At 39.9% G+C, this 46,301-nt stretch carries 48 protein-coding genes and 3 pseudogenes (1 of these 51 only partly in view); 50 read left to right on the top strand and 1 reads right to left on the bottom strand.

Annotation, left to right across the window (positions count from 1 at the left end; genetic code table 11):
- Nucleotides 1-214: 214 nt before the first annotated feature.
- Nucleotides 215-536 (bottom strand): annotated as a pseudogene (locus IEV91_RS10585) (IS5/IS1182 family transposase); the annotation flags it as partial.
- A gap of 558 nt (nucleotides 537-1,094) precedes the next feature.
- On the opposite strand from IEV91_RS10585, the pseudogene IEV91_RS22080 reads away from it, so the two are divergent.
- The 50 genes and pseudogenes from IEV91_RS22080 to IEV91_RS10335 all read left to right on the top strand — a co-directional run.
- Nucleotides 1,095-1,151 (top strand): annotated as a pseudogene (locus tag IEV91_RS22080) (hypothetical protein); the annotation flags it as partial.
- Nucleotides 1,127-1,258 (top strand): annotated as a pseudogene (locus IEV91_RS10575) (transposase); the annotation flags it as partial. The pseudogenes IEV91_RS22080 and IEV91_RS10575, both read left to right, overlap by 25 nt.
- 481 nt (nucleotides 1,259-1,739) lie before the next feature.
- The gene (dprA, locus tag IEV91_RS10570) at nucleotides 1,740-2,618 is read left to right on the top strand and encodes a DNA-processing protein DprA (RefSeq protein WP_188497403.1); all 879 of its coding nucleotides are present in this window, start codon (nucleotides 1,740-1,742) and stop codon (nucleotides 2,616-2,618) included.
- A gap of 113 nt (nucleotides 2,619-2,731) precedes the next feature.
- On the top strand, nucleotides 2,732-4,807 hold the full coding sequence (gene topA, locus IEV91_RS10565) for a type I DNA topoisomerase (protein WP_188497402.1): 2,076 nt from the start codon (nucleotides 2,732-2,734) through the stop codon (nucleotides 4,805-4,807).
- Between the two features lie 191 nt (nucleotides 4,808-4,998).
- The gene (xerC, locus tag IEV91_RS10560) at nucleotides 4,999-5,889 is read left to right on the top strand and encodes a tyrosine recombinase XerC (RefSeq protein ID WP_188497401.1); all 891 of its coding nucleotides are present in this window, start codon (nucleotides 4,999-5,001) and stop codon (nucleotides 5,887-5,889) included.
- A gap of 14 nt (nucleotides 5,890-5,903) precedes the next feature.
- On the top strand, nucleotides 5,904-6,455 hold the full coding sequence (hslV, locus tag IEV91_RS10555; protein WP_188497400.1) for an ATP-dependent protease subunit HslV: 552 nt from the start codon (nucleotides 5,904-5,906) through the stop codon (nucleotides 6,453-6,455).
- Nucleotides 6,456-6,481: 26 nt separating this feature from the next.
- Nucleotides 6,482-7,882: an ATP-dependent protease ATPase subunit HslU gene (gene hslU, locus IEV91_RS10550; protein WP_188497399.1), complete on the top strand. Its 1,401-nt coding sequence runs from the start codon at nucleotides 6,482-6,484 to the stop codon at nucleotides 7,880-7,882.
- A 27-nt stretch (nucleotides 7,883-7,909) separates the two neighbouring features.
- Nucleotides 7,910-8,686, top strand: a complete 777-nt coding sequence (codY, locus tag IEV91_RS10545; protein ID WP_188497398.1) for a GTP-sensing pleiotropic transcriptional regulator CodY — start codon at nucleotides 7,910-7,912, stop codon at nucleotides 8,684-8,686.
- Nucleotides 8,687-9,416: 730 nt separating this feature from the next.
- Nucleotides 9,417-9,797, top strand: coding sequence for a flagellar basal body rod protein FlgB (flgB, locus tag IEV91_RS10540; protein ID WP_188497397.1), 381 nt, complete (start codon nucleotides 9,417-9,419; stop codon nucleotides 9,795-9,797).
- Between the two features lie 2 nt (nucleotides 9,798-9,799).
- A complete protein-coding gene (gene flgC / locus IEV91_RS10535) occupies nucleotides 9,800-10,252 on the top strand; it encodes a flagellar basal body rod protein FlgC (protein ID WP_188497396.1) in 453 nt (150 codons plus the stop codon).
- A gap of 30 nt (nucleotides 10,253-10,282) precedes the next feature.
- A complete protein-coding gene (fliE, locus tag IEV91_RS10530) occupies nucleotides 10,283-10,591 on the top strand; it encodes a flagellar hook-basal body complex protein FliE (protein ID WP_188497395.1) in 309 nt (102 codons plus the stop codon).
- 24 nt (nucleotides 10,592-10,615) lie between these two features.
- Nucleotides 10,616-12,208, top strand: coding sequence for a flagellar basal-body MS-ring/collar protein FliF (fliF, locus tag IEV91_RS10525; RefSeq protein ID WP_188497394.1), 1,593 nt, complete (start codon nucleotides 10,616-10,618; stop codon nucleotides 12,206-12,208).
- A gap of 67 nt (nucleotides 12,209-12,275) precedes the next feature.
- Nucleotides 12,276-13,289, top strand: a complete 1,014-nt coding sequence (gene fliG / locus IEV91_RS10520; protein WP_188497393.1) for a flagellar motor switch protein FliG — start codon at nucleotides 12,276-12,278, stop codon at nucleotides 13,287-13,289.
- A 1-nt stretch (nucleotide 13,290) separates the two neighbouring features.
- Entirely contained in the window at nucleotides 13,291-14,058 is a 768-nt protein-coding gene (fliH, locus tag IEV91_RS10515; protein ID WP_229745528.1) for a flagellar assembly protein FliH, read from the top strand.
- A complete protein-coding gene (gene fliI, locus IEV91_RS10510) occupies nucleotides 14,030-15,337 on the top strand; it encodes a flagellar protein export ATPase FliI (RefSeq protein ID WP_188497391.1) in 1,308 nt (435 codons plus the stop codon). The genes fliH and fliI overlap by 29 nt, the downstream gene beginning before the upstream one ends.
- Before the next feature lie 11 nt (nucleotides 15,338-15,348).
- Nucleotides 15,349-15,786: a flagellar export protein FliJ gene (gene fliJ / locus IEV91_RS10505; protein ID WP_188497390.1), complete on the top strand. Its 438-nt coding sequence runs from the start codon at nucleotides 15,349-15,351 to the stop codon at nucleotides 15,784-15,786.
- A gap of 15 nt (nucleotides 15,787-15,801) precedes the next feature.
- Nucleotides 15,802-16,425 carry a MotE family protein gene (locus IEV91_RS10500; RefSeq protein WP_188497389.1) on the top strand — a complete coding sequence of 208 codons (624 nt, stop codon included), beginning with the start codon at nucleotides 15,802-15,804 and terminating at the stop codon, nucleotides 16,423-16,425.
- Between the two features lie 41 nt (nucleotides 16,426-16,466).
- Nucleotides 16,467-17,789, top strand: coding sequence for a flagellar hook-length control protein FliK (locus tag IEV91_RS10495; RefSeq protein WP_188497388.1), 1,323 nt, complete (start codon nucleotides 16,467-16,469; stop codon nucleotides 17,787-17,789).
- On the top strand, nucleotides 17,789-18,277 hold the full coding sequence (gene flgD / locus IEV91_RS10490; protein ID WP_188497387.1) for a flagellar hook assembly protein FlgD: 489 nt from the start codon (nucleotides 17,789-17,791) through the stop codon (nucleotides 18,275-18,277). The genes IEV91_RS10495 and flgD overlap by 1 nt, the downstream gene beginning before the upstream one ends.
- 14 nt (nucleotides 18,278-18,291) lie before the next feature.
- A complete protein-coding gene (locus IEV91_RS10485; protein ID WP_188497386.1) occupies nucleotides 18,292-18,687 on the top strand; it encodes a TIGR02530 family flagellar biosynthesis protein in 396 nt (131 codons plus the stop codon).
- Nucleotides 18,688-18,760: 73 nt separating this feature from the next.
- Nucleotides 18,761-20,026 carry a flagellar hook protein FlgE gene (locus tag IEV91_RS10480; RefSeq protein ID WP_188497385.1) on the top strand — a complete coding sequence of 422 codons (1,266 nt, stop codon included), beginning with the start codon at nucleotides 18,761-18,763 and terminating at the stop codon, nucleotides 20,024-20,026.
- Nucleotides 20,027-20,065: 39 nt separating this feature from the next.
- Nucleotides 20,066-20,287 carry a flagellar FlbD family protein gene (locus IEV91_RS10475; RefSeq protein ID WP_188497384.1) on the top strand — a complete coding sequence of 74 codons (222 nt, stop codon included), beginning with the start codon at nucleotides 20,066-20,068 and terminating at the stop codon, nucleotides 20,285-20,287.
- Complete coding sequence (gene fliL / locus IEV91_RS10470) at nucleotides 20,280-20,708, top strand: flagellar basal body-associated protein FliL (protein WP_188497383.1); 429 nt, start codon at nucleotides 20,280-20,282, stop codon at nucleotides 20,706-20,708. The genes IEV91_RS10475 and fliL overlap by 8 nt, the downstream gene beginning before the upstream one ends.
- Before the next feature lie 41 nt (nucleotides 20,709-20,749).
- Nucleotides 20,750-21,742 carry a flagellar motor switch protein FliM gene (gene fliM / locus IEV91_RS10465; protein ID WP_188497382.1) on the top strand — a complete coding sequence of 331 codons (993 nt, stop codon included), beginning with the start codon at nucleotides 20,750-20,752 and terminating at the stop codon, nucleotides 21,740-21,742.
- The gene (gene fliY / locus IEV91_RS10460; protein ID WP_188497381.1) at nucleotides 21,739-22,884 is read left to right on the top strand and encodes a flagellar motor switch phosphatase FliY; all 1,146 of its coding nucleotides are present in this window, start codon (nucleotides 21,739-21,741) and stop codon (nucleotides 22,882-22,884) included. The genes fliM and fliY overlap by 4 nt, the downstream gene beginning before the upstream one ends.
- Before the next feature lie 37 nt (nucleotides 22,885-22,921).
- The gene (cheY, locus tag IEV91_RS10455) at nucleotides 22,922-23,284 is read left to right on the top strand and encodes a chemotaxis protein CheY (protein ID WP_188497380.1); all 363 of its coding nucleotides are present in this window, start codon (nucleotides 22,922-22,924) and stop codon (nucleotides 23,282-23,284) included.
- A gap of 11 nt (nucleotides 23,285-23,295) precedes the next feature.
- Nucleotides 23,296-23,964, top strand: a complete 669-nt coding sequence (fliO, locus tag IEV91_RS10450; protein WP_188497379.1) for a flagellar biosynthetic protein FliO — start codon at nucleotides 23,296-23,298, stop codon at nucleotides 23,962-23,964.
- Nucleotides 23,961-24,641: a flagellar type III secretion system pore protein FliP gene (fliP, locus tag IEV91_RS10445; protein ID WP_188497378.1), complete on the top strand. Its 681-nt coding sequence runs from the start codon at nucleotides 23,961-23,963 to the stop codon at nucleotides 24,639-24,641. Before fliO ends, fliP begins: the two co-directional genes overlap by 4 nt.
- A 55-nt stretch (nucleotides 24,642-24,696) precedes the next feature.
- Entirely contained in the window at nucleotides 24,697-24,966 is a 270-nt protein-coding gene (gene fliQ / locus IEV91_RS10440; protein ID WP_188497377.1) for a flagellar biosynthesis protein FliQ, read from the top strand.
- Nucleotides 24,967-24,969: 3 nt separating this feature from the next.
- The gene (fliR, locus tag IEV91_RS10435) at nucleotides 24,970-25,743 is read left to right on the top strand and encodes a flagellar biosynthetic protein FliR (RefSeq protein ID WP_188497376.1); all 774 of its coding nucleotides are present in this window, start codon (nucleotides 24,970-24,972) and stop codon (nucleotides 25,741-25,743) included.
- Between the two features lies 1 nt (nucleotide 25,744).
- Nucleotides 25,745-26,824: a flagellar biosynthesis protein FlhB gene (gene flhB / locus IEV91_RS10430; RefSeq protein ID WP_188497375.1), complete on the top strand. Its 1,080-nt coding sequence runs from the start codon at nucleotides 25,745-25,747 to the stop codon at nucleotides 26,822-26,824.
- Between the two features lie 24 nt (nucleotides 26,825-26,848).
- Nucleotides 26,849-28,879, top strand: coding sequence for a flagellar biosynthesis protein FlhA (gene flhA, locus IEV91_RS10425; protein WP_188497374.1), 2,031 nt, complete (start codon nucleotides 26,849-26,851; stop codon nucleotides 28,877-28,879).
- A complete protein-coding gene (locus tag IEV91_RS10420; protein WP_188497373.1) occupies nucleotides 28,876-29,988 on the top strand; it encodes a flagellar biosynthesis protein FlhF in 1,113 nt (370 codons plus the stop codon). Before flhA ends, IEV91_RS10420 begins: the two co-directional genes overlap by 4 nt.
- Nucleotides 29,972-30,844 (top strand): MinD/ParA family protein, encoded by an 873-nt coding sequence (locus IEV91_RS10415; RefSeq protein ID WP_188497372.1) that lies wholly within the window; start codon nucleotides 29,972-29,974, stop codon nucleotides 30,842-30,844. Before IEV91_RS10420 ends, IEV91_RS10415 begins: the two co-directional genes overlap by 17 nt.
- 31 nt (nucleotides 30,845-30,875) lie before the next feature.
- Entirely contained in the window at nucleotides 30,876-31,916 is a 1,041-nt protein-coding gene (locus tag IEV91_RS10410) for a protein-glutamate methylesterase/protein-glutamine glutaminase (RefSeq protein ID WP_188497371.1), read from the top strand.
- Nucleotides 31,917-31,928: 12 nt separating this feature from the next.
- Complete coding sequence (locus tag IEV91_RS10405; protein ID WP_188497370.1) at nucleotides 31,929-33,914, top strand: chemotaxis protein CheA; 1,986 nt, start codon at nucleotides 31,929-31,931, stop codon at nucleotides 33,912-33,914.
- An 80-nt stretch (nucleotides 33,915-33,994) separates the two neighbouring features.
- Nucleotides 33,995-34,450 (top strand): chemotaxis protein CheW, encoded by a 456-nt coding sequence (locus IEV91_RS10400; RefSeq protein WP_188497369.1) that lies wholly within the window; start codon nucleotides 33,995-33,997, stop codon nucleotides 34,448-34,450.
- A 1-nt stretch (nucleotide 34,451) separates the two neighbouring features.
- On the top strand, nucleotides 34,452-35,084 hold the full coding sequence (locus tag IEV91_RS10395) for a chemotaxis protein CheC (RefSeq protein WP_188497368.1): 633 nt from the start codon (nucleotides 34,452-34,454) through the stop codon (nucleotides 35,082-35,084).
- Nucleotides 35,077-35,562, top strand: a complete 486-nt coding sequence (locus IEV91_RS10390) for a chemotaxis protein CheD (RefSeq protein ID WP_188497367.1) — start codon at nucleotides 35,077-35,079, stop codon at nucleotides 35,560-35,562. The genes IEV91_RS10395 and IEV91_RS10390 overlap by 8 nt, the downstream gene beginning before the upstream one ends.
- 64 nt (nucleotides 35,563-35,626) lie before the next feature.
- Nucleotides 35,627-36,406 (top strand): FliA/WhiG family RNA polymerase sigma factor, encoded by a 780-nt coding sequence (locus IEV91_RS10385; protein ID WP_373284427.1) that lies wholly within the window; start codon nucleotides 35,627-35,629, stop codon nucleotides 36,404-36,406.
- Between the two features lie 17 nt (nucleotides 36,407-36,423).
- Nucleotides 36,424-36,954 carry a DUF6115 domain-containing protein gene (locus tag IEV91_RS10380; RefSeq protein WP_188497365.1) on the top strand — a complete coding sequence of 177 codons (531 nt, stop codon included), beginning with the start codon at nucleotides 36,424-36,426 and terminating at the stop codon, nucleotides 36,952-36,954.
- 212 nt (nucleotides 36,955-37,166) lie between these two features.
- Nucleotides 37,167-37,937 (top strand): 30S ribosomal protein S2, encoded by a 771-nt coding sequence (rpsB, locus tag IEV91_RS10375; protein WP_188497364.1) that lies wholly within the window; start codon nucleotides 37,167-37,169, stop codon nucleotides 37,935-37,937.
- Nucleotides 37,938-38,040: 103 nt separating this feature from the next.
- On the top strand, nucleotides 38,041-38,916 hold the full coding sequence (gene tsf, locus IEV91_RS10370; protein ID WP_188497363.1) for a translation elongation factor Ts: 876 nt from the start codon (nucleotides 38,041-38,043) through the stop codon (nucleotides 38,914-38,916).
- A 123-nt stretch (nucleotides 38,917-39,039) separates the two neighbouring features.
- Complete coding sequence (gene pyrH / locus IEV91_RS10365; RefSeq protein WP_229745525.1) at nucleotides 39,040-39,768, top strand: UMP kinase; 729 nt, start codon at nucleotides 39,040-39,042, stop codon at nucleotides 39,766-39,768.
- Nucleotides 39,768-40,325 (top strand): ribosome recycling factor, encoded by a 558-nt coding sequence (gene frr, locus IEV91_RS10360; protein WP_188497361.1) that lies wholly within the window; start codon nucleotides 39,768-39,770, stop codon nucleotides 40,323-40,325. The genes pyrH and frr overlap by 1 nt, the downstream gene beginning before the upstream one ends.
- A gap of 153 nt (nucleotides 40,326-40,478) precedes the next feature.
- Entirely contained in the window at nucleotides 40,479-41,249 is a 771-nt protein-coding gene (gene uppS, locus IEV91_RS10355) for an undecaprenyl pyrophosphate synthase (protein ID WP_188497360.1), read from the top strand.
- A gap of 68 nt (nucleotides 41,250-41,317) precedes the next feature.
- Nucleotides 41,318-42,106 carry a phosphatidate cytidylyltransferase gene (locus IEV91_RS10350; RefSeq protein ID WP_188497359.1) on the top strand — a complete coding sequence of 263 codons (789 nt, stop codon included), beginning with the start codon at nucleotides 41,318-41,320 and terminating at the stop codon, nucleotides 42,104-42,106.
- Between the two features lie 45 nt (nucleotides 42,107-42,151).
- The gene (gene dxr, locus IEV91_RS10345; RefSeq protein WP_188497358.1) at nucleotides 42,152-43,309 is read left to right on the top strand and encodes a 1-deoxy-D-xylulose-5-phosphate reductoisomerase; all 1,158 of its coding nucleotides are present in this window, start codon (nucleotides 42,152-42,154) and stop codon (nucleotides 43,307-43,309) included.
- Between the two features lie 302 nt (nucleotides 43,310-43,611).
- Nucleotides 43,612-44,859: an RIP metalloprotease RseP gene (rseP, locus tag IEV91_RS10340; protein WP_188497357.1), complete on the top strand. Its 1,248-nt coding sequence runs from the start codon at nucleotides 43,612-43,614 to the stop codon at nucleotides 44,857-44,859.
- A 97-nt stretch (nucleotides 44,860-44,956) separates the two neighbouring features.
- A protein-coding gene (locus IEV91_RS10335; protein ID WP_188497356.1) for a proline--tRNA ligase crosses the window boundary here: on the top strand, nucleotides 44,957-46,301 show its 5' portion. 296 nt of this gene lie beyond the right edge of the window; 1,345 of the gene's 1,641 nt are visible here — the first part of the coding sequence; the start codon lies at nucleotides 44,957-44,959; its stop codon lies off the right edge, out of view.

Below are 46,301 nucleotides of genomic sequence, written 5' to 3'. Positions count from 1 at the left end.
GAACTAAAGCCGCTTAAATCCTTTTTATTATTTCCACTGTCTACTTGACAGGGGGCACTTCATTTTCAGGTCGTCTTTTAATGGTTTTTAATTGTCTATTTACCCTTTTTTTAATTTATTAATTTCAATATCCTTTCACATTTACTGTAACTTGCCTTTCCATATCTAATAGAGCCGAGGATTTTGAAACATTGTACCGGATTTCCAGCTACATTTTTTTGCCTTGACGGGCTTTCCTAATAGCCATATGCCCTGCTTTACATACGTACATACCTACGTCTTTATTAAATTCGAACTCATCTTCTTTCGTTCGATAACCTTGTGAAACTAAAGGGAATTTAGTTTGGCAACTACTTTCATTTCTTTCTCTTTGGTATACGTGATATTTCCCTTTCTGAATAAGCAGCATCTCCAATGACTGTTTCAACATTCATGCCGGCTCCAACACTCTTTTCGATTAATGTCTCTAATTGCTTTCCATCATTTTTTTTCTCCTGTAATAATCGTTGCTCTATTATATATGTTGGGGTTTTGTAGACAATTTACAATGCTGTTTTGGTTAAGTGAAAAATGACTCGCTTTCCGCGGGCAATCCGCGAGCCTCCTCGGACTTATCCTTTTGTGTCCTGCGGGGTCTCGCCTGGCTTGCTATTCCCGCAGGAGTCTCGCCATTTTTCACTTTGTATTCTTGAACCTTTTAAAAACCGGCTCTATTATATATGTTGGGGTTTGTAGACAATTTACAATGCTGTTTTGGTTAAGTGAAAAATAACTCGCTTTCCGCGGGCAATCCGCAAGCCTCCTCGGACTTATCCTTTTGTGTCCTGCGGGGTCTCGCCATTTTTCACTTTGTATTCTTGTCCCTTTTAAAAAACGGCAAAAAAATACACGTAAGCTCCTATATCCTTTACACTTGAATTGACGAGAAACAAGAACAAGGATTGGAATTACGTGTCTATGCAGTTTAACATGAATTTACCTGGATTAGAAGACGATAGGATTACCAAAACGGAAGAGATGAATGGTAGCTTTTATCTTTATATTGAAATTCCAAGAAAAAACACAAATGTCCAGCATGTGGGGAGCGAACCAACAAGGTCCATGACTACCGCACTCAAAAGGTGAAAGTAATGGATTTATTGAAGGCTTAAACAATCAACCAAAGGTAATAAAACGAAATGCCTTTGGTTTCCAACGTTATGATCGTTTAAGATTAAGGGTATTATTGCATCATCAATATAAATCGTTAGATTTTTAAGTGGGGATAAAGAGTAGAAGTTTTACTCCTACCCCAACATTTGACTCTAGCCGAAATGTGAAGATTGATAGACAATTTCAATGCTTTTCGAATGATTTAAATGATATTTGCAAAAAATGTTAAACTTTTATGGATATTAGTCTTTCTGTCGCTCCTAAATTGAAGGCCAGAGGTTTTTGACATAAGAAACCTTATTCAGTCCCTAAACAAGAATCGAGTGCTGTTATTCTATTTAATTGTAAGAGGTAAGAGCTCATATAATTTTATTGGGTGGCTTATGTAAGAATATGTCTGTTAAGGATGGAAGTTTTTTTAAATCTTGTCGAAAAAGGTAATGAGTCCTTAAAAAATGACTGTTCATTTTGAAAAGTTTTCCCTTTTTATAAATTTTTTAAATCATAAGCAGGAATTAACACCCTAGAAGTTTAATAAGAATAATAGCATTGAAAAGTGTGAATATAATAAAAAGAGGCGGGGGAATTTGAACAGAGAAGAGCGATTAATTCATATCCACCACTGCCGCGGGATAGGGTGGCGTGGTATTGATAAATTATTGAAAGAAGATCAAGATTTAGTTTCTATTTATGAACTTTCTGTGAACACACTTATTCGGGAATTTTCTTTTCAACGTCAATATGCGGAACTTTTTCATAGGGATCTCCATACCCTTGATATCGAGAAGAAATTAGAAGACTACAAGGCAGCAGGGATAGAGGTCTTGACCGTTTTTGATCCTGAGTATCCTCCACTATTAAAAATGATTTATGATCCACCATGGGTCCTTTATACCAAGGGAAATAGAGCGATTTTTCAGCACCAACAGCTTCTCAGCGTTGTAGGGACAAGAAAGCCAACGAAAGAAGGTTTAACAGCTCTCCGATTTATCTTGACTCCATTAGTAGACCAGGGATGGACGATTGTGAGTGGGATGGCACTAGGCGTAGATGGAGCAGCTCACCACCATGCTCTGCGATCCTCTACAATTGCGGTTCTTGGTTCGGGCCTCCTGCACCCCTATCCTAAAAAACATTTATCCCTATTCCAAAATCTTATAAAATATCATTTGGTCATAAGTGAATACCCTCCAGACCAGCCGCCAAAGCGTTGGCAATTTCCTGAGCGCAACAGAATTGTAAGCGGTTTAAGTATGGGGACGCTTGTTGTTGAAGCACAAGAAAAAAGCGGCTCTCTAATCACTGCTGATCAAGCACTTGAACAAGGAAGAGAAGTGTTTGCAATTCCAGGAAATATATTTAATATGAATACAGTTGGGACACATCGATTAATTCAACAAGGCGCTCAACTTGTCACCTCAGCAGAAGATATTTTAAGTCAATTTAGCACTCCTTTGACACGGTAAAACTGAATCGCCTATGAATTACTATTAGTTTGATTGTTTGACAAACGAAAAGACTATATTTAAGATAAGTGAAGAATTTTCATTTCCATTTAAGAAAGGGGGAGCATGTTTTTATGGAGGATTATTTAGTTATCGTTGAGTCTCCCGCAAAGGCGAAAACCATTAAACGGTATTTAGGAAAAAAGTTCGAAGTAAAAGCATCGATGGGCCATGTACGTGATCTCCCAAAAAGTAAAATGGGTGTTGATATAGAGAATAATTTTAATCCAAGCTATATTACGATTCGAGGAAAAGGGCCTGTACTCAAGGAACTGAAAGCTGCAGCCAAAAAAGTGAAGAAAGTCTATCTTGCAGCTGACCCTGATCGTGAAGGAGAAGCGATTGCTTGGCATCTCGCTCATAGTTTAGATATTGACACGACATCTGACTGTAGGGTGGTCTTTAATGAAATTACGAAGCAAGCCATTAAAGATGCGTTTAAGAAACCAAGGACGATTAATATGGATCTTGTGGATGCCCAACAAGCGAGGAGGGTCCTGGACCGCCTAGTCGGTTATAATATCAGTCCATTATTATGGAAAAAAGTAAAAAAAGGGCTTAGTGCTGGTCGAGTTCAATCTGTTGCCCTAAAATTAATTATCGAGCGTGAAAAAGAAATTCAACAGTTTCAACCTGAAGAATATTGGAGTATTAAAGGGATTTTTAAAGAAAATGAGGAAAGCTTTTCTGCTCAATTTTACGGCAAAGACGGCAAAAAGCTTCAATTGAAAACGAAAGAAGAAGTAGATGAGGTTTTACAGACGATTAAAGGCAACACTTTTGAAGTGAGTGGCGTAACGAAGAAAGAGCGCTTCCGCAATCCCGTTCCACCATTCATTACCTCATCACTACAGCAAGAAGCCGCTAGAAAACTGAATTATAGAGCTCGGAAAACGATGATGGTAGCCCAGCAATTATATGAAGGAATCGATATTGGTAAACAAGGGATTACGGGTTTGATTACATATATGCGTACCGATTCAACACGCATTTCAGATGTTGCAAAAGAAGAGGCTACGGGGTATATCAAACAAAATTATGGAGAGTCTTATGTAGGCAAAGGGGTTCAGAAGGCAAAAAAATCTGAAAATGCCCAGGACGCCCATGAGGCGATCCGTCCGACCTCGGTACTCATATTACCAAAGGATATCAAAGAGTATTTAAGTCGCGATCAATACAAACTGTATAAACTGATATGGGAAAGATTTGTGGCCAGTCAAATGGCGCCGGCTGTGATGGATACTGTTCGTGCTGATTTGACGAATAATGGTATTACATTCAGAGCAACGGGATCAAAAATAAAATTTCCAGGATTTATGAAGTTGTACATTGAGGGGAACGACGATAACAAAAAGGAAGAAGAAAATTATTTACCAGAACTCACCGATGGTATGAAGGTTAAAAAAGAGGCCATTGATCCTAAACAGCATTTTACTCAGCCGCCACCTCGCTACAGTGAAGCAAGGCTAGTGAGAACGATGGAAGAATTAGGTATCGGACGCCCATCGACATATGCACCCACTATTGATACCATTCAACGCCGAAATTATGTTACTTTGGAAGATAAGAAGTTTATACCCACTGAACTAGGTGAGGTCGTTTTTGAGCAAGTTGTCAATTTTTTTCCTGAAATTATCGACGTTGATTTTACAGCCAAAATGGAAGATGATCTTGATTCCGTTGAAGAGGGTAAAAAGAAATGGATCAGCATTATTGCCGATTTCTATCAAGAATTTGAAAAACGACTTAAAGTAGCCGAAAAAGAAATGAAAGAAGTCGAAATAAAAGACGAACCGGCTGGGATTGACTGTGAGAAGTGTGGCCATGAGATGGTGTACAAAATGGGGCGCTATGGGAAATTTTTAGCTTGTTCAAATTTTCCGGATTGCAGGAACACGAAGCCTATTCTTAAAAAAGTCGGCGTTCAATGTCCCAGTTGTAAAAAGGGTGAAATCGTTGAACGAAAAAGCAAGAAACGTCGGACATTTTACGGCTGTGATCGTTATCCTGAATGTGATTTTGTTTCATGGGATAAACCGCTGGCGAGATCTTGTCCGAAGTGTGGAGAGTATCTTGTTGAGAAGAAAAGCAAAAAAGGAACAACGGTACAATGTTCATCTTGCGATTATAAGGAAGAGCCTCAAAACTAGGACAGTATGAGGGAGTATAAATAACAGGACTGCATGAAAAATGTTTTGTCCTGTTCCTCTCTTTTTTAGAGTAATAAAAAAAGGTAAATTCTGACACAATTCAGAATGTTGTTACAAAATTGCAAACTTTGTTGCCCCGTTACCTGAATTGTGATAAGATTTAGTAGGCTTCTGAAGAGGAGGATGAATCATTGGATAACCGATTGCAACATTTTGTACACTACCTTGAAGTTGAAAAAAATGCCTCTGAATTAACGATAAAAAGTTATCTTCAGGACATTGAACAATTTCAAGCGTTTATGAAGCAAGAAATTATTCAAGGTTTTGACTCAGTAACGTACTCTTCAGTACGTCTTTTTTTGACGCAATTGCATGAAAATGGATTATCAAGAAGGACAATCGCACGAAAGTTATCAAGTATGCGTAGCTTTTATCGTTTTTTAGAAAGAGAACATAGGGTTCGCAATAATCCGTTCACAACCGCTGCTTTACCTAAACAAGCGCAAAGGCTTCCGCAATTTTTATATCAAGAAGAATTGGGGATGCTTTTTAATGTTGAAGATCTCAATACGCCATTGGGACAACGAAATCAAGCGATATTAGAAACTCTATATGCCACAGGGGCACGTGTAAGTGAACTTGTCGGTATGAAGATTGAAGCTATTGATTTCGACATTGGGGTTGTTCTTGTACAGGGGAAGGGTAGAAAAGAACGTTATGTTCCTATCGGTAGTTATGCACTCGAAGCTTTAGAAACTTACATAAATCATGGAAGAAAAACACTCATTAAAGGTGATAATAGTCATACATTTGTATTTGTAAACTATCGTGGGGGTCAACTTTCAGATCGAAGTGTGCGAAATATCCTGAAAGATCAAGTGAGTAAAGCAGCACTAACAACGAAGATGAGTCCACATACCTTGAGGCATACCTTTGCCACACATCTTTTGGATGCAGGGGCAGATCTTCGTTCTGTTCAGGAGTTATTAGGGCATTCTAATTTGTCAACCACACAAATTTATACACATGTTTCTAAAGAACGATTACGTAAGACTTACATGAATCATCATCCCCGTGCATAAGGAGGGAATTACAATTGAGTGATTCTTTAAAATTTCATGCAACCACAATTTTTGCTATTCATCACAAGGGACGTTCGGCGATGGCTGGAGATGGCCAAGTTACATTAGGGCAATCAGTCGTGATGAAGCATACGGCAAAAAAAGTCAGACGTTTATACGGTGGAAAAGTGATTGCAGGTTTTGCTGGTTCAGTAGCAGATGCCTTCACCCTGTATGAAAAGTTTGAAGGGCGTTTAGAAGCTTTTAATGGTAATTTGAAAAGAGCAGCTGTAGAATTGGCTAAAGAATGGCGAAGTGATAAAATGCTTCGACAACTTGAGGCCATGCTTATTGTTATGAATGAAGAGAATCTTCTTTTAGTCTCTGGAACCGGTGAAGTAATAGAACCTGATGATGGCATCTTGGCCATTGGTTCAGGAGGTAATTATGCCTTAGCTGCTGGCCGTGCTCTAATGAGATATGGTGGCGAAGATCTTGAGGCTGGGGAAATTGCTCGGCATGCTCTTGAAATTGCTGGTGAAATTTGTGTCTTTACTAATAATAATATTGTGGTCGAAGAGCTTTAAGCGCACGACAAGGAGGCGTTAGGAGAATGTCAGAGGCTTTAACTCCGAGACAGATCGTCGAACAGCTTGACCGTTATATTATCGGTCAAGACAAGGCTAAGAAATCCGTTGCGATTGCATTGCGTAATCGTTATCGTCGAACCTTATTGGATGAAAAAATTCGTGATGAGATTGTTCCAAAAAATATTCTAATGATTGGTCCAACAGGCGTTGGGAAAACTGAAATTGCTCGCCGATTGGCAAAACTTGTCGGTGCTCCTTTTATCAAACTAGAAGCCACAAAATTTACAGAAGTTGGTTATGTGGGTAGGGATGTGGAGTCAATGGTTAGAGACCTTGTCGAAACATCTATACGGTTAGTTAAAGAGGAGAAAATGGCTGAGGTGCAAGCTAAAGCAGAAGAATTAGCGAACGAACGGCTTGTTGAGATCTTAGTCCCTTCCAACAAAAAAACATCAGGTGCAAAGAATCCTTTTGAAATGTTTTTTGGGAACAATACAAACGATGACACCCAAAATGAGAATGACGATATGAATCAATCGGTTAAAGAGAAGCGCGAACAAACAAGACGACTATTAGCTCTTGGCGAATTGGAAGACAAACTTGTCACTGTTGAAGTCGAAGAGCAGCAACAACAGGGGATGTTTGATCTGTTCCAAGGCGCGGGTATGGAACAATTAGGCATGAATATGCAGGATATGTTGGGCAATATGATGCCGAAAAAGAAAAAGCGACGGAAGTTAACCGTTCGAGAAGCACGAGCGGTCCTCACGCAAGACGAAGCGCAAAAACTGATTGATATGGATGAAGTTTCACAAGATGGAGTCACCAGAGCTGAACAATCTGGGATTATTTTTCTTGATGAAATCGATAAAATTGCTGGGAAAAGTCAACAAGGATCAGGAGATGTGTCTCGAGAAGGTGTACAAAGGGACATATTACCCATTGTTGAGGGTTCAACAGTCATTACGAAATATGGATCAGTGAAGACGGATCATATGTTATTTATTGCTGCGGGTGCTTTTCATATGGCGAAACCGTCGGATCTTATCCCTGAGCTTCAAGGGCGGTTTCCGATTCGAGTAGAGCTCAATAGTTTATCCATTGATGATTTTATTAATATTTTGGTGAAGCCAAATAATGCTCTTTTAAAACAATATCAAGCATTACTAAAAACAGAAGGTATAGATGTTGAATTTTCTGACGAAGCTATTCGTAAAATCGCAACCATTGCTTTAGAGGTCAATCAACAAACAGATAATATCGGTGCCAGACGACTACACACGATTTTAGAAAAACTCCTTGAGGATCTATTGTTTGAAGCCCCAGATATTACACTTGAGAAAATTGTGATTACGCCAGAATATGTCGATGAAAAATTAGCATCTATCGCAAAAAACCGCGATTTGAGCCAATATATCTTATAGAAAACCATTTAGGAGGATTTTAGTAAAATGAATCTTTTAGACAAAACAAGAAAAATCAATAATATGCTGCAACGAACAGCAACACCTGTTAACTTTAATGAAATGGCGGAGACGCTCCGTAATGTCATTGAATCTAATATCTTTGTATTAAGTCGCCGAGGAAAGTTATTAGGCATGGCATTAAACCTTGAATTTGAAAACGCACGTATGAAAGAAATGTTTGAACAACGTCAATTCCCAGAAGAATATACCCAAAGCCTATTCTCTGTTGCTGAAACGTCTTCAAACCTTGATATTAATAGCCGTTTCACAGCTTTCCCTGTAGAAAATAAAGAGTTGTTTGAGAATGGGTTAACAACTATTGTTCCTATCGTTGGTGGTGGTGAGCGTCTAGGAACTTTAATTCTTTCGAGAATGAGCGCTTCTTTTACTGAAGAAGATCTTATTTTAGCTGAATATGGGGCTACTGTAGTTGGTATGGAAATTCTTCGTGAGAAAACAGAAGAAATTGAAGATGAAGCACGTGAAAAAGCGGTTGTTCAAATGGCGATTAGTAGCTTATCTTATAGTGAGCTTGAAGCCATTGAACACATTTTTAATGAATTGGACGGCAAAGAGGGTTTACTTGTTGCAAGTAAAATTGCCGATCGCGTAGGGATTACACGTTCAGTTATCGTTAATGCCCTTCGTAAGCTTGAAAGTGCTGGTGTAATTGAGTCTCGTTCATTAGGGATGAAGGGCACATACATCAAAGTATTAAACGATAAATTCCTTGTTGAATTAGACAAAATCAGAAGTAAATAATAAAATTGAAAAGAAACAGTTGTATCTTTAAGGTACAACTGTTTCTTTGATTATTCAAAAGATGTCATAGCTGTAGAGTGTGTTAATCTCTCCAAGACAATCCTTTTCCACTGGTACTGCTCAAGCGCTATGCGATGCATAAAGGGGTTACCAACCGCGCCCTTATCTTTTGGTTGATAAGTCGAAGGGCTTTGGGTGGTTCTGTATATATAAGTCTCCTGTGCTTGGTTACGCCATGGCATACTGCGCGTAGTAAGTGTTCACGAAATAGTTTTTCCCTCTGATGTTTCACATCTTCCACTTCTTCCACCTGTTTTCTGAAGTAAGTTTTTAGTATAAAATTGATCAATGCTTTATTTAGTAAGGAACAACGGGTATGGTTTGGACTATCAGGACTTATTTCCTATAGAAGAGCCGAAGTAAAGAACTCACTAAAGATAGGTCTTTGTGCTTAGCTCTATTGTATCTGTTTTTGTTCGACAATTTCCCCCTTTCTTTTTTTGTCAAACTACCATTTCTCTCCTATTGTTAATAAATCCATTCTCCATTAAACTATAAAAGGAAAATCAGCAAACATAATTAGACAAATTAAAACAAAACAGTACAAAAGACCTAAAGATATCTGGGGCTTTCGTATCAAAAAAATGCATTGGTGAAATAAATGCTCACATGTTGTCGAAACTTGTTAAAATGAATTTAAAGATGATCTATAGAAAAGAGGGACAAAGAGTTGGCCATTTTAAACCTTTCATCGATTGGTAACTTACAACGAGCGCTTGATCAGACCAGTCTTTCTCAGAATGTCATTTCTCAAAATATAGCGAATATTGATACGCCGAACTATAAAGCGAAAAAAGTTGTGTTTGGAGATGTCTTGCAATCGGCAATGACTGCCAATCGAACGGATCCACGTCATTTTGAGTTTTCAAATTCAGGACAATCCCAAATTGTCGTTGATCGGAATTCCAGCATCCAAAATAATGGGAACAATGTTGATGCCGATGAACAGATGACTGAATTAGCAAAAACACAATTGCAATATCAAAGCTATACCGAAGCTATTTCGAGAGAATTCAATAAATTGAACATTGTTTTAGGCGGAGGGCAATAACTATGGGGATTTTTAGTGGGATTAATATCTCTGGATCAGCATTAACAGCTGAACGCTTACGTATGGATGTTGTGTCTTCAAACATGGCAAATGCTGAAACCACCCGTGCCCAAAAGGTGAATGGTGAATGGGTACCTTATCGTCGGAAAATGGTTTCTTTTTCTAGTAATAATGGTGGATTTAGCTCACAGTTATCTTCAGCGATGGGCACAGGAAATTCACAGATGGGTGGAGTGAAAGTGAGTAAGATCACAGAAGACCAAACCCCTTTTAAGTTAGTCTATGATCCTACGAACCCAGATGCGAATCAAGAGGGCTATGTAGAGATGCCAAATGTTGATCCATTAAAAGAAATGGTCGATATGATGAGTGCAACGCGTTCCTACGAAGCCAACGTAACTGTACTTAATGCAAACAAAAGTATGCTAACAAATGCGTTGCAAATAGGTAAATAAAATCAAAGATTCTAAAGGAGATAGACACGTATGACCACTCCTATTCAATTACTCTCTAATTCAAGTGCTCCAACTGCTCTAACAGCGAGCAATAAAACCAATAGTGTTCAATCCGCACAAAAGTCATTTTCAAATATTCTTGGACAAGCTTTAGACAAAGTCAATCAATCTGAGACGGCTTCAGATGATGCGGTAAACCAATTACTTAGTGGAAAAGCAAATAATTTGCATGACGTCATGATCGCCATGGAAAAGTCTGAAGTGACACTCAAGCTTGCTGTGGAAGTTCGAGACAAAGTCGTCAATGCCTATCAGGAAGTTATGAGAATGCAAGTCTGATTTTTTTTTTTGGAGGAACAATGCATGAAGGAGAAGTTTGCGACACTTATCAATCGTTCGAAAGCAATCTGGGCGAAGCAAAGTCGAAAACAAAAGACAGGGTTGTTTATCGCTATCGGGATTATCGCTGTTGTCGTTATTGTTATCGTTGCTTTAAGCTCTCATAAAAATTATGTTCCATTGTATAGTAACCTGTCAGAAAGTGAGACAGGGCAAATAAAGGATAATTTAGATTCAAAAGGTGTTCCATATAAAATTGAAGATGGCGGGACGATGATAAGTGTTCCAAAAGAACAAGTAGATACGCTTAAAGTTGAACTCGCATCTGAAGGACTGCCTAAAACGGGTCAAATTGATTACTCTACCTTTAGCGAAAATACGCAATTTGGTATGACAGATAAACAATTTGATGTTCTCAATAAAGCGGCAATGGAAACCGAGCTTTCCAATCTCATCAAAGGAATATCAGGTGTGAAGTCAGCCCAGGTTATGCTTAATTTACCAGAGCAAGATGTTTGGGTAAGTGATGATCCTGAAAAGGCTTCAGCGTCCATCGTTCTTACTCTAGATTCAGGATATCAGTTAAAGGATGAACAGATTGAGGGTTTATATCACTTAGCTTCAAAAAGTGTGCCAAACCTTCCTGAAGATAATATCGTCATAATGGACCAATATTTTAACTATTATGACCAAAAAAATCTAGAAAATTCCGATTCGACTTTATCTGCATATCAACAACAGCAGCAAGTCAAGAATGATATTGAAAAAGATATCCAGCAACGCGTTCAACAGATGCTTGGCATGATGATGGGGACCGATAAGGTTATGGTCAATGTCACAAGCGACATCGACTTTACCAAAGAGAAGAGTAAAGAAGAACTTGTTGAACCCGTTGATAAAGATACAATGGATGGATTGAAGGTTTCAACAGAACACATTACCGAGTCTTATAAGGGTGATGGTGCTGCAGGAAATGTGGGGACAGGAGATAGTCAAGTCCCGACCTATGAAGCTTCTGACGGTGGTGAGAGTGGCGATTATGAACATGTTGAGGATAGAGTCAATAATGTGTTTAACCATATTACCAATGATATTGAAAAAAGCCCTTATAAAATAAATGATTTAGGTATACAAGTTATGGTTGAACCGCCAAAGGCCAATGATCCCAGTTCATTAACCGCTCAAAGTTCAAGTGATATTAAACAAATTCTTAATACCATTATTAAAACGACTTTAAGTGATTCTGATAAAAGTTTGACACAAGATGAGCTGGATGCAAAGTCAGTCGTCACTGTTGAACAATTTCACGGGAAGCAAACAGACACACCGGTAAAGCAAGTGAAAAAACCAACCTATTGGATTTATATCGCTGCAGGTATCTTAGCACTCATCATTATCGTCTTGCTTATTATCCTTTTGAGAAGGCGAAATCAGGATGAGGATATTGAAGAATATGAAGAGACGACTCAATATATGGACAATGAACCTGATCTTTTAGCAGAAATGCAAAAAAATGATTCACCGGAAAAGCAGAAAAAGGTCCAGTTAGAAACGCTCGCGCGTGATAACCCGACAGAATTTGCAAAATTATTAAGAACGTGGTTTTCAGAAGAATAAGTCATAGGTGAATAACCTTAATTTTCTTGGAAGTCGATGTGTTTATTGGGGTAGGTGAAAGTATTTAATGGTAACTAAATTATCCTCTTTAACCGGAAGAGAAAAAGCAGCCATTCTTCTGATATCGCTTGGGGCAGATGTAGCAGCACAGGTTTTTAAGGCACTCAATGAGAACGAAATCGAAGAATTGACGCTGGAAATTGCCAATGTTAGAAGAGTCGAACAAGATGTTAAAGATGAAGTGCTTGAGCAGTTTTATCAAATTGTGATGGCACAAAATTACATTAGCCAAGGTGGTATTGGCTATGCGAAACAAATTTTAGAGAAAGCTCTTGGGAAAAATTCAGCTTCAGAAATCATCAATCGTTTGACCTCGTCTTTACAAGTGAAGCCTTTTGATTTTCTAAGGAAATCAGATGCCCAACAAATTTTAAATTTTTTACAACATGAGCACCCACAAACGATCGCCCTTGTCATGGCCTACTTAGAACCTGCACAAGCAGGACAAGTTCTTTCTTCCTTACCTCAGGAATTACAAACCGAGGTCGCTCGGAGAATTGCAACAATGGATCGCACATCTCCGGAAATTATTAACGAGGTGGAATTAATTTTAGAGAAGAAGTTCTCCACAACCGTCTCTCAAGACTATACAAAGGCTGGTGGTATAGAAGCTGTGGTTAATGTGCTGAATGGTGTTGATCGAGCGACTGAAAAGACTATTCTTGATGCGCTTAATATTCAGGCACCTGAGCTCTCTGAAGAAATTAAGAAGCGGATGTTTGTCTTTGAAGACATTGTTGGACTTGATAATCGAGCGATTCAAAGGATCATTAGAGAAGTGGATAATGAAGATCTCTTGCTTTCATTAAAGACGGCCAGTGAGGAAGTTAAAGGCATTATATTCCAAAACATGTCGCAACGGCGTGTGGAAAGTTTCAAAGAAGAAATGGAATTCATGGGACCTGTTCGTTTGAAGGATGTTGAAGAGGCGCAATCAAAAATAGTTTCGACGATTCGTAGACTTGAAGACACGGGTGAAGTCGTTATTGCTCGTGGTGGCGGAGATGATATTATTGTCTAATGTGATAAAAGCGGTTGTGCCTGAACAGGAACAACGATCGATTAAACATAAGATGGTAAAAATTAACGCGAGTACGCAGATGGACTTCCCCCCTGAGCTTAAAGAGGTTGCTCGCCGAATAACGGCCGATGCTGAAAAAGAAGCCGAAGCGATACGAGAACAAGTTGAAAAAGAAGCCCAGGAATTCCAAGAACAAGTCAAACAAAAGCAATTGGAGCTTGAACAGGAAAAAGAGCGGGTGTTAGCAGAAGCTAGAGCCTCTGGTAAGCAGCAAGGGTTTGAGGAAGGGAAACAGGAAGCCTTAAATACCTATCAGACCCAGCTCGTTGAAGCTCAGAAAATCATTCAAAGTGCGGAAGTGGATTACCATAAATATTTAGAGCAAGCCGAAAAAGAGATTCTCGACCTAGCACTGACGATCAGCGAGACGATTATTGATACGGAAATTGAGGCTGATCCAAGCAAGTGGAACTCACTTGTCAAAAAAGCCATACGTCAGGTCCGCGACCAAGAACCGATAAAATTAATTCTCAATCCTAGATGGTATGTGCATGTGATTGAGAATAGGGAAGAGATTGAGTCGATTACACATCATCATCGGGTCCTCATTATTCCAGATGATCAACTGGCGGAAAATGACTGTTTCATAGAAACCTCTTTTGGACGAATAGAAGCGGGTATTGATAATCAATTAAAAAAGATAAGATCAAAGCTTTATGAGCTGCTGGAGGACCCTAGTAATGAAAAAGGCTTATCAACTCATCAGTAAAATCAAAGATATTGATCCTTATTATTGGTTTGGCAAAATCACTCGGGTAGTCGGGTTAATGATTGAGTCTCGAGGCCCTAATGCTTCGGTTGGCGATCTATGCCATATTTATTTGACCCATAAGAAAGTGCCTATTCTCGCAGAAGTTGTGGGGTTTAATGATGAAAATCTGTTACTCATGCCCTATACGAGTTTAGACAATATTGCTCCTGGAAGCTTAGTAGAATCCACAGGTAAACCTTTAAACATTAAGGTTGGAGAAGAACTGATTGGACAAGTTGTTGATAGTTTAGGTCTACCAATGGATGATTACAGTGGGATGCGGGGTTTAGTGGATTATCCAACGATGCAAATGCCTCCAAATCCATTGATGAGACCACGTATCAATGAAGCCATTTCCCTTGGTGTCCGGTCAATTGATGGTTTACTAACAGTAGGTAAAGGACAAAGGATGGGGATCTTTGCCGGAAGTGGGGTTGGGAAAAGTACGCTTTTAGGTATGATTGCCCGTCAATCTTCTGCAGATCTTAATGTTATTGCCCTTATTGGTGAACGGGGACGAGAAGTAAGAGAATTCATTGAGAAGGATTTAGGCGAATTGGGCTTGCAACGCTCGGTTGTTGTCGTTGCGACTTCAGATCAACCGGCGCTTATGAGAATCAAAGCCGCCTATACGGCAACGGCAATTGCTGAATATTTTCGGTCGCAAGGAAAAGATGTCCTTTTAATGATGGATTCTCTCACGCGTGTTTCTATGGCACAAAGGGAAATTGGTTTGGCGGTAGGGGAGCCTCCTACAACGAAGGGTTATCCTCCTTCAGTATTTGCTTTAATGCCACAATTGTTAGAACGTGCTGGGACAGATCCTCATGGGACTATTACTGCTTTTTATACCGTTCTTGTTGACGGTGGCGATTTAGATGAGCCTATTTCTGATACGGCACGCGGGATCCTTGATGGACATATCGTTCTTGACCGTAAATTGGCGGAAAAAGGGCAATATCCAGCCATTAATATATTAAAAAGTATTAGTCGTGTGATGTCCGGAATTGTTGACCGTGAGCACTTAAAAGCGGCAAATACTTTTCGAGCACATCTCGCTAAATATGAGGAATCAGAGGATTTAATCCAAATCGGGGCATACAAGCCCGGGAGTTCACGTGAAATTGATGAAGCCATTCGTTATCGGCCAGATATTTTGTCTTACTTAATGCAATCGGAAGAAGAAATCAACACCAAGGATGAGGCCGTTCAACAATTGGTCCAACTATTTAATTGAGGTGACTAACAATGGCATTTGTTTTTCGCTTTGATCGTATGATGAAAATCAATGAAAGTGAAAAAAAGGTTTTAGAACGTCAATATAATGAAGTTTATGCTTTGTTGGAAGAACAGGGCAAAAAGCTCATTGATTTAATGCAGCGAAAAGAAAAGCTTCAGGAGCAATTTGAAACAAAAAAGCGGCAAAGGGTAAGGGTTGCTGATGTCATTGATCAGACCTTTCTTTTACAAAAGATTGGTCACCATATTATAGAAGAGCAACATCGCTATAACCAAATGCGAGTGAGAGTTGAACAATTTCATCAAAAGCTTATGGAGAAATCTATTGAACTTAAGAAGTTTGAAAAGCTTAAAAGTATTCAGCAAGATAATTATGCTCAGCTCGAAAAACAAAAGGAAAACAAGGTCATGGATGAAAAGGCAGCCATTAATTATTTTAGACAGTAACGAGGATGTGGAAACATGAGCGAGCAGAAAGAAAGTCGCATCTTTAAATTTTTAAAAGGTCTTTTAGTCATCATTATTCCATTATTGTTCATTTTCACAATGGTTGTGTTGTTCTTGAAAATTTCAGGATTTGATTTGTCATCGGAAACACGGCAGTGGGCCACACATATTCCAGTTGTCTCTCAATTTGTTGATAAAAAGGGGACAGCAAATCAAAAAAGTGTGAGTAATGACCAGGCTGATGAAACCAAAGCATTAAAAAAACAACTCTCTAACGCACGTTCAGAGGTGAAAGATTTAAATAAACAAATGTCAACTAAAGATGAGCAAATAAAAGCGTTGAATGATCAAATAGATAAGTTGAAATCTCAAGAGGAACAAACAAGTGAAACGGCGGTTAATGAAGAAGAGCAAGCTAAAATGAAAGTGATTGCCCAAACCTATCAAAATATGGATACGGAAAAAGCGGCGGCGATTTTTAATCAAATGTCTAATGATGAAGCCGCGAAATATATTAACATGCTGAATAACAAAACGAAGGCAGAGATTATGGAAAATTTATCTCCGCAGAAGGCGGCAAAATTGACCCCTTTACTGGAATCCAATTCAACGACAACAGATGCTGATTCAGGCTCGTAAAACCAGCACTGCACAACTAAATATGAAAGGAGGTGAAAACAATGGTCTCGGCCGACATTGCATCATCGATTATAGGATCGCCAAGCTCAGGGGGCAATCAACAGCTGCTTCCTTCTACACTCTCTACTAATTTGGCTGGTGTTCAAGGCGTCGCTGATTTTAAGTCCATGGTGGCTGCACTAGTAGAGGCGTCTACAGAAAAGCATTCACCAAACGCAACGATTAATAAAGCTGATTCAAGTAAGGAGACTCTTGATACGACAGTATTGCAGAAGCTTCTATGCAAGCTTGATACACTGACTAATGACTTGATGGAAAAACTGGGTCAAGGTCAGTCCGACGATGTAGACACCACGGTTTCCAGTTTAGTGAATACATTGACGTCACTTAATAAGGCTTTAAAAGCAACGCCTTTAACCCAACAGAACTCATTCATGAACCAATTAAAAACCACTTTAAAGAAAATTGAAGATATGGTTAGTGACGACGCCTCACTTCTCGCTGGAATAGTACCTCCTGCAGTGCTAAGTGATGGGCAACAACAATGCAACACATTGAGGGAAATGGTGGAGCAACTCTCGCCACCTTCGACGGCAAAAGACTCTGTCCAAAAGGGGACTAGTACTCTGAATCAGCATTCGGATCCTCCCGAAAAGCAGGCTTCCTCATTACCAAAAGGTTTGGTTGATAAGGAAGTGTATTTAAGCGAAAAATCAATGGCACCAAGTGTCTTACAAAAGGGCGTACAGTTACCAAAGAAGGATGTTATGGCAGGACAAAACGTTGTCCAGGTCGATAAAAAGGACGACAAGAGCACGACGGATCAGACCGGCTCAAAGTCCATGTCGTTTGTGAGTGGAACGATGAATAAAGTTCAACAGTTTGTCCTTCACTCTGGCCATTCAGAGCCACCAAATGTTTCCGGTCAAATCACAGACAATGTGAAAACATTAATCGCTCAAGGACAATTTAAAACTCTTGCAGATGGACAAGTTCAATTAACGATTAAGCTACATCCAGAAAACCTAGGCAGTGTTCAAGTGGTCCTCAATCAGACCGATGAAGGTTTGGTTGCCACTTTAACCGCTCATTCATCATCTACCAAGGAGCTCATCCAATCGCAATTGCTTCATTTAAAGGATTCGCTGGCGGCTAATGGTTTATCGGTGCATAAGCTTGAAGTTTTACAAGCCGATCAAGTCTCATCGGGGCAAACGCCAAAGGATGGCTCCCAGCAAAGACAGGATCAGCACCATCACCAAGAACGCGATCAGCAATCAAGCGAGCCCACCTATTTTTTAAATGATTTCGATCAAGATTCAGAACTTAGTTTTGAAGACTGGTTTAGAGGAGGAGAAGTGTAATGAAAGTCGATCCGTCTTTATTATGGCAAAATCAAAACCAAACTAATGCAGTGGCAACAAATAAAGATTCCTTAGGAAAAGACGATTTTCTTAAATTACTTATCACGCAATTACAATCTCAAGATCCAGAAAACCCCATGGATGATACACAATTTATTTCTCAAATGGCCAACTTTACGTCACTTGAGCAAACGAATAATATGACTGATATGCTGAGCAAGTTTGTCGATTCTCAAAGCAATAACATGTTGGGGCAACTCTCTAATGTCATTGGGAAAACGGTAAGTTGGGAATTGTCCACAGATAATGAGGATGGGACAACAGATACGCAAAGCTATACAGATGTGGTTAAAGCCGTGACGAATAAAGACGGTCAAATCTACTATCTTACCCAATCGGGGCAAAGCGTTGATCCAGCAACAGTGACGAAGTTAGCAGATGCCAGTTTAAGTGATCAGCCAGAGAAACAGTCAGAAGCGTCGGTATAAGGGGGTAAGGAGCCATGGTGAATACGATTCATACTCACCGGTTTGTACAGCCTTTGAATGGACAGCCATACACGCCTACGCAGACGAAGACCAAGAATCAAGTTAGTTTTAATGACACCTTAAAGGATAGTCTTTATAAGAATAATCTTACGCCACTTAATATTAGTAAACATGCCGCTAAACGGATGAGTGAGCGTAATATCGATATTCAGCCTGAACAGTGGAATCGCATCTATGATCGCCTACAGGAAGCAAAGGCAATGGGCATTAAGGATTCGTTGGTGGTTACCAAGAAAGAGGCAATGGTGGTTAATGCTCAGAATAATACAGTGATTACCATTATGAACCGTGGTGAAGCGGATCAACATATTTTTTCTAATATCAATGGCACGATTTTATTAAACGATTAGGGCTGGACCTACGACGGGGGCCTTTAAATCGCTGAATGACAGAAGCGGTTTTAAAATAAGGAGGAAGTAAAAGATGCTTAGATCGATGTATTCCGCAATAAGTGGACTTAAGAACTTTCAAACGAAACTTGATGTCATAGGGAACAATATTGCCAACGTTAATACAACTGGGTTTAAAAAAGGAAGAATTACTTTTTCGGATCTTGTTAGCCAGCAAATCTCTGGTGCGAGTGCACCTACTTACCAACGTGGGGGGACGAATCCAATAGCGGTAGGATTAGGCTCGCAAACAGCCTCAGTCGACAGCATTGATACGCAAGGGAGCACACAAACAACCGGACGTGCACTGGATTTGGCGATATCTGGAGATGGTTATTTTGTGGTCAAAGATGGAGCGAATTCCTATTACACACGGGCGGGAAACTTTTATCTTGATACGAATGGTAATCTCGTCAATTCAGCTGGTCTTAAATTGATGGGTTATGGTGTAGATGAAAAAACCGGTGGTATCGACAAAAGCAAGTTGACTAACCTTGGAATCAGTGATGATCGTGTTGTCCAACCGCAAACGAGCTGGTTAAATCTTGTGGGAAATCTTAATTATGATGATTTAAAGCCAAATGCTGGTGGGACTTTCCCAACAAGTGATCCCATTTCATTTGAAGTTTTTGATTCTAATGGAAATGAGCATACAGCTTCAATTACGCTTCAAGGAACGGATACGGCTGAGGATAAAGATGGGAATCCATATATTAGTAATTTTACTTTCACGATTGATGCACCAGGTTCAACACCAGCATCACAAACGGGAACGATCACGATGGATACGGACGGTTCCTTTAAGTCCCTTTCTATAGATGGAGGGAATAGCATCAATTTTGATTATGGTAATGGCTCCGTTGCAACTATTAATCAAGGGGATATCGACTTTAGTGCTTTAACAGCCTTTCAATCCCCTCCAACAGCTGAGGTTGTCGGAGATGTCACCACTTTAGACAGCTATAGTATTGGTTCTTCCGGAGAAATTTATGGCGTTCTTTCTAACGGGGACATTCAATTACTTGGACAGGTTGTCTTAAGCCAGTTTAATAACCCAGGGGGGTTAGAATCGGCAGGAGGTTTGCTTTATAAGAACACGAGTAACTCAGGAGATGCGGTTATCGTCGCCCCGGGTGAAAATGGTGGCACTTTACAGGCAGGCGCTCTAGAAATGTCTAATGTAGATCTTTCAGAAGAATTCACGGACATGATTGAGGCACAAAGAGGTTTCCAAGCGAATGCTCGTGTCATTACCACTGCCGATTCCATATTAGAAGAACTTGTAAACTTGAAACGATAGTGAAGGAGGGGAGGGGTCGGAGGCCTCCGATCCCTTTTTATGATTAAATTGACCCGGATTAATGGAAAATCACTCACCTTAAATGCTTGTCTTATCGAGCAGGTTGAATCATTGCCTGATACCACTATTACTTTACTTAGTGGGAAGAAGCTCATTGTGCGAGATACAGAAGAAGAGGTCACTCAAAAAACAGTTGCTTTTCTAAAAAGTATTGGATTATATGCCACGATGAATGATAGGGAGGGAAATGCAAGTGTTTAGAAGCAAAACTCTGAATACGTTATTGATTGTAATGGCGTGCTTCACGCTTGCTGGAGCAGGGGTGTTCTACTACTTGTCGCATAAAGCCCATGCAAAAGACAGCCCTCCAAGTATAGGCGAAGTAGTGGACCACTTATCAGTAACTACTGATGAGATCACAACGAACTTAAAAGATAATAAATTTATTAAAGTCACTTTTTTAATTGAAGTTTCTAATAAGAAAGCTAAATCTGAGTTAGAAAAACGCCAATTCCAAGTGAATAATGAAATTTTATATCTATTATCGAATAAATCGGAAGCAGACCTTAATGGCGAAAAAGGGTTGCAAAAATTAGAAACCTCCTTGCAAGAAAAACTCAACAATTTGATGAAGAATGGAACTATCGTCCATGTGTATACGACGGAAAAAATTATTCAATAGCTTCTTAGGGGATGAAATGAAAGGAAAAGAGGTGAACTCCATTGGCGGATGTCTTATCTCAATCGGAAATAGACGCGTTATTATCAGCGATTTCTACAGGTGAAATGAATGCTGAGGAATTATTAAAAGAAGAAGACCAAAAGAAAGAAAAGGTTTATGATTTTAAACGTGCGTTGCGATTTTCTAAAGACCAATTTCGCAGTCTAACACGGATCCATGAAAATTATGCACGATTACTCACAAGTTACTTTTCTGCTAGACTACGAACCTATGTGCAAATTTCAGTAGCCTCGGTTGATCAGCTTCCTTATGAAGAATTTGTGCGCTCAGTACCGTCTTTAACCATTTTAAATGTGTTTGAGGCTCAACCATTGTCAGGACGAATGGTGATCGAGGTGAACCCCAATATTGCTTATGCGATGCTTGATCGACTTTTGGGTGGGGTAGGAGAAAGCTTTAATAAAATTGATAATTTGACAGAAATTGAATCAAAACTGATTTCTCAAATCTTCGAAAGTGCTCTTGAACCCTATAAGGATGCTTGGGCAACAGTTTTCGAGATAGAGCCTGAAATGCAGGACTTTGAAGTGAACACACAATTTCTGCAAATGGCATCCCCTAACGAAACTGTCGTCGTCATTTCTTTACAAGCGCAAATAGGTGAAGCAAGTGGGATGATTAATATTTGTTTACCTCACGTCTCTCTGGAACCTGCCATTCCTAATTTATCTCTACATCAGTGGATGGTAGAAAGTAGTAAAGACGCGACGCCAGAAGATGCGACGAAAATGAAATTAAATGTCCAAGATGCATCAGTTGAAGTTCAAGCGGAACTAGGTGAAACCAAATTAACGATCAATGATTTTATTGATCTTAATGTGAATGATGTTATTCCATTATATAAACGCATTGATGATCCGATTGTGGTGAAAGTTGGTTCGTACCCTAAGTTCACGGCACAGCCAGGCTTAAAAAATAAGCATATGGCTATTCAAATACTTGATGTAATAGAGGAAGGAAGTGAGGACGTATGACACAAGACGACGGCATGCTTTCACAAGAGGAAATCGATGCATTGTTAAATGGTGTAGATATTGACGAGCCTGCCCAAAGCACATCCGAACAGGGAGAGTTGAATGTTCTCTCGCCGATCGAAAAAGATACCTTAGGTGAAATTGGTAATATCTCTTTTAGTAATGCAGCGACAGCTCTTTCAACGCTTTTAAACCAAAAGGTAGAAATCACAACACCAGAAATTAGTTATATCACACAGGGACAGTTGAACAATGAATTTCCCTTTCCACATGTTTCCGTGCTTGTGAATTATACTGAAGGCTTTAAAGGATCTAATGTTTTACTAATCAAACGCGAAGATGCAAGTGTTATTGCTGATCTCATGTTAGGTGGCGATGGAACGCATCCTCAGCCGGTGATTGATGAAATTCAACTTAGCGCAGTCCAAGAAGCCATGAATCAAATGATGGGATCTTCAGCAACATCCATGTCAACGATGTTTGAAAAAAGGGTGGATATTTCTCCGCCTGTGGCAGAGATTCTTGATATGGAAAAAGAAGTCGGTATGGATACCATTCCTTCTCATGAATCCTTTGTTAAAGTGTCCTTCCGCTTGAAGATAGGCAATCTCGTTGATTCAAGTATTATGCAGCTTGTACCTATTGATTTTGCCAAAGCGCTTGTGGCTGAATTAACATCTATTCATGAATCACAACAATCAGGCTATCAGGAAGAAAGTGTGACAGCACCGCAAGAAACGGTTAGCACACCATCAAATAACCAAGAAACGCACAATAATAATGAAGCAATAAAGAGAACCGAATCGACTGCTTTTGTCGATGCAAGTACTAAGGTTCAATCTGCTGCTTTTACAGAATTTGATGATGTCCAACCCACGGTTCAATCAAGAAATATTGATCTGCTTTTAGACGTTCCTTTAACGGTAACGGTTGAGCTAGGAAGAACAAGAAAAAGAATCAAAGATATTTTAGAGTTGGGTCCGGGTTCTGTGATTGAATTAGAGAAGCTCGCTGGGGAGCCTGTGGATGTTTTAATCAATGAGAAACCGATCGCTAAAGGCGAGGTTGTTGTTATTGATGAGAACTTTGGTGTGCGAATAACTGAAATAATAAATCAACGAGATCGATTACAAAAACTATAAATGATAAATAGTGTATACATTCTGGAGGTAAGATAAAATGGCAAACCGTATTTTAGTTGTAGATGATGCAGCATTTATGAGAATGATGATCAAGGATATTTTAGTGAAAAATGGTTTTGAGGTTGTTGGCGAGGCAAGTAATGGTCAAGAGGCGATTGAAAAATATAAAGAGCATCAGCCTGATTTAGTTTTAATGGATATTACGATGCCTGAAGTTGATGGGATTACAAGCTTAAAAGAAATTAAAAAAATTGACCCGCAAGCCAAAATCATTATGTGTTCGGCAATGGGACAACAGGCGATGGTTATTGATGCGATTCAAGCAGGGGCCAAAGATTTCATTGTTAAACCTTTCCAAGGTGATCGGGTCTTAGAAGCGATTAAGAAGACGTTAGAATAGAGGAATCAATAGTGGTGGTTTTAACGAGAAATTTAGTCATTGGTGTGATAATATGTGTGGCTTTTGTCTTCGGTTTTCATACAACCACCTTTGCAAAATGTGATGACAGTCGTTCGGTTGCTGACCAATTGAGTCAGAAGTGTCAGCAAGCCGACAAGACAAAGGACTCCACAAAGACAACAAAGAATGAAGCGACAACTACAACAGAAGGTCCATCTCTGACTTGGACCTTTATTAAATTAGTCGGTGCTTTAGCGATTATTCTCGGCCTTATTTACCTTTTGTATCGTTTGGTTTCTAAACGGACACGGGCATCTCAAAGTCATGGGGCCATAAAAAATGTGGGTGGCGTGGCGATTGGTAATAATCGCTCAGTACAGTTAATCCGTATTGGCGGAGAAATTTTAGTCGTAGGCGTTGGGGATTCTGTTCAACTTTTAAAAGAAATTAACGACCCAGACGTTGTCCAGGCTCTTCTTCACGAAGAAGAAGCACCTGATCTCATCCAAAAAAATGTCTCTAAATTGATGTCATGGACAAAGCAATCGGTAAAGGCAAAAGTAACTGGTAATGACAATCCGAAAAATAAAACTATTAAATTCCAAAAACAATTAATGGAACTCGTCAAACAAAGATCAAATGATGTTATAAAACACATGGGGAAGGATTCTGAAAAATGAGTGAGCTACTTCCAGGATTAAATACAGATTTATTAACTAACCAACCCCAGGACGTGGCGACAACCGTACAGTTACTGATCTTGCTTACAGTCCTATCACTGGCGCCTTCCATACTCATTCTCATGACATCATTCACACGTATCGTCATTGTCTTGTCCTTTGTTAGGACGTCATTATCGACTCAACAGATGCCGCCCAATCAGGTCATTATTGGATTATCGCTTTTCTTAACCTTTTTTATTATGGCGCCTGTCTTTAGTGATGTGAACCACGATGCATTGCAGCCTTATTTGAAAGGGGATCTTTCACAAAAACAAGCCTTACAAAAGGCAGAAGAGCCTTTCAAAGAATTCATGGCAAAAGAAACACGGACAAAAGATTTAAATCTATTTTTAGATTATGGCCATTATGATAAGCCAAAAAACATTCATGATATTCCGTTTACAGCGCTTGTTCCTGCTTATACGATTAGCGAACTTAAGACGGCGTTCCAAATGGGTTTTATGATCTTTATTCCATTTTTAATTATTGATATGGTCGTCGCAAGTGTCATGATGGCAATGGGGATGATGATGGTGCCCCCTGTGATGATTTCTCTACCTTTTAAGATTTTGTTATTCGTCATGGTCGATGGGTGGTATCTCATCGTTAAATCATTGTTATCAAGTTATTCGTAGTGTATGAGCAAAACATGTACACACAGGATGAAAAAAACAAGGATGCTGATGTTAAATGAGTATGGAATTTGTTATATCCATTGCTGAAAAAGCAGTCATGTTAGTCTTAATCATTGGTGGCCCTATTTTAGCCATCGCGCTTGTCGTTGGATTGATCGTCAGTATTTTTCAAGCGACAACGCAAATACAAGAGCAAACGCTCGCCTTTATTCCTAAAATTGTGGCGGTGTTACTTTCGCTCGTGATCTTTGGTCCATGGATGCTTTCACGAATATTAACGTTCACTCAAGATATTTTTTCAAATCTTAATGGGTTTGTAGGTTAAGCAATGAATATTGTTCAAGAATTTCCATTGTTTTTATTAGTGCTAGTGAGGATGACGAGCTTCTTTCTCGTCGCCCCATTGTTTAGCTATAAGACGATTCCCAGTCGATTCAAACTTTCTTTTGCCATTATTTTCTCTTTTATTATTACCCTGACCTTGACAAGCCAAAAGGTTGAATGGGGAAGTCAATACCCCCTTCTTCTTGTCAAAGAAGCTATCGTTGGGTTGAGTATTGGTTTTGTGGCGGGAATACTCTTTTATGCGATTCAACTCGCGGGGACATTTATTGATTTGCAAATGGGTTTTGCGATGGCTAATCTGATTAATCCCGAAAACGGATCATCGACGCCTTTAAGTGGGCAGTTCTTATATATCATTATGATGGTGTTTTTGTTTACGACAAACGCCCATTACATGATTTTAAACGGCATTTATTATAGCTTTCAGCTTGTTCCGATAGACGTTGTAGGCATTCATTTAGATCAAGGTTCAACTGCTCACTTTGTAACGGAGTTAACAGCAAAGATGTTCGCGATTGCTTTACAGATGGCTTTGCCAATCGTTGGCTGTCTCTTCCTAGTCGATGTGGCTGTAGGTATTATCGCAAGAACTGTCCCACAGCTTAATGTCTTTGTCGTTGGTGTTCCCTTAAAAATTGGTATCGGTCTTATTATATTGCTCGTTGTAATGCCTTTATTAGTGGCAATGTTTCGTGAGGTATTCGAACTAAGTGCTGATGCCATGAAAGAATTTATGACCTATTTGGGGAGTTCGTAAGATGAGACTTCAATTGGATCTCCAATTTTTTGCAGAAGAAAAAACCGAAAAAGCGACACCAAAGAAAAAAAGTGATACGCGTAAAAAGGGCCAAGTTGCTAAAAGTGCTGATTTATCAAGTGCGCTCTCAATGCTCTCTATTTTTATCTTATTAACCTTTGCAGTTCCTTGGATGGGCCGAGGACTAATGGATGTCATGCAGCATGCCTATACTGAAGAGATGCAACACGTGTTAACCGAAGGGAATGTCCATCAATTGTTTACTTCCCTTGCTGTGCAGAGTGCCAAGATAGTGGCGCCTGTCCTTATTGTAGCCCTTGTTATCGGTGTGTTTTCTAATATTGTCCAGATCGGCTTCTTATTTACAACTGAGTCGCTTTCTTTTAAGTTAAATCGCTTAGATCCAATAAGTGGAATAAAACGTATTTATTCTTTAAGGGCAATTGTCGAGTTTTTAAAGTCTTTACTTAAAATAACACTCGTGGGTTTAACAACGTTTATTATTTTATGGATGAATCGCGATCAACTGTTAACCTTAACACAGCGTACACTCTGGGAAGCGGTTGTGGCCATTGGTAAGGTGACAACAGAAATGGGAATTGCCGCTTCGATAGTTTTGCTTGTATTAGGAACCTTTGATTATGCGTATCAACGCTTTGATCATGCAAAGAATATTCGAATGTCCAAAAAAGAAATAAAAGATGAGTATAAAAACACTGAAGGTGATCCACAAATCAAAGGGCGTATCCGCGAGCTGCAGAGACAAATGGCAATGCGGCGTATGATGCAAGATGTTCCAAAGGCGGATGTCGTCATTACTAACCCGACGCACTTTGCCGTTGCTCTTCAATATAAAGATGGAGAAATGGATGCTCCTGTAGTGGTGGCAAAAGGTGCTGATCTTATCGCCCAAAGAATTAAGGCCATTGCTAAGGAAAATAAAGTGGCTGTTGTGGAGAAAAAAGAAGTCGCGAGGGCTTTGTACCATCGTTTAGAAATTGGAGATCAAATTCCAGAGGAATTTTTCAAGGCCGTAGCTGAAATTTTAGCCTACGTTTATCAATTAAATGGGAAAGTATGAACGAGTGATGAGGTGTAAAAGCAAGTGAAGCTAAAAGATTTAATTGTACTATTAGCCGTTATTTTAATTGTCCTTATGTTAATTATTCCATTACCTAACTTTATACTCAGCTTTTTAATCATTATCAATATTTCACTTGCCTTAATTGTCTTACTCGTGGCAATGAATATGAAAGAGCCTTTGGAATTTTCCATTTTGCCTTCTTTACTCTTACTTTTAACGTTATTTAGGCTTGGGTTAAATGTTTCAACGACACGTGCGATTTTGGGAAAAGGCGATGCGGGTGTTGTTATTGAAACCTTTGGGAATTTCGTTATTGGTGGTAATGCTATTGTTGGTTTCGTTGTCTTTCTCATACTCATTATTATTCAATTTGTTGTGATTACGAAAGGGGCCGAACGGGTAGCTGAAGTTGCTGCCCGCTTTACCCTTGATGCGATGCCAGGGAAACAGATGTCCATTGATGCTGACCTTAATGCTGGTTTAATCAATGAAAAAGAGGCCAAAGGTCGCCGTGAAAAGATCGCGAAGGAAGCGGATTTCTATGGAGCAATGGATGGTGCCAGCAAATTTGTAAAAGGGGACGCTATTGCTGGGATTATTATTGTCATGATCAACATGATCGTTGGGATGGTGATTGGTGTTGTTCAACTTGGAATGAGCTTAGGGGATTCTACCCATACTTATACCCTATTAACAGTAGGGGATGGGTTAGTCAGCCAAATTCCAGCCTTACTGATTTCTACGGCTACAGGTATTATCGTCACTCGAGCAGCCTCTGATGGTAATCTTGGGCAGGATATTACTAAGCAAATTCTCGCTTATCCGACTATGCTTTATATTGCTGGAGGCGTCATCCTTTTATTAGGGTTTACGCCAATAGGATTCCTGATTACCGTCCCAGTGGCTATTCTTCTATGTGTTGGTGGTTATTTCTTATCCCTTAATCAAGCGAAGCCAGAGGTGAATGAAGAAGAGCTTGCGGCTGATATTGAAGAGGAAAAAATAAAAAGTCCTGAAAGTGTTGTGGATTTACTTGAGACTGATCCTATTGAATTTGAATTTGGTTACGCTCTGGTGCCTTTAGCAGATGCTAATCAGGGAGGCGACCTCTTAGATAGAATAGTCATGATTAGAAGGCAGCTTGCCATTGAACTCGGTATGGTTATCCCTGTCGTGCGAATAAGGGATAACATTCAGTTAGAGCCGAATAGCTATCGTTTGAAAATCAAGGGCTCAGAAATCGCTCGTGGCAGTCTTTTGTTGGATCATTATTTAGCCATGAGTCCTGGTGAAGATGATCCAAACATAGTTGGCGTTGATACCGTTGAACCTGCTTTTGGCCTGCCAGCGAAATGGATTGGGGAAGATATGAAGGAACAGGCTGAATTAGCCGGTTATACTGTAGTGGATCCTCCATCTGTTGTTTCAACACACATTACAGAGCTATTAAAACGACATTGTCATGAGTTGCTCGGTCGAAAAGAAACCAAACAATTAATCGAACATCTAAAACAATCAGACGAGACTCTCGTCAATGAGGTCACCCCTGAACCATTAAGCATTGGTGAAGTACAGAAGGTGCTCGTAAACTTACTCAGAGAAAATTTGTCTATTCGTAATTTACCGGTGATTTTCGAAGTCTTAGCAGATGTGGCGACGATGACCAAGGATACGGATTTGTTGACGGAATATGTACGTCAAGGGCTATCAAGACAAATCTCTCATCAATATGTAAGGAACAATTTATTAAAGGTGTTGACACTTGACCCAGCATTTGAAGAGACAATTACGGAGTCTATTCAAAGAACCGAGCATGGAAACTACTTGGCACTAAATCCAGAGATGACGCAACGGTTTATAGAGCAAATGGCTCAGATTATTGAAAGGCAATCGGATATCGATCAAGAACCGGTTCTACTCTGCTCACCAGCAGTGCGCCTTCATGTGAAGCAACTCATCTCACGGTCATTACCACAGGTAGCGGTCTTGTCCTACAATGAGCTCGAGCCAACAATTGAAATTCAAAGTATTGGGGTGGTGAATGGCGCATGAAAATAAAAAAATTCACTGCAGATTCTATGTCTGAAGCCATGAACTTAGTTAAAAAAGAGTTGGGACCAAATGCTGTGATACTCTATACCAAAAATGTCAAGAAAAAGGGGATGCTGTCACTTTTTAAGAACAAAAAAGTGATCGAAGTGTTTGCGGCTCTTGATCAAGGCAGTGACACGGCTCCACAACAAGTCATTAAGGCGGATCTTAAGGAGCCGAAAGCCACACCCGTGATGGCAGAACACAATAATCAACCGATCCACCAGGGTCCGGTAAAGGCTGTGGAATGGACAAGTCCCCTTCCTGAAGCTATCCGAGAGATTCATGCCCAATTAGAGGCTGAAGGGTTGCACTCAGACCTTGTTCATCCTTTGACTCAAACAATGTTAAGGACGTGGTACCGTTCACCACATCCTTTAACGGACGCCGAGTTGAAAGAGGTCTTAAAAGCGTATATAGATAAACAATTGGAGTCGATCGTTTTTAACGGACTTCGAAAGGAAACAAAAATACTCAACCTAGTAGGACCGACGGGGGTAGGTAAAACCACTACGGCTGCCAAAATTGCCTCAAAGGTAGTGCTTGATGAGGGGAAAAAGGTCGGTTTTATTACAACGGATACCTATCGGATCGCGGCGATTGAGCAATTAAAAACCTATGCGAAAATTTTGAGTTTACCGGTTGAAGTGGTGTATTCACGATCAGATTTTGAACGTGCGTTAACGACATTAGAGGGGTATGACCTTATCATTGTTGATACGGCGGGTCGAAATTATCAGCAACGCCAATATATCGATGAAATTCAGACACTAATCCCTTTTAATGAGCAAGCCATGGAAACGTATCTCGTTCTTAGCGCGACAGCAAAGTCTGAAGACATTCAGAGAATATCAAACCAATTTGATACTTTGCCGATAGAGGGTTATGTGTTTACCAAGCTAGATGAAACATCGTCAGTCAGTTCACTGCTTAATCTTGTCCTCAACAATAAGATCGGTGTTTCGTATGTCACCAATGGACAGGACGTACCAGATGATATAGTGGAAGCCGATAAGCAAGCCTTTGTGAATCAATGGATAGAAGGTGTATGGCGTGAAAGATCAAGCTGAAGCCCTAAGGCGCCGTGTCGAGCGACTTAAAATCAATCATACGGCACAAACAAGACATACAAAGGTTATCGCGGTTTTAAGTGGTAAGGGCGGTGTAGGAAAGTCTGTCTTTTCATTAAATTTTGCTTTAGGACTTCATCAGTCGGGAAAAAAGACGCTCATCATTGATCTCGATATTGGTATGGGGAATATTGATATCCTATTGGGACTTCATTGCCAACATAATATTGTCGATATGATAGATAACCAATTAAAAATTGAGACTGTGATTACCTATCATGAAAGTGGGCTAGGTGTCCTAACAGGAGGAAGTGGTTTATCCGATCTTTTTAAATTAAATGAAACAAAATTCGCCTATTTTCTTGACCAATTAAGAGAATTAAAAAGGCACTTTGATTTCATTATTTTTGATCTAGGCGCAGGTATGAATCATGATACACTGCAATTTGTGAAGGCTGTTCATGAGATTCTCTTGGTGACAACAACCGAACCAACAGCATTAACCGATGCTTATGCTGTTGTTAAGATTACTCATCGCTATGCCAACGAGATACCTATTCGATGCATTATCAATCGCTATGATAGCGAGCGAGAGGTGAAAGAAACGTGGGCTAAGCTTTCGGGTGTCTCTGAGCGTTTTCTAGGGAAAAACATTCATTTTTTAGGCGCGTTGCCGCGTGATACCGCTGTTATAAAAGCAGTAAAAAGACAAAAGCCCTTTTTAATCGAGGAGCCTCGCTCTAAAATTAGCAGTAAGCTTAAAGGACTTATTGCTACTTATTTACAAGATGAAGCGGTGCACCCTGAGACGAGCTTAGATAGTTTTATCTTTAAATTAAAGCATCTTTTTCGCTAGCGTTTCAGTGCGAAGATGGGGGGGGAATCGGATGAAAATAATTACTGTCCTCGTGGTTGATGATTCCGCTTTTATGAGGAAACTGATTTCTGAAATCATCAATGAAGATCCACGAATGACGGTCATTGCGACTGCGAGAGATGGTTATGATGCGTTAAAAAAAGTGGCTCAACTTCATCCAGATGTAATCACTTTAGATGTAGCACTGCCCCAACTTACAGGGATTGAAGTTTTAAAAAGAGTGATGGCTGAGCATCCCACACCGACAATTATGTTGAGTAGTGTAACAGATAAAGGTGCCGCTATTACCATCGAAGCAATGGCATTAGGTGCTGTTGGTTTTATCACTAAACCTTCAGGAGAAATTTCCCTGGACCTATACAAAGTGAAGGAAGCTCTAATCGCTAAAATTATGGAGGCAGCGGCATCTCATGTGGGGAAAAGAGTAGAACCGAATATGGCACAGGAACCACTTCTAAGTCCGTCAATTAATCAGCAAGTGAAATTGATTTGTATAGGAACATCGACTGGGGGACCGAGGGCGTTAAGGGCGGTTATTTCCAAGCTCCCTCAACATCTTCATGTCCCCATCGTTGTCGTTCAGCATATGCCAGCGACGTTTACTAAGTCGTTTGCGGATAAATTAAATCAATGGGCGCTTTTATCGGTTAAAGAAGCACAGCATGGTGAACTTCTACACAATGGCACGGTTTACATAGCTCCTGGTGGCTATCACACAAAAATTAAAAAAGTGGGTCGTTCAATGGCATTTATCGTTGATCAATCACCCATTGTCAGAGGTCTTAGGCCATCATATGATCTGTTATTGGAATCTGTAGCTGATTCAGGTATCGGCGGCGTTGTGACTGTTACGCTTACAGGAATGGGATCGGATGGTGCAAGGGGATTGGCACATTTAAAAAGAGAATGCCAAGACGTCTACTCCATAGCAGAAGCTGAGGAAACAGCCGTTATTTTCGGTATGCCTAAAGCGGCCATCAAAACTGGATACATTGATGCAATTTTAAATCTTGAACAAATACCGTCAGCAATGATTGATCAAATAAGCTAGGGGGACACGGGTATGGATACAAATCAATATTTAGACTTGTTTTTAGATGAAAGTCGTGAGCATTTACAAAACATGAATCAAGGTTTACTTGAATTAGAAAAGTCTCATGGGAATCTGGAGATTATTAATGAAATTTTCCGATCCGCCCATACACTTAAGGGCATGGCTGGGAGTATGGGATTTCAAAATATGACGGAATTAACTCATCAGCTTGAAAATATTCTCGATGCTTTAAGGAATGGCGAGCTCACTATCAGTACAGGGATTATAGATGCGCTGTTTGCGGCAGCAGATCACTTAGAAGAAATGGTCGATCTTATTACGGATGGTAATGGAGACAATGTTGCGATCCATGACATTATGAGGCAATTAAAAAATGCTGCAGGGTTAAAACAAGACCCAGTAGGTCAGACGCTAAACGAGTCGACAACAAATGGAGAAGCTGAAAATTTTGTAGCCACTGTAATGCAACAAGCAAAAGAACAAGGATTTAATGTCTGGCAAGTTGAAGTCGTTGTCAGAAAAGATTGCATGTTAAAAGCCGCTCGTGCTTATATGGTCGTTGAGATTGTTGAACAAATGGGTGAAATCATTCAAACTGTTCCAGCCACTGAAGCGCTTGAAAACGGTGAGTATGATACCTCTTTTACCCTTATACTCATTACTCATGATGATGAAGCCGCTGTACGAGAAAAGATTTTAAAAGTCTCTGAGATTGATAACGTGGTTGTTAACGAACCGGAAACAAACACAAAGGAAGACTCTAAGCCTAATAATGGGAGTCCGGTTGCTGAGGAGAATAAACAAACACAAACACCGTCTACCAAGAACAAAGGGAAAGCCTCACAAACTCATAAGACCATTAGGGTGAGTACCCAGCGTCTCGATGAATTGATGAATCTCTTTGAAGAACTGGTGATTGATAAAGGGCGTCTTGAGGAGATCTCGCGAACACTGAAGCATCAAGAATTAGAAGAAACAGTGGAAATGATTTCGCGAACATCAGGGCGACTTCAAGATATTATTTTGAATCTTAGAATGGAGCCTGTTGAACAAGTCTTTAATCGTTTCCCAAAAATGGTTCGCAGTGTGTCACGAGAATTAGGTAAAAAAATCGAACTTGAGATGGTGGGTGTGGATACCGAATTAGATCGTAACGTCATTGACGAAATTGGGGACCCTTTAGTTCATCTGATTAGAAATTCTATGGACCATGGAATTGAGACACCTGAGGTTCGATTAGGCAAGGAAAAATCAGAAGTCGGACGTATTACTCTCAGAGCTTTTCACCGCGGCAATCATGTTTTTATTGAAATTGAAGACGATGGTGCGGGAATCAATCGTCAGAAAATCACAAACAAAGCGATTGAAAAAGGTTTACTATCCGAAGAAGAAGCCATGAGATTACCAGATAATGAAGTCTATCATTTAATGTTTCACTCTGGATTTAGTACCGCTGATAAAATCTCTGATATTTCTGGTCGCGGTGTAGGTCTGGATGTCGTAAAAAATAAAATTGAATCTTTAGGTGGAAGCGTCAGTGTAGATTCTGAGGAAGGAAAAGGGTCTCTATTTACGATTCAACTTCCTCTTACGTTATCTATTATCTCCACTATGCTTGTGAATGTTCATCAAGAAACCTATGCCCTGCCATTAAGTTCTATTGTTGAAACGGCCCTCATTGAAGAAAAGGATCTTTTCAAAACACAGGGGCAAGAAATGCTAGAATACCGCGGGCGCGTCATTCCCTTTAAGCGTCTTCAGGATGTTTTAAGTGTTCCCGGGCAGTCTATCCAGCACAATAAATTTATACCGGCAATTATCGCGCAATCGGGAAAGGCGATGACTGCCTTTGCTGTTGACCAATTTATCGGTCAACAAGAAATTGTGATTAAATCTTTAGGCCGTTATTTAGGCAACGTCCAACCCGTATCTGGTGCAACGATTTTGGGAAATGGTCAAGTTGCTTTAATCCTTGATTGTGCATCGATGATTTAAACGTTAATCAATGAGTGAGTTCTTAAGGATTCCGCAATTCAAACAGATTTGTATTGCAAATATAGAGGAGAGTGGAAGAAATGGCAGAAGAGAAAATTATTGTTTTTTCACTTAATGGTGAGACTTATGGTGCGCCGGTTAATCAAGTGGTATCCATAGAAAAGCTGCAAGTAATCACCCGAGTTCCTAATGCAAAACCTTTTATAAAAGGGGTTATGAATTTAAGGGGGATGATTCTTCCGGTGGTTGATTTGCTACAAAAATTTGAGATTGGACAATCAGACATTGTTGAGGCTACTCGGTTAGCTATTGTTGAATCTGAAGATGTTCAAGTCGCATTAATTATTGATTCAGCAAGAGATGTTGTGAGTATTGATGGAGAGAGTATCGAGCCTGTGCCTGAAATTGCTGGGGGTGTGCATGCAAAATATCTAAAGGGTGTGGCCAAACATGAGGAGGATCTTCTTGTTCTTTTGAATTTAGATCTCATTCTTAATCCTGATGATATTGAAGCCATTAAACAACTCGAGGTTTAAAATGCAGAGATCTTTGCGGCAGCTCACGCCAGAACATCTCGATATTGTCAAAGAGATCGCGAATATTGGGTCGGGTCATGCCGCCACCTCTTTATCAAAAATACTTGAGCAGCGCATTGATATGGCTGTTCCATCTGTTGAGATCGCATCTTTTTCTGATCTACTCAATATGGATGATGCAGAAACCCCTGTCGTTGCGGCCTACCTAAAAATGAGTGGGGCTCTGCCGGGGCATCTCTTTATCATGTTTGATCTTGGGGAAGTGGATGATTTGATGAAACCGATGCTTCGAGGGAACCCTTTAAATGCAGAAGAGTTGTTAGTCAATCCACTTTACAGTTCTTTTCTTGGTGAAATTGGCAACATTATGGCCGGTGCCTATATCTCAGCATTATCCGATTTCTCAGGAAGAAATAGTTACTTATCACCGCCACAGGTTTGTGTCGATATGAAAAGTGCCGTTTTAAGTGAGGGCATCCTTGACCTCTCCCTCTATGAGGATCAGGTTATGGTTATCAACGCGGTGCTTTCCAATGGAGAAACACATCAGACGATTCATAGTGCCTTTACCTTATTACCTGAATTGAGCGGCTTATCATCTTTTATCGAACTTTTGGAGGGTAAAAATGGTTGAGGTATTAGCTGTTGGATTATCTGATATTAAAGTTGCGAGGCAAGGTCAAAATCTACGCTCTTCTGGGTTAGGTTCATGTGTCGGATTAGTTTTATTTGATTCGTTGCGGCACATTGCCGGCATGGCCCATATTATGCTCCCAGATAATAAAATCACACGTGGAAAGGCTCATCCACCAGGGAAGTTTGCGAATACGGCCGTTCCGGAACTCCTAAAGCAACTTCTTGCAATTGGAGCAAAAAAAAGCAACCTTTATGCGAAAATGGCTGGGGGAGCAGAAATGTTCCGGACAACAACAGGGTTTACTGCAAATATAGGGATGAGAAATATTGAAGCGGTGAAGGCAGAGTTAGATGCCCATCATTTCGAATTAGTGAGCGCCGATGTAGGCGGGAATTTTGGTCGGTCTATCGAGTTTGTAACTGAGACAGGAGACTTACGTATTCATACGGTGAGTCAAGGTGATAAAGTCATTTAAGAAAGTGGTTATGGAGATCCGAGCGGACCTCATCTAAAAGTATGAAATTGGAGGTGGTGTGATGATAAACCTCATGGGTGATGAAAAACAGTATTATTGGACAAGATGGACGGAAACAAGGGATAATGAAGCAGCTGACTATTTAATAAAATTATATGAGCCTTTAGTTCAATTTCACGTGAGACGCTTGCGTGTTGGCTTACCTAACACTGTCACAACGGATGAACTCATGAGTTATGGGTATATGGGATTATATGACGCTCTTGTTAAATTTGATGTGAGTAGAGATTTAAAGTTTGACACCTACGCCTCCTTTAGAATACGTGGAGCCATTTTAGATGGTTTAAGAAGAGATGATCCGATTCCTAGAACCCTCCGTGAAAAAAGTAAGAAAGTAGACGCCATTACTGAACGATTAGAGCAGCTATATAAGCGCAATGTCACGATTGATGAAATCGCTGAAGAAATGGGCATTTCGTCTGAGGAAGTGGAGTCTATAATCACGGATAGCTTTCTTGGTAGTATGAAGTCAATAGATGATGAGTTTACTGTCAATGAACGGCGAGATAAGATTGCTCATTTGATTGAAGATAAAGGGGCCATCCGGCCTGAACAAAACATGATTAAAGATGAAATGATTCAGGCACTTGCGCAACATATCACCTCCTTAAATGAGAAAGAACAAATAGTGATTAGTCTTTTTTATCACGAGGAGCTCACATTGACCGAAATTGGAAAGGTGATGTCCTTATCGACGTCGAGAGTATCACAAATTCATTCTAAAGCCTTATTGAAATTAAGAAAGGTTCTTGAGACGAATACTTTATTTAATGAACGCGGATAGCGTGAACGAGGTGGGCTATGGTTGTTGTTTTATTGATTTTTAGTCTATGTCTCCATTTGGTTGCCTTCTATCTGATTACCATTCTTGTGCAACGTATGAACCAGATGAAAGGTGAACAGCCTATAATGGATGATGAGACTTTGGCGGTTGCAATGGAACAGTATTTAGAGGAAATCCGTCATGAAAATGATATTTTGATCGAGAGAATCCAATCCTTAGAACTGACGTCAAAAGCACATGATCATAAGAAGAAAATGACGAGTGATGAGGCGAAGTTGAAAGAGAAAGAGACAGTCGAAACACTCAAAGGCGATATCAATCCTGTGAAACAGCAGATGAAGAAATCCTTTGACGAAGTGCTATTGGAGGCTGCGCCTTTACCAACATCACAAATTCAAGATCAAGTTGAACAATCGACGGAAGCGAAGATCCTGCAGTTACATCAAAAGGGTCAAAAGATTGAAGCCATCGCGAAACAATTGAACCTTGGAAAGGGCGAAGTTGAGCTCACGATCAATATTTTCAAGAAAAAAGAAAAAGGCCAATAGCACATAATGGTTGGGAAAAAATTATTATATGCGTTGATCTTTTAAGAAATGCTATATATTTTATTCGTCCTATTGTCAAATGGATAAAGTTATGTTATATTAATCGTTGGTGTCAATCACACACGTTCATTGATTTGTGCATCGGTGCCCACTGGGTCTTGTGCAAAAATGATTTGAGCGGAGGAATTAAAACCATAGGGAGGAATTTTAAAATGGCAGTTATTTCAATGAAGCAGCTGTTAGAATCCGGTGTTCACTTCGGTCACCAAACACGCCGTTGGAACCCAAAAATGAAGCCTTACATTTTCACAGAAAGAAACGGTATTTACATTATTGATCTACAGAAAACCGTTAAAAAAGTTGAAGAAGCTTACAACTTTGTTAGAGATTTAGCGGCAGATGGTGGTCAAGTCCTATTCGTAGGGACAAAGAAACAAGCTCAGGATTCTGTTAAATCAGAAGCTGAACGTTCAGGTATGTACTATGTTAACCATCGTTGGTTAGGTGGGACATTAACAAACTTCGAAACCATTCGTAAACGGATTAATCGTCTAAAACAAATTGAAAAAATGCGTGAAGACGGCACTTTTGAAGTTTTACCTAAAAAAGAAGTTGTCGGTTTAAATAAAGAGCTTGAACGTCTAGAGAAATTCTTAGGCGGTATTAAAGACATGGATCGTCTACCTGACGCACTATTCGTTATCGATCCTCGTAAAGAGCGCATTGCAATTGCTGAAGCTCGTAAACTTCACATCCCAGTTGTAGCGATTGTTGATACGAACTGTGATCCTGACGAAGTGGATGTTATCATCCCTGGTAACGACGATGCCATTCGTGCGGTTAAACTTCTTACTGGTAAAATGGCAGATGCTATCTTAGAAGCACACCAAGGTGAAGAAAATGCACCTGCGGAAGTTGCTGAAGCTGAGGTTCAACCTGAAGCTGAAGTAGCAGAAGAAACAGAAGAAGTTACAGCTGAATAAATATCTGTAATGACAAGGGGTGATAAGGGGCGAGTAACCCTTTATCACCCTTTTTAAACAATCACTACCTATATAATTACATACACTTAGGAGGAACGTATTCATGGCAATCAGTGCAAAGTTAGTTAAAGAATTACGTGAGAAAACAGGTGCAGGCATGATGGACTGCAAAAAGGCTTTAACAGAAGCAGACGGTGACCTCGACAAAGCGGCAGATCTTCTCCGTGAAAAAGGGATTGCGAAGGCTGCTAAAAAGGCTGATCGTGTTGCAGCTGAAGGTCTTGCGAAAACAAAGATTGAAGGCAATGTCGCTGTTATTGCTGAGGTGAACTCTGAAACAGACTTTGTTGCTAAAAATGAGCAATTTACCTCTTTAATTGATGATATCCTTAGTCTCCTGATTAAAGAAAAACCTGCTAACGTTGAAGCAGCATTGGAATTAAACGTTGATGGTACGACGCTTGCAGAAAAAATTAATTCAGCAGTTGCTAAAATTGGTGAAAAAATCTCCTTGCGCCGCTTTGAGGTTCTTGAAAAAGCGGATGGCGATAGCTTTGGAGAATATATTCATATGGGTGGCCGTATTGCTGTTCTTTCAGTACTTAAAGGGAATGACGATGAAGCGGCGCGAGATATTGCTATGCACGTCGCCGCAATCAATCCTAAGTATGTGAATAAAGATCAAGTAGAGGCATCAGAACTTGAACACGAAAAAGAAGTTCTAACGCAACAAGCGTTAAACGAAGGAAAGCCAGAGAAAATCGTTGAGAAAATGGTACAAGGTCGTCTCAATAAATTTCTTGAAGACATTTGTTTAGTTGAACAGGATTTTGTAAAAGACCCTGATCAGAAAGTTAAACAGTATCTTAGTGGCAAAGGTTTAGAGGTTGAAACCTTCGTTCGTTATGAAGTTGGCGAAGGGATGGAAAAACGCCAAGAAAACTTCGCTGAAGAAGTTCAAGCTCAAATGAAAAAATAATAATAGAGAGAAAAAAGCGGAGATGGGGAGCACGAAGTATGTGTTCCCTATTTTCAAAGGGTTGAATTTTTCGAAAACATAAATGAACTTTGATCAATAAGTATGAAGGAGCGTGCACACACTGTGGCTAAAAATTCCAAGTATAAACGTGTAGTACTAAAACTCAGCGGGGAAGCACTTTCAGGAGATATTGGTTACGGTATTGATCCAAAAGTGATTAAATCCGTTGCGCGCCAAATCCAAGAAATAGTAGAATTAGACGTAGAAGTAGCTGTCGTTGTTGGAGCAGGAAATATATGGCGTGGTAAAGTCGGTAGTGAAATGGGCATGGATCGCGCTACTGCTGATTACATGGGAATGCTTGCTACGGTTATGAACGCTTTAGCCCTGCAAGATGGATTAGAAAAGCTTGAAGTTGAAACGCGCGTTCAATCTTCTATAGAAATGAGACAGGTGGCTGAACCATACATAAGAAGAAGAGCGATTCGTCATTTGGAAAAGAAACGCGTCGTTATTTTTGCGGCAGGTACAGGGAATCCTTATTTTTCAACAGATACAACAGCTGCTTTGAGAGCTGCAGAGATTGAAGCTGAAGTGATACTGATGGCCAAAAATGAAGTTGACGGAGTGTATTCGGCTGATCCTAAACTTGATAAAAATGCTGAGAAATATGATGAACTTTCATATCTCGATGTCCTGAATGAAGGATTGGCAGTCATGGATTCTACAGCGTCTTCACTTTGCATGGATAATGATATTCCGCTAATTGTATTTTCAATAACTGAACAAGGCAATATTAAACGCGCCGTTCTCGGTGAAGACATCGGAACGATCGTAAGGGGGAAAAAATAATGACAACGGAAATTATGCAAGACACTAAAGGAAGAATGAATAAGGCAACCGAAGCCTTAACAAGAGAACTAGGGACTATCCGTGCCGGTCGTGCCAATCCGACGATACTTGATCGTGTTACTGTGAATTATTATGGTGCCGATACGCCGCTTAACCAACTCGCGAATATTTCTGCAGCGGAGGCTCGTCTACTAACGATTCAACCTTACGATAAATCAATATTAGGAGATATCGAAAAGGCGATTTTGATGGCAGATCTTGGATTAACGCCTAATAATGATGGAGATATCATTCGTTTGGCGATCCCCGCATTAACCGAGGAACGCCGTAAGGAGCTTGTAAAACAAGTGAAAAAAGCGGGAGAAGAGGCAAAGGTTGCGGTACGTAATATTCGTCGGGATGCTAATGACCAATTGAAAAAAGCAGAAAAAAATGGGGAGCTCACAGAAGATGAGCATCACCGTTTTGCGGATCAAGTGCAAAAATTAACAGATGACACGATTTCGAAGATTGATGAAATATGCTCTAATAAAGAAAAGGAAATCATGGAGGTTTAATCTATGTTATATTAGAAGGGAGTGTTCAAGAGCTTGGCTTTTCTTTATTAAGAGGAGGAAGCTTTTGAGTCATTTCTAGGGTGGAATGGATAAAGGGAAGCCTTATTCATTCCATCTCTAATATAGTCAGATCCCTTTTCAGGAGGAACCCTAATGCTTGAGAAACTAGCCTTCAGAAATATAAAAGCAAAAGAGAATAGAGACGAACCCTTCAATCTTCAAAATATACCCAATCACATTGCCATTATAATGGACGGCAATGGGCGCTGGGCAAAAGGAAGAGGACTTCCGCGTATCGCTGGCCACAGAGAGGGCATGAAAATCGTAAAAAAGATTGTAAGAGAAGCCAGTGATCTTGGTGTAGGGATTTTAACATTGTATGCTTTCTCCACTGAGAATTGGAAGCGTCCGAAGGATGAAGTTGATTTTCTTATGCGACTCCCAGAACAATTTTTAACCACTTATTTAAAAGAATTAGTGGAAAAAAATGTACAGGTGAGAGTTATTGGTGATGAATCTAGACTTCCTATTCACACGAAAAGAGCGATTGATCAAGCGAAACAACAAACCTTGCAAAATGATGGCATGGTATTAAATTTTGCTTTGAATTACGGCAGTCGCCATGAAATTACTGAAGCCATTCGGCAAATTGCTGAGGACACGAAAAAAGGACTTTTGGATGCCGAAACGATTGATGAAAGTACTGTTTCAGAGTATCTCTTAACAAAGGCCTATCCTGACCCTGATCTTTTGATTAGAACAAGTGGAGAGCTTCGATTAAGTAATTTTATGCTTTGGCAACTCGCCTATACAGAATTATGGTTTACCAAAGTCTATTGGCCTGATTTTACTGAAGATCATTTAAAAGAAGCTATCTCGCAATACAATTTGAGAACACGGCGCTACGGTGATATCAAGGGATGATTCGGTAATTTCAGTCTAAATGCATAGGGAGTGTAAATCCCGTTTAGCCTTTTAAAGGAGTTTTATAAGTGAAACAACGAATTGTTACAGGTGTTATTGCAGCTGTTATTTTCATTGCCTTTCTTGTGATCGGGCATTTGCCATTTGAACTTTTTACATGTGTCATGGCAATAATAGCCTATTATGAATTGATTGCGATGGCGAAGATTAAGCAGAATTCCATACAAGCCATTCTTGGTGCTTTAGCCGTAATATTAGTCGTACTCAATGCGGAAGTTCAGAAAGTATTTTCTTATGATTTGGTGACTCTTTTTATTGCTCTAGCCCTTATTTTATTAATCGTTACAGTGTTTTCCCGCAACACTTTTTCATATGATAAAGCCTCATTTGTGTTATTTTCAGCTCTTTATATTGGCTTTTCATTCATGCTACTTTCCCAAGTTAGAGTTGAACAAAGCTTATTACTTCTTCTTTTTATTTTGGTTGTCATTTGGTCGACCGATTCTGGGGCCTATTTTATTGGTAGACAATGGGGGAAACATAAGCTTGCTCCACATATTAGCCCGAATAAGACCATTGAAGGGATGATCGGGGGCATTATTTCCGCTCTGATTATATCTGGAATTTTTCAACTGGTTGCGAATTTTGACGATCCGTATACTCCATTTAAGCTCATCGTGATGACGCTGCTTATCGCTATTTTTGGTCCGATTGGTGACTTAGCTGAATCAGCGTTGAAAAGACATTATGATGTCAAAGATTCAGGAAAGCTACTACCTGGTCATGGCGGTGTTCTGGATCGGGTCGACAGTTGGATATTTGTCCTCCCAGTTCTTTATTTATTTCAACTTATTTAATACAGAAGAGTACGGCTGGAAATACATTAAAAGTGAGGTTTATTCATGAAAAAAATTAGTCTTCTTGGAGCAACTGGTTCTGTTGGGTTGCAAACAGTCGATGTGATTCAACATCATCCTGAAGCTTTTCGACTAGTGGCCATGGCTTTTGGCGAAAATGTAGACAAGGGTTTGGAAATTATTAAATTGCTAAAGCCCAAACTGGTTTCCGTCAAAAATGATCAAGTGGCTAAGCAACTTCAAAGGCATTTATCGGGGAATGTGAAAGTGGTATCTGGGCTCGAAGGCTTGATAGAAGTAGCAGCTTATCATGAAGCAGATATTGTTTTGAATGCCGTCCTTGGTTCGATTGGCTTAGAGCCAACACTTGCCGCAATTGAAGCAGGTAAGACGATTGCCCTATCAAATAAAGAAACATTAGTGACAGCAGGGCATCTTGTGATGGAGGCAGCAGAGAAAAATCATGTGAAGATCTTACCTGTTGATAGTGAACATTCGGCGATTTTTCAAGCTTTAAATGGTGAAAAACTTGCGGATGTCCGCCGTCTGATCCTGACAGCGTCAGGAGGGAGTTTTAGAGATAAAAGCCGCTCAGAATTGCAAAATGTTACGATTGAAGATGCCTTGAATCATCCGAACTGGTCCATGGGGGCTAAACTAACGGTTGATTCGGCTACAATGATGAATAAAGGTTTAGAAGTCATTGAAGCCCATTGGCTCTTTGGCCTTTCTTATGATGATATTGATGTTTTAATTCATAAGGAGAGCATTGTCCACTCTTTAGTTGAATATAATGACAGTAGCGTGATAGCGCAATTAGGTGATCCGGATATGAGGGTTCCTATTCAATACGCGCTCACCTTTCCTGACCGGCTTGAACTCCATGGTGCAAAAAGGTTAAACTTATGGGAAGTAGGTCAGCTTCACTTTAGTCAAGTAGACTTTCAAAGGTTTATTTGTCTGAAACTTGCTTATGATGCGGGTCGAACAGGTGGAACCATGACAACTGTACTTAATGCGGCAAACGAGGAGGCTGTTTCAGCTTTTCTTAAGGGTAAGATTGCTTTTCTCGATATTGAGACCATTGTGACAAAGGCCATGGAAGCTCATCAACCTATACACCATCCATCATTAGATGACATTAGGGGAGTTGACAAAGACATTCGGCATTGGGTTAGGTCCGAAGGCTTAAAGATAAAATAAAATATAAGTGACTGTTTTTGTTTTGACCTAATGATTGATCTATAAAGTACATAGGAAACATATATCAATTTAAAAGCATTTTTGGAAGTCAACGCTACCTAACGTCCTGCTTTTTTAAATTGAAGCGTTTTTTATCGACCCTTGTTTTTTGCTTTTACTCTTCTTCATTTGGAGGGAGCGTTATCCACCCCCGATCAAGAGGGATTGAAGTATAGACAACCATGAGGAACCTTTAAGGGTTCATCCTCTAGAACAGACTCGCCAGTTATTCTTTTGGCAAGACCGAAAAAGGTGGTTTTTATATGGAAACGTTTATAGCTGTTGTCATTATTTTTGGGCTTCTTATCTCTTTTCATGAATTCGGACATTTACTGCTAGCTAAGCGAGCCGGCATCCTTTGTCGTGAATTTGCGATTGGTTTTGGTCCAAAACTTTTTTCAATTAAAAAGAAAGAAACAGTCTATACCTTACGGCTTCTGCCCATCGGTGGTTTTGTTAGAATGGCCGGTGAAGATCCAGAAGTGATTGAGCTTAAACCAGGCCATCGCATTGGTTTGCTTTTTAATCCCCAACAGATGGTTTCTAAAATCATCATCAATCAATTGAATAAATATCCAAATGCCAAAGTGATTACGGTCGATAGTGCTGATTTAGAAAGAGATCTTTATATCCAAGGTTACGAAGAAGAATATGGTGAACGATTGACTTTTTCGGTTGATCGGAAAGCCGAATATGTCACAGATGGTCAGGAATTTCAGATTGCCCCATTGGATCGGCAATTTGGTTCAAAATCTGTATTTGATAGAATTTTAACGATTTTCGCTGGGCCGTTTAACAATTTTTTACTCGCATTGATTGTTTTTATCATCATGTTTCTCCTTCAAGGTGTCCCTTCCGATAAACCGGTGTTGGGAAAACTTACAGCAGATGATCCAGCAACTAAAGCAGGATTACATCAAGGAGATCGTGTTTTAACCATTAACGGCAATGCCATTGAATCTTTTTCAGAGATTGCTTCTTACATTAATAAACGCCCAAATAAAGATTTAACGATTAAAGTTGAACGTGATAATAATATTAAGACATTTCACGTGACAACAGCGAAAAATGAACAAGGGCAAGGAATCATTGGTGTCCAACAACCTTTTGAAAAAAGTGTTGGAAAATCAATTAAGATGAGTTTTACTCAATCTTATTCAATGATTAAATTAGAATTGCAAGCTCTTAAGCAGCTGGTGACAGGTGCCATAGGGATTGATCAACTTTCTGGGCCCGTCGGTATTTATACCATCACCGGACAAGTGGTAAATTACGGCATCTTTATGATTATGCAATGGACAGCAATGCTGAGTATCAACTTAGGCATTGTTAACCTACTTCCGCTTCCAGCTTTAGATGGTGGTCGTTTATTGTTCTTATTTGCGGAGGCCTTAAGGGGCAAACCTGTTGATCCCAAAAAGGAAACACTTGTCCACTTTATTGGGTTTGCGCTTTTGATGTTATTAATGATCGTTGTCACTTGGAATGATATTCAAAAAATATTTATGTAGAAAATGATCTAAGACAACAATGCTTTAAATTAAGGGGACTTGTTAGTCCTCTATATTTGATGATTGAGTATACGTGCGAAAGGGGCATCTTTAAATTATGAGACAAAGTCAGATGCTAATTCCAACAATGAGAGAAAATCCGGCTGATGCAGAATGTACCAGCCATCGATTATTATTAAAAGCAGGTTATATTCGCCAAAATGCAGCGGGTATTTATTCTTACCTTCCTTTAGGTTACCGTGTCCTCAGAAAAATTGAGGCCATTGTACGGGAAGAGATGGAACGAGCAGGCTGTGTAGAATTACTCATGCCCGCGATTCAACCGGCGGAACTTTGGCATGAAACGGGTAGATGGAACATTTATGGACCAGAATTAATGCGTTTAAAGGATCGACACGGACGTGATTTTGCGCTTGGGGCCACACATGAAGAAATTATTACAAGTTTAGTGAGGGACGAGTTGACAAGTTACAAGAAATTGCCGCTCACTTTATATCAAATTCAGACCAAATATCGTGATGAACGTCGCCCACGGTTCGGGTTATTAAGAGGCCGTGAATTTATTATGAAGGATGCTTACTCCTTTCATGCTGATGAGGAAAGTCTCGATGAGCGCTATCATATGATGTATGATGCTTATCAAAAGGTTTTCAGTCGCTGTGGTCTTGATTTCCGGGCGGTTATCGCTGATTCGGGAGCCATAGGGGGAAAAGACACTCATGAATTTATGGCACTTGCTGCTGTAGGTGAGGATACCATTGCTTATTCAGATGAGTCTCAGTATGCTGCGAATATTGAAATGGCTGCTGTCTTGCATGTGGATCAGAAACGTGATGAAACTCCGTTACCTTTGGATGAAGGACAAGCAAGCACAAATGATTCCGACGCCATCCATATTAGCTTTTTCCGTGATGGTGAAGCCAACGTCGTGGCTGTTTTATATCGCGCGATAGATGAAGTTAATGACATTAAAGTCAAAAATGCTTTGGATGTTACCCTTTTAGAATCCATTTCTGATGAGGAGACCGTTGACTTTGATGTTTTTGATCAAACATCGTCCATCCAGATCCTGGCAGATAATGGCGTGAAAAACGTTGTGAATGGCGTATTGAAAATGAATGGAAAGCTTCTCCATTTTAATATCAATCCTGATCGTGATTTAACTCATATGACATTTGCTGATCTTCGCATGATTAAAGAAGGAGACCCTTCACCTGATGGAAAGGGCACTATCCGTTTTGCGCGTGGTATTGAAATTGGACAAGTCTTTAAATTAGGGACCCGTTATAGTGAAGATATGAAAGCCACTTTTCTTGATCAGAATGGCAAGAGCAAGCCGCTTATGATGGGTTGTTATGGCATTGGTGTTTCAAGGACATTGTCGGCGGTCGTCGAACAACATTTTGATGACCAAGGAATTTGCTGGCCGCTTTCTGTTGCGC

This window comes from Pullulanibacillus pueri (assembly GCF_014639255.1).
In the GTDB taxonomy this organism is placed as follows: domain Bacteria; phylum Bacillota; class Bacilli; order Bacillales; family Sporolactobacillaceae; genus Pullulanibacillus; species Pullulanibacillus pueri.
The sequence above is the reverse complement of the archived record's forward strand: the minus strand, read 5'-3'. Positions and strand labels throughout refer to the sequence as shown.

Excerpts from the sequence above, each read along its gene's own strand:
- topA (WP_188497402.1), top strand. The coding sequence starts at position 2,732 with ATGGAGGATTATTTAGTTATCGTTGAGTCTCCCGCAAAGGCGAAAACC.
- hslU (WP_188497399.1), top strand. The coding sequence starts at position 6,482 with ATGTCAGAGGCTTTAACTCCGAGACAGATCGTCGAACAGCTTGACCGT.
- codY (WP_188497398.1), top strand. The coding sequence starts at position 7,910 with ATGAATCTTTTAGACAAAACAAGAAAAATCAATAATATGCTGCAACGA.
- flgC (WP_188497396.1), top strand. The coding sequence starts at position 9,800 with ATGGGGATTTTTAGTGGGATTAATATCTCTGGATCAGCATTAACAGCT.
- fliE (WP_188497395.1), top strand. The coding sequence starts at position 10,283 with ATGACCACTCCTATTCAATTACTCTCTAATTCAAGTGCTCCAACTGCT.
- fliF (WP_188497394.1), top strand. The coding sequence starts at position 10,616 with ATGAAGGAGAAGTTTGCGACACTTATCAATCGTTCGAAAGCAATCTGG.
- fliG (WP_188497393.1), top strand. The coding sequence starts at position 12,276 with ATGGTAACTAAATTATCCTCTTTAACCGGAAGAGAAAAAGCAGCCATT.
- fliI (WP_188497391.1), top strand. The coding sequence starts at position 14,030 with ATGAAAAAGGCTTATCAACTCATCAGTAAAATCAAAGATATTGATCCT.
- fliJ (WP_188497390.1), top strand. The coding sequence starts at position 15,349 with ATGGCATTTGTTTTTCGCTTTGATCGTATGATGAAAATCAATGAAAGT.
- IEV91_RS10500 (WP_188497389.1), top strand. The coding sequence starts at position 15,802 with ATGAGCGAGCAGAAAGAAAGTCGCATCTTTAAATTTTTAAAAGGTCTT.
- IEV91_RS10495 (WP_188497388.1), top strand. The coding sequence starts at position 16,467 with ATGGTCTCGGCCGACATTGCATCATCGATTATAGGATCGCCAAGCTCA.
- flgD (WP_188497387.1), top strand. The coding sequence starts at position 17,789 with ATGAAAGTCGATCCGTCTTTATTATGGCAAAATCAAAACCAAACTAAT.
- IEV91_RS10485 (WP_188497386.1), top strand. The coding sequence starts at position 18,292 with ATGGTGAATACGATTCATACTCACCGGTTTGTACAGCCTTTGAATGGA.
- IEV91_RS10480 (WP_188497385.1), top strand. The coding sequence starts at position 18,761 with ATGCTTAGATCGATGTATTCCGCAATAAGTGGACTTAAGAACTTTCAA.
- IEV91_RS10475 (WP_188497384.1), top strand. The coding sequence starts at position 20,066 with ATGATTAAATTGACCCGGATTAATGGAAAATCACTCACCTTAAATGCT.
- fliY (WP_188497381.1), top strand. The coding sequence starts at position 21,739 with ATGACACAAGACGACGGCATGCTTTCACAAGAGGAAATCGATGCATTG.
- cheY (WP_188497380.1), top strand. The coding sequence starts at position 22,922 with ATGGCAAACCGTATTTTAGTTGTAGATGATGCAGCATTTATGAGAATG.
- fliP (WP_188497378.1), top strand. The coding sequence starts at position 23,961 with ATGAGTGAGCTACTTCCAGGATTAAATACAGATTTATTAACTAACCAA.
- fliQ (WP_188497377.1), top strand. The coding sequence starts at position 24,697 with ATGAGTATGGAATTTGTTATATCCATTGCTGAAAAAGCAGTCATGTTA.
- fliR (WP_188497376.1), top strand. The coding sequence starts at position 24,970 with ATGAATATTGTTCAAGAATTTCCATTGTTTTTATTAGTGCTAGTGAGG.
- flhB (WP_188497375.1), top strand. The coding sequence starts at position 25,745 with ATGAGACTTCAATTGGATCTCCAATTTTTTGCAGAAGAAAAAACCGAA.
- IEV91_RS10420 (WP_188497373.1), top strand. The coding sequence starts at position 28,876 with ATGAAAATAAAAAAATTCACTGCAGATTCTATGTCTGAAGCCATGAAC.
- IEV91_RS10410 (WP_188497371.1), top strand. The coding sequence starts at position 30,876 with ATGAAAATAATTACTGTCCTCGTGGTTGATGATTCCGCTTTTATGAGG.
- IEV91_RS10405 (WP_188497370.1), top strand. The coding sequence starts at position 31,929 with ATGGATACAAATCAATATTTAGACTTGTTTTTAGATGAAAGTCGTGAG.
- IEV91_RS10400 (WP_188497369.1), top strand. The coding sequence starts at position 33,995 with ATGGCAGAAGAGAAAATTATTGTTTTTTCACTTAATGGTGAGACTTAT.
- IEV91_RS10395 (WP_188497368.1), top strand. The coding sequence starts at position 34,452 with ATGCAGAGATCTTTGCGGCAGCTCACGCCAGAACATCTCGATATTGTC.
- IEV91_RS10390 (WP_188497367.1), top strand. The coding sequence starts at position 35,077 with ATGGTTGAGGTATTAGCTGTTGGATTATCTGATATTAAAGTTGCGAGG.
- IEV91_RS10380 (WP_188497365.1), top strand. The coding sequence starts at position 36,424 with ATGGTTGTTGTTTTATTGATTTTTAGTCTATGTCTCCATTTGGTTGCC.
- rpsB (WP_188497364.1), top strand. The coding sequence starts at position 37,167 with ATGGCAGTTATTTCAATGAAGCAGCTGTTAGAATCCGGTGTTCACTTC.
- tsf (WP_188497363.1), top strand. The coding sequence starts at position 38,041 with ATGGCAATCAGTGCAAAGTTAGTTAAAGAATTACGTGAGAAAACAGGT.
- frr (WP_188497361.1), top strand. The coding sequence starts at position 39,768 with ATGACAACGGAAATTATGCAAGACACTAAAGGAAGAATGAATAAGGCA.
- uppS (WP_188497360.1), top strand. The coding sequence starts at position 40,479 with ATGCTTGAGAAACTAGCCTTCAGAAATATAAAAGCAAAAGAGAATAGA.
- dxr (WP_188497358.1), top strand. The coding sequence starts at position 42,152 with ATGAAAAAAATTAGTCTTCTTGGAGCAACTGGTTCTGTTGGGTTGCAA.
- rseP (WP_188497357.1), top strand. The coding sequence starts at position 43,612 with ATGGAAACGTTTATAGCTGTTGTCATTATTTTTGGGCTTCTTATCTCT.